This is a genomic window from Cupriavidus sp. SS-3 (assembly GCF_035818815.1).
Classification (GTDB): domain Bacteria; phylum Pseudomonadota; class Gammaproteobacteria; order Burkholderiales; family Burkholderiaceae; genus Cupriavidus; species Cupriavidus taiwanensis_C.
The window spans coordinates 1-53,950 of record NZ_JAYLVT010000010.1; the positions used below are offsets into that span (position 1 = coordinate 1).

The window sequence follows — 53,950 nt, forward strand, 5'->3', positions numbered from 1 at the left end:
ATGCCGGCGCCGGGCGCGGCATCGTCGTACATGTCGTACGCGGCCAGCTGCGACAGCTCCAGGAACGGCGTGCCGGGATCGAGCAGCTGCTGCACGCGCTCGCGCGGCAGCAGCTTGCCGCGCGCCAGGTGCTTGTCGCGCGCGGCCGCGCCGCCGCCTTCGGCCAGCTTGGCGATCTTCGCCTTGAGGTCGGCCACCAGCGCCCGCATGGACTCGGCATTGGCCTTGAAGGATTCGGAGCGGGCGTTCAGTTTGCTTGCGAGCGTGGGCATCTCGGAGTCTCTTGCCAGATAGGGTTGTGCGCCGCCTGCCGCCGTCCTGCCGCGGCCGGCCTCAGCCGGCTGCCTTGGGCAGCGGGTGCCCGGGCATCAGCTCATAGGGATGCTTCCAGCCCGGCAAGGCGCGGAAGCGCTCGGTCCACGCGTGGATATGCGGATATTCCTTGCGCCAGTGCACGCCGATCTCGTCATCGAAGAAGACGTAGCCCGCCAGCGAGAAGTCAGCGATGGTGGGGCGCTCGCCCAGCACGAAGTTGAGTCCGTCCAGGTGCGCGTTCAGTACGTTCCACGCGCCTTCGCAGCGCGCGCGGAAGAACTCCAGCACGGCCGGATCGGGCGACCTGGCGAAGGTGCGCATGAAGCGATAGGTGGCGGTGTACGAAGTGAACTTGTGGTTGTCGAACAGCAGCCAGCGCAGCACCTCGGCGCGCTCGGCTTCGTTGCGCGGGCCGAACGCATCCAGGCGCGCGGCCAGCGTCTCGAGGATGGCGCCCGACTGCGACAGGCGTTGGCCGCCGAACTCCAGCACCGGCACCTCGCCCATCACGTTGATGGCGCGGTACTCCGGGGTGCGGGTCTCGCCGTTGAAGAAATCGACGAAGCGCGCGCGCCACAACGACTGGCCGCGCTGCACGCCGATGGTTTCCAGCAGCTGTGCCACCTTGTAGGCGTTGCCGGACTGGGCAAAGCAGTACAGCAGGTACTCGGGCTCGTTCTGCTTGTCGATGCTCATGGTCTCTCCCCGATGATGTCGCCATCCACATAAAGCCAGCGCGGCGCCTCGCCCGGGGCGCGCGCCTCGCACACAAAGCGGCTGCGCTCATGCAGCCGCCAGGCGCGCCCGCCTACCTTGTAGCGCGCCACGAATTCCACTTCGGCATGCGTGTCGTCCTGCTGCGCATGCGCCTTCACCGTGAGCCCGAGCCAGCGTGTGGCGGTATCCGGCAACAGGTCGGCCGGGCAGGTCGATGCATGCCAGGTCTGCCGCAGCCATTCCATGTCGTTCAGCACATAGGCGCTGTAGCGCGAGCGCATCAGCGCCTCGGCATTGGGCGGCAGGGCCTCGCCACGATGGAAGCGGCCGCAGCAGGCGGCATAGTCCGCGCTGCCGCACGGGCACGGCACCGGTCCAGCCTTGGGCAGGCGGCCTGCCGCTTTCGCCGTCATCCCACCAGCTCCGGCAGCTCGCGCATATCGGTGAAGATGGTGCGCGCGCCGGCCTCGCGCAGCTGCGCGGCGTCGTTGCGCGCGGCATAGCCGAACACCGTCATGCCGGCCGCCACGCCCGCGGTCACGCCGGTCGGGCTGTCTTCCACCACGGCGCAGCGCGCGGGCTCGACGCCCATGGTGCGCGCGGCCAGCAGGTACACGTCCGGCGCGGGCTTGCTGCGCGCCACCTCGGTGGCCGAGAAGATATGCTCGCGCTGGTCCTGCTGGAACAGCTCGACCAGCCCGGTCTTGGTCAGCTGCAGCTTGACCTTGACGCGGTCCGCGCCCGACGCCACGCACACCGGCATGCCGGTGGCGGCGACCGCGCGGATCGCCTCGCGCACATGCGCCACCGCCGCGACCTCTTCCTCCAGCACCGCATTGCGGCGCGCCAGCCAGGTCGACAGCCAGTTCTCGGGCAGCGGCGCGCCGCGCATGCGTTCGATCATGTCGAGCTCTTCGCGCACCGCGCGGCCCAGGAACAGGCGCGTGGAGTCTTCCAGCGAGATCTCGATGCCGAGCTCGTTCAGCATCTGGTTGAGCACGCGGTTGACGATGGGCTCGCTGTCGACGAGCACGCCGTCGCAATCGAAGATCACACAATCGAAGCGGCCGGAATGGCCGGGGGTTGCTGCAGTCATGCGGGTTTCTTTTCCTTGGTATCGGGGTTGGGCACGGCCCGGAGCTCGGTCTGGCGGCGGCTCTTCAGGTGGGCCTCGATCTGGTCGAAGCGGTCGAAGCCCCAGAACGGCTCGCCGTCGACGATGACGAAGGGCGAGCCGAACACGCCCTTGGCCATCGCCACCTCGATCTCGGCCTTGAGCTGGTCCTTGATCTGGTAGCTGGTGGCGCCGGCATCGAGCGCCTGCACGTCCACGCCCAGCGGCTCGGCCAGCTTCATGATCTCGGCCGGCTCGGCGATGTTGATGTCGTCGACGAACAGCGCGCGGTACACCGACCTGGCGAAGGCCGCGGCCAGGTCGTCGCCGTGATGGTTCTGCAGCCACAGCATGGCGCGCGCGGCATGCGTGGTCGGCAGCGGGAAATGCGTGGGGCGCTTGTAGTCGATGCCGTGGAAGCGCGCGGTGCGCTCGAAGTCGCGCCAGCTGTAGTCGCCCTTGAGCGGCAGCTGCGGCAGCGGCGACGCGCCGGTGGTCTTGAACACCACGCCCAGCAGGATCGGATGCCAGGCGACGTTGCGCCCGTACTTCTGCGCCAGGTCGTCGATACGGGTGCTGGCGAAGTAGCCGTACGGCGAAGAGAAATCAAAGTAGAAGTCGATCGCTGCGGTCATGTCGGGGGCCCTATTCTTGTGGTGGCAGGTCCGGTTGCGGGAAGACGTGACGCCGGCGCGGCACGCCTGCCCATCGTACGCGCAAATGGCGGCGCTAGGCCAGCGCGCGCGCGATCAGGATCTTCTGGATGTCGCTGGTGCCCTCGTAGATCTGGCACACGCGCACGTCGCGGTAGATGCGCTCGACCGGAAAGTCGCTGACATAGCCGTAGCCGCCGAACACCTGGATCGCGTCGGAGCAGACCCGCTCGGCCATCTCGCTGGCGAAGAGCTTGGCCATCGCCGCTTCCTTCAGGCACGGGCGGCCGGCATCGCGCAGCGCGGCGGCGTGCCACACCATCTGGCGCGCGACGTCGATGCGCGTGGCCATCTCGGCCAGGCGGAACTGCACCGCCTGGTGCTGGAACAGCGGCTGGCCGAAACTCTCGCGTTCCTTGGCATACGCAAGGGCCGCTTCAAACGCGGCGCGCGCCATGCCGATGCTCTGCGAGGCGATACCGATGCGGCCGCCCTCCAGCCCCGACAGCGCCATCTTGTAGCCGCCGCCCTCGTCGCCGAGCAGGTTGGCGGCCGGCACGCGGCAATCCTCGAACAGGATCTGCGCGGTGTCCGAGGAATGCTGGCCGAGCTTGTCCTCGAGCCGCGCCACCACGTAGCCCGGAGTCGAAGTCGGCACGATGAAGGCGCTGATGCCGCGCTTGCCGGCAGCCTTGTCGGTCACCGCCAGCACGATCGCCACGTCGGCGTTCTGGCCGCTGGTGATGAACTGCTTGACGCCGTTGAGCACGTAGTGGTCGCCGTCGCGGACAGCAGTGGTGCGCAGCGCCGCGGCATCGGAGCCGACGTGCGGCTCGGTCAGGCAGAACGCGCCCAGCATCTGGCCGCGCGCCAGCGGCACCAGCCACTGCTGCTTCTGCGCCTCGCTGGCGAACGACATCAGCATGCTGCACACCGGGCAGTTATTGACGCTGATGACGGTGGAGGTGCCGCCGTCGCCGGCCGCGATCTCTTCCAGGATCAGCGCCAGCGACAGGTAATCGAGGCCGGCGCCGCCATACTGCTCCGGCACCGCCACGCCGTAGGCGCCCAGCGCCGCCAGCTCGCGGTGCACGTCCTTGGGAAAGGTCTTGTCGCGGTCCCATTGCGCGGCCTGCGGCGCGATCACTTCCTGCGCGAACTGCCGCACGGCGTCGCGGATCATTTCCTGTTCGGGGGTCAGCAGCATGTCGGTTCTGGGTTCAGGTGTGCGGGCGCCCTTACCAGGGGATGGGCGTGCCGTCGTAGTTGTGGAAGGTGCCGTTGTCGCGCCGCTTGACGCTGGCCAGCACCTGGCGCATGCCCTTGACGCTCTGCTGCACGGTCAGGTCGGCTTCCTGGCCGCCCATGTCGGTCTTGACCCAGCCCGGGTGCAGCGCGACGCAGGTGGCGTGACGCGCATCCAGCGCCACCGCGCGCAGCGCGGCGTTGGCGCCCGCCTTGCTGACGCGGTACAGCCAGCTGGTGCTGTGCTCCATCGCGCCGATGCTGCCCATGCGCGAGGACAGCACCGCCAGCACCCCGCCATGACCGGACTGCCCGGCCTCGACATAGGGCAGCAGCAAGGGCAGCGCCATCATCGGCCCGAGCACGTTGACATGCATGACGCGGTCGAACTCCGGCGGCGTGACCGGCTGCGCGCTTTCGGTGCGCGGCCCCATCACCCCGGCGTTGTAGACCGCCACGTCGAGCGCCTCGCCATCGAGCTTCCAGCCCAGGCCTGCCACCGCGCCGGCATCGGACAGGTCGGCCTGGTGCGCCTCGGCGCCCAGCGCCTGCAGGGCACCGACGCCTTCGGGCGTGCGCGCCGCCGCGATGACGCGCCAGCCGTCGGCACGGTACTGGCGCACGAATTCAAGGCCGATGCCGCGCGAGGCACCGAGGATCAGGGCGGTTGGCAAGGGTTGCTCCTTTCAAAAACTGGCCTGCGCCGCAGACGGCACGGCTGGCCCCGGATTGTGCAAACTGCCACGGTCTTGCTCCCTCTCCCGCTTGCGGGAGAGGGTTGGGGTGAGGGCGGGCGTGGCTACGAAGTGAAGCTCGTCGTGCCTGGCACGCGCCTGCCCTCACCCCCGCCCCTCTCCCGCGCGCGGGAGAGGGGAGAAAACAAGCGGGACTTGGGACAGGCTTACAGGATCTCGATCCCCACCGCCGTTGCCTCACCGCCACCGATGCACAGGCTCGCCACGCCGCGCTTGCCGCCGGTCTTGCGCAGCGCGCCGATCAGCGTGGTCATGATGCGCGCGCCCGAGGCGCCGATCGGGTGGCCCAGCGCGCAGGCGCCGCCGTGGATGTTGACCTTGTCGCGCGGGATCTTGAGGTCGTGCATGGCGGCCATCGGCACCACCGCAAAGGCCTCGTTGATCTCGAACAGGTCGACGCTGTCGGTGTTCCAGTCCAGCTTGCGGTACAGCTTGGCGATGGCCTCGACCGGCGCGGTGGTGAACCAGCCCGGCGCCTGCGCATGGGTGGTGTGGCCCAGCATGCGGGCGATCGGCTGCAGGCCCAGCGCTTTCGCGGTGGAGGCGCGCATCATCACCAGCGCCGAGGCGCCGTCGTTGATCGATGACGACGAGGCGGCGGTGATGGTGCCGTCCTTGGCAAACGCAGGCTTGAGCGACGGGATCTTGTCGAGCTTGATGCGGCGCGGGCCTTCGTCGGTATCGATCACCGTGTCGCCGCCCTTGCCCGATACCGTCACCGGCGCGATCTCCCAGCGGAAATCGCCGTTCTCGGTGGCCTGCTGCGCGCGGCGCACGCTTTCCATCGCGAATTCGTCCTGCTGCTGGCGCGTGAAGCCGTACTTGGCGGCGCAGTCCTCGCCGAAGGTGCCCATGGCTCGGCCCTTGTCGTAGGCGTCTTCCAGGCCGTCCAGCATCATGTGGTCGTAGATCATGCCGTGGCCGATGCGATAACCGCCGCGGCCCTTCGGGATCAGGTACGGCGCGTTGGTCATGCTCTCCATGCCGCCGGCAATGGCGACGTCGAACGAGCCCGCGACCAGGCCGTCATAGACGGTCATGGCCGCGCGCATGCCCGAGCCGCACATCTTGTTGACGGTGGTGCAGCCCACGCTCAGCGGCAAGCCCGCGCCCAGCGCGGCCTGGCGTGCCGGCGCCTGGCCCTGGCCGGCGGGCAGCACGCAGCCGAACACCACTTCTTCGACCTGCTCGGGCTTCAGGCCGGCACGCTCGACCGCCGCGCGGATGGCGGCGGCGCCAAGCTGCGGCGCGGTGACGCTGGCGAATTCGCCCTGGAACGCAGCCATCGGCGTGCGCGCGGCTGAAACGATGACGATCTCTTCCATGTCGGGTCTCCTGGATCGGTAGCTGGGTATCGGTGGTGTCGGATAAACGGATCAGCGGATCGACGCCTGCGGCGGCTCGCCGTACTGGCGGTAGGCCGCGGCCAGCTGCTCGTGCAGCTCGTCGTTGTTGCTGGCGGCCATGCCGAGGTCGCGCAGCAGGCCGTCGGACACGCCGTAGATCCAGCCGTGCACGGTGATGACCTGGCCGCGGGCCCAGGCGTCCTGGATCACGGTGGTCTGGCACACGTTGTTGACCTGCTCGATCACGTTGAGCTCGCACAGCCGGGTATGGGCGTCTTCCTCGCGCAGGATGGTGCCGAGGTAGGACTCGTGCTTGTCGGCCACGTCGCGCACATGGCGCAGCCAGTTGTCGGCGAGGCCGATGCGCTCGCGCTTGAGCGCGACCTTGACGCCGCCGCAGCCGTAGTGGCCCACCACCGTGATATGGCGCACCTTGAGCACTTCCACCGCGAACTGGATCACCGACAGCGCGTTCAGGTCGCTGTGCGCGATCACGTTGGCGATATTGCGGTGGACGAACACCTCGCCCGGCGCCAGCCCCAGGATCTGGTTGGCCGGCACGCGCGAATCGGAGCAGCCGATCCACAGGTATTCCGGCGCCTGCTGGTTGGCCAGCCGGGTGAAGAAGGCGGGGTCTTCCGCATTGACGCGGTCGACCCAGTCGCGGTTGTTGCGGAACAGCTGGGCGATGGCGTCATTCATGCGACTCTCCTTGCAGGGTCGGCGGCAGGAAGTTCAGGGACAGCGCCGTAGCGGTTGATGAATCGCTCGGCAGGGTGATAGGCAAAAAAGTCATGGACATGTCCGGCCAGCAGCCGGTCCTTGTGGCTCTGCCACATGGCAGGGTCAAAAAAATCCGCATGGTGCCGCAGGAACGCCGCGCCGACGCGCGCATCGCCCAGCAGGAAGGTGCGGAAGGTCTCGGGAAAGATGTCGTGCGGACGCACGGTGTACCAGACTTCGCCCGACATCTCCTCTTCCTCGTTGCGCGGCTGCGGCACGTGGCGGATATTGCAGTCGGTCAGGTACTCGATCTCGTCGTAGTCGTAGAACACCACGCGGCCGTGGCGCGTGACGCCGAAGTTCTTGTACAGCATGTCGCCCGGGAAGATGTTCGCGGCGATCAGCTCCTTGATCGCGTTGCCGTATTCGATCACGCCGTGCTCGACCTGCGCGTCGGAGCCTTCCTGCAGGTAGATGTTCAGCGGCGTCATGCGGCGCTCGATATAGACGTGGCGCACCACGATCTCTTCGCCGCCGTCCTTGGCGCGCTGGTATTCGATCATCGACGGCGCGTGCTGCTCGAACTCGCGCACCAGCGCATCGTCGAAGCGCGACAGCGGGAACGCCACGTCGGAGTATTCCAGCGTATCGGCCATGCGGCCGACGCGGTCGTGCTGCTTGACCAGCTGGTACTTCGACTTGACCAGTTCGCGCGTGGTTTCCTTGGGCGCCGGGAAAAAGTCCCGGATCACCTTGAACACGTACGGGTACGACGGCAGCGTGAACACCAGCATCACCAGCCCGCGGATGCCGGGCGCGACGATGAACTTGTCCGACGAATGCTGCAGGTGGTGCAGGAAATCGCGGTAGAACAGGTTCTTGCCCTGCTTCTGCAAGCCCAGCGAGGTATAGATTTCCGCGCGCGGCTTGCGCGGCATGATGTCGCGCAGGAAGGTCACGTAGGCCGACGGGATCTCCATGTCGACCATGAAGTAGGAGTGCGTGAACGAGAACAGGATCAGCAGCTGCTCTTTCTTCAGCAGCACGGTGTCGAGCACCAGCTTGCCCGAAGGGCCATGCACGATCGGGATCGCCAGCGGGAAGGTGCGGTCGCCGTTCAGGATGCGGCCGATGATGAAGGCCGACTTGTTGCGGAAGAACAGCGACGACAGCGTATGGATCTGGAAATTCGGCGCGATGCGGAAGTCGCCGAAATGCTCGCCGACGGCGCGCACCACGTAGCCGATGTCGCGCTGCAGGTCCTCGAACGGGCGCTCCAGCTGGAAGTTGTGGACGATGCGCTCGAAGCACGCGGCCATGCCGTCGCGGCTGCCCGGGTAGTAGGCGCGGAAGGTCGGGCGCGTCGGCGATTCCTCGTTCTCGATGTACTCGGTCGAGATCGCCGGGCGCACGAAGATGAAATCGTTGTTGAAGTACGAGCGGTGCAGGATGCGCGTGCAGACCGAGTTGAAGAAGGTCTCGGCCAGCTCGGGCTGGTGGTGGTTGGTCAGCAGCCCGATGTAGTGCAGCTTGATCTGCTGCCAGATCTCGTCCTCGATGTTCTCGGCGTCGTACTCGTCTTCCAGGATCACGCTGGATTCGCGCACGCGCTCGTTGTAGAACGCGATGCGGTCGCGCTGGATCTGCTGCAGCCCGTGCCAGTCGCCGGCCTCGAACTTCAGCTTGGCCTGGTGGCTGACCTCGCGGAACAGGCGGTAGTGCTTGTCGAACCCGTCGAGCATCGTTCTCGCCACATCGTAGGCAATCTGCGAGGAGAGCAGTTTGGGGAAGTGGGACATGGGTCGACGGGGGACGACTGCTTGACGGTCTTGCGACGGGTAGTGAGATTGTAAATGGGTTCCGGGCCAGGGCCCCGGATGTCCGGGGATGCCGGAGGTGATTCCGGCGTCCCCGCGCTCCGTTACATCGTTTCCGCGAACAGCTCGCGCCCGATCAGCATGCGGCGGATCTCCGAGGTGCCGGCGCCGATCTCGTACAGCTTGGCGTCGCGCCACAGGCGCCCGGCCGGGTACTCGTTGATATAGCCGTTGCCGCCCAGGATCTGCACGGTCTCGCCCGCCATCCAGGTCGCCTTTTCCGCGGTGTACAGGATCACCGCGGCGCAGTCCTTGCGCACCTGGCGCACGTGGTCGCTGCCGAGCGCGTCGAGGTTCTTGCCGACCGTGTACAGGTAGCTGCGCGCCGCCTGCAGCGTGGTGTACATGTCGGCCACCTTGCCCTGGATCAGCTGGAATTCGCCGATGCTCTGGCCGAACTGCTTGCGGTCATGGATATACGGCGTGACCACGTCCATGCACGCCTGCATGATGCCGACCGGGCCGCCCGACAGCACCGCGCGCTCGTAGTCCAGCCCGCTCATCAGCACCTTGGCGCCGCCATTCTCGGCACCCAGGATGTTCTCGACCGGCACTTCCACGTCCTCGAACACCAGCTCGCCGGTGTGCGAACCGCGCATGCCCAGCTTGTCCAGCTTCTGCGCCACCGAGAAGCCCTTCATGCCCTTCTCGACGATAAAGGCGGTCATGCCGCGCGCGCCCAGCTCGGGCTCGGTCTTGGCGTAGACCACCAGCACGTCGCAGTCCGGGCCGTTGGTGATCCACATCTTGGTGCCGTTCAGCACGTAGCGGTCGCCCTTCAGCTGCGCGCGCAGCTTCATGCTGACCACGTCAGAGCCGGCGTTGGGCTCGCTCATCGCCAGCGCGCCGATCCATTCGCCCGACACCAGCTTCGGCAAGTACTTCGCCTTCTGCGCGGCCGTGCCGTTGCGGTGGATCTGGTTCACGCACAGGTTGGAATGCGCGCCGTACGACAGCCCGACCGAGGCCGAGGCGCGGCTGATTTCCTCCATCGCGATCATGTGGGCCAGGTAGCCCATGTTGGCGCCGCCGTATTCCTCGGCCACGGTGATGCCGAGCACGCCGAGGTCGCCCATCTTTTTCCAGGCGTCCATCGGGAACTGGTCGGTGCGGTCGATCTCGCCGGCGCGCGGGGCCAGTTCGGCCTGGGCCCAGTCGCGCACGGCGCCGCGCAGCATTTCGATGTCTTCGCCCAGATCGAATTTCAGGCCTGGCAGTTCAGTCATGATGGTCTCCTGTTGGAATCGGTGTGTCGGGGGGTTCCGGTGTTGCCGGATCGATCGGTTCAGACGTGGCCCAGCGTTTTGACCACGCACAGCGTCATCAGCATGGTCGCCACCGGCTTGCGGCGGCCTTCCTGCTCGACGTAGACATCGCCCTGCGCCACGATCAGCGTGCGCCCGGGCTTGAGCACCCGCCCCACCGCCACCAGGCGTTCGCCCTGGGCGGGGGACAGCAGGTTGATCTTGTACTCGGCGGTCAGGCCCGCCTCCTCTTCGCCAACCAGCGTCAGCGCGGCATAGCCGCAAGCGCTGTCGGCCAGCGCGCCGACCACGCCGCCATGGAAAAAGCCGTGCTGCTGGGTCACCCCCTCGGACCACGGCATCGCCAGCTCGACCTCGCCGCGCTGCACGCGCGCCAGCTCGGCGCCGAAGGTGCGCATCAGCCCCTGGCGCGAGAAACTGGTCGCAATGGCGTCGGCCCGCGCGGGGGACAGCGGTTCCGGTTCAGCGGGCACGGCATGGGCGATGGAGGCGGTCATGGCGGATTCCGGTGTGGGGCCTGTCTGGACGGACAGCGCACGGCCAACGCGCTGTCCGGCTATTCTATTTACGTTTACGTAAACGTCAATGCCGGATCGCACCGACGCGTGCACAAGTGCCGCTCAGGCGGCATGGGTCTTGTCCTGCGCATCGTCGCCGCTCTGCGCCGCTAGCAAGGCCCTGCACTGGCGCTCGTGCTGGTCGATCTCGGCCAACTGCGCCTGCAGGTCTTCCATCTGGCGCTCGAGCGTACGGCGGTGGGCGGCGAGCGCGACCAGGAACCGGTCCAGTTGCGGCGCGGTATCGCGCGGCGATTCATACAGATCAAGGATCTCGCGGATCTCGTTGAGAGTAAGCCCCAACCTCTTGCCGCGCAGCGTCAGCTTGAGCCGGGTCCGCTCACGGCCGTTGTAGACCCGCTTGCGTCCGCCCGGCCCTTCGCGCTGGGGCGATAGCAGGCCCTGGTCCTCGTAGAAGCGGATGGCACGCGGCGTGACGTCGAACTCACGCGCGAGATCGGTAATGGTGTAGGTGGCGGAAGCCGCCGCTGGCGTCGCTGACATGGCCTGACCAAAGAAAGTGAACGGTCGTTCGTTGCGAAGTCAAGTTTTCGCTTAAGATGGAAACGAACCGTATGATTGACGTTTACGTTAGCGTCAACCAGATCGGCTGGCAACCGGTGCTTGCACGCCCCCTCGCGCACCATGGGGACGTGCCGGCAGAACGAGAAAGCCCGCGCCCCGCCGCCAGGCTTCGACCACGAGACTCCTCATGAACGCACTCGAACACCAGCTCCAATACCCGTTCGGCGATACCATGCCGGCGCCCGGCACCAAGCAGGAAGTCGCCCCCGGCGTCTACTGGCTGCGCATGCCGCTGCCGTTCGCGCTCGACCATATCAACCTGTGGCTGCTGCGCGACCGCCTGGACGGACGCGAGGGCTGGACCATCGTCGACTGCGGCATCACCAACGACACCATCAAGGCGCACTGGGAAACCATCTTCGCCAACGAGCTGGAAGGCCTGCCGGTGGTGCGCGTGCTGGTCACGCACAGCCATCCCGACCACGTCGGCCTGGCGCACTGGCTGTGCCGGCGTTTCGACGTGCGCCTGTGGATGAGCCTGGGCGATTACATGAGCGCGCGCGTGATGGGCAGCGGCACCGGGGCCGGCTCCAGCGCCGGCGGCGAAGCGGCCGCCGCGCATTTCGCGCTGCATGGCCTGACCGATGCCGACAGCCAGGAAAAGCTGCGCGCGCGCAAGACCTACTACCCGTCGCTGGTGCCCGACCTGCCGACCCAATATCGCCGCCTGATGGAAGGCGACACGGTGCGCATCGGCACCGACCCGGCCACCTCCGCCTGGCGCGTGATCACCGGCTTCGGCCATTCGCCCGAGCACGTGGCGCTGCATAACGCCGCCACCAATGTGCTCATTTCCGGCGACATGGTGCTGCCGCGCATCTCGACCAATGTCAGCGTGTTCGACATGGAGCCCGAGGCCAATTCGCTGCAGCTCTACCTGGACTCGCTAGGCAAGTACGAGCCGCTGCCGCAGGACGTGCTGATCCTGCCGTCGCACGGCCGGCCCTTCCGCAACCTGCATACCCGCATCATGCAGCTGCGCGAACACCATGCCGACCGCCTCGCCGAAACGCTGGAGGCGTGCCGCGAGAAACCCTGCAGCGCGCACGACATCGTCAGCGTGATCTTCAAGCGCCAGTTCGACATCCACCAGATGACCTTCGCCATGGGCGAGTCGCTGGCCCACCTGCACTGCCTGTGGCACCGCGGCGAGCTGGTGCGCGCAACCGGCGACGACGGCGTGATCCGCTTCCGCGCCGCCTGAGCGCGTCAGTTGGCGGCCGCCAGCGCCGCCAGGTAGCGCACCCCGTCGACGGCGCGGCTGCCGTACCACGACAGCATCTCGCCGTCGACCAGCAGCACCGGCTTCCCTAGCTGGCGCTCGAGCGCGTCGGCGTGGTCTTCGGTAAAGCGGTAGGGCTCGGTCGACAGCAACACCAGGTCGAGCTCGCGCACCAGCGCGTCGCTCCAGCGGAAAGTGGGATAGCGCTCGCCGGGCGCATTCGGACGGCTGCAGTCGCCGCCTTCGCAGGCCTGCACGGTGTCGGTGCCGCCGGGCCAGGTCTGCCAGTTGGCCAGCGCCAGCATGCGGCTGATATAGGTGTCGCGCGACACCGTCATCCACGGGTCCTGCCAGATCGCGTACAGCACGCGGCGCGCCGGCCAGGGCCGCACGCGGATCGCATCCAGCTGCGCCTGCAGCGCCGCGCACAGCGACTCGGCCTCGGCATGGCAGCCGAAGATGCCACCCAGCAGCCGGTACAGCCGGAGGTTGTCCTCGGGCGCGCACGGATGGGTGACGATCACGTTGGGCACGAAGCCGCGGATCTCATCCACGGTCTCGCGCCGGTTCTCGTCGATATTGACCACTACATGCGTGGGCGCCAGCTCGCGCAGCCGCGCCACGTTGACGTCCTTGGTGCCGCCCACCTTGGGCACGGCGCGCACCGCCGGTTCCGGGTGGATGCAGAAGCCGGTGCGCGCCACCATCTGCCGCGCCAGCCCGAGCGCGAACAAAAGCTCGGTCACCGACGGCACCAGCGAGGCGATCCGCACCACGCCGGTGGCGGCGGCATGCTGCTGGCCGATGGCGTCGCGCCACATCTCAGGGCTCCCGGGGTGCATCGGCACGGCGCGGCTTGCGCGGCGCGCCCGCGGCGAGCGCGTCGTACAGCCAGCGCGGCATCACGTGCAGCAGCGCCGCCACCACGCCCATCGGCCACGGGATCACGCGGAAGCGCCGGCCCGCCGCGATCACGCGCACGGCCTTGCGCGCAAACACGTCGGCATCGGTCAGGAACGGCATGCGGTAAGGGTTGTGCGCGGTCATCGGCGTGCGGATATAGCCCGGCGCGATGGTGACCACGCGGATGCCGTGCCGGCGCTGCTCCAGCCGCAGGCTTTCGAGCAGCTTGATCACCGCCGACTTGGAAGCGCTGTAGGCCCCGGCCCCCGGCAGCCCGCGCACGCCGGCCACGCTGGCAATGCCCACCAGCGTGCCGCGCCGTCCGAAGTGGCCGGGCTCGCGCGCCTGCATCGCATGCAGGAAGGGCTGGAAGGTGGTCAGCACGCCGAACCAGTTGGTCTCCATCACCTGGCGGAAGGCGTCCAGGTCCTCGCGCTCGCTGGCGACGGTGCCGACCGAGACCCCGGCATTGGCGATCACCACATCCGGGCAGCCGAACTGACCGACGAAGTCTTCCGCCGCCCGCGCCATCGCCTCGGCGTCGCGCACGTCGGCGCCATAGATTCGCACCGCGCCCGGGTTCGGCAAGGTGGCCACGAACTGGCGCAACGCGTCCTCGCGCCGCGCCACCAGGCCAAGGATGGCGCCCTGCGCGGCGTATTCGCGCGCGAGCGCCTGGCCCAGGCCGCTGGAGGCGCCGGTGAGGAAGACTTTGAGGGGACGCATGAGGGCGGAAACTCTGAATAAAAAAACGGCTGGTACAGGATACCAGCCGCTTGGCTTGCCACAGGTCCTTGCCCCCTGCCTGGGAGCAAACCTTCAGCCAATCAAAGCTTCTTCGCCTTGATCTGCTCCACCAGGTAATCCATGGTCTGCACCGCGCCCTGCTTGTTGCCGGCGATCGACGGCGAGGTCACGTACTTGCCCTGCACCACCACGGTCGGCACGCCGTCGATCTTGTAGGCGTCGGCGATCTTGTTGGCGCGCTGCGCGTTGGTGGTCACCGTGAACGAGTTGTACGCATCCACGAAGGCCTTGCGGTCGACGCCGTTCTTGGCCATGAAATCGGCGATCTCGTTGGTGTCGGTCAGGCGCTTGCGGTCCACGTGGATGGCGCTGAAGACCTTGTTGTGCATGGCGTCGAGCTTGCCGATGGCTTCCAGCGCGTAGAAGATCTTGGTGTGCGGCAGCAGGTCGTCGCGGAACGCGACCGGCACGCGCTTGAACACCACATTGCCGCCCTGCTTCTTGACCCAGGCTTCCAGGTCGGGCTCGAAGTCATAGCAGTGCGGGCAGCCATACCAGAAGAACTCGGTCACCTCGATCTTGCCCGCCGCGACCGGCTGGGGCGTCTTCAGGACCTGGTACTCCTTGCCTTCGGTGGGTGCCGCCTGCGACGGGGCGGACATCAGCAGGCCGCCCACGGCGGCGAACATGGCGAACAGTGCGGCGAGTTTTTTCATTTGAGAACGGCCTTGCGGTTTGGACGATGAGCGTATGACAGCGGCGGCGGCACCCGGTTCATCGGTGCGCCCGCCGCATCTGGCGGGAACCTGTTGCTGCGGTGTTGCGGCGGTTACCGGGTATTAAGCGGTGCCGCCTACTGCTTGGTAAAGCGGATCACCGAGGCCTCGAAACCGGACGACTGCAGCCGGTCGCGTGCCTTGTTCATGTCTTCGATGCGGTTGAACGGCCCCAGGCGCACCCGGTACATCTTGACCCCGTTGACGTCACGCTCGGTGATGCGGGCCTCGAAGCCCTGCATCGCCAGGTTGGCCTTCTGGCGGTCGGCATCGTCCGACGAGCGGAACGCGCCCACCTGCAGCAGGTAGCCCACCTTGTGCGCGTCGGCCTGGGCGATCTCGGCGATCGGGTCGGACACCGGCTTCTCGGCGGGCTTGGTGGCGAGCGGCTTGTCCGCCGGCCTGTCAGCCGGCTTCTCGACCGGCTTGTCCAGCGGCTTGTCGAGCGGCTTCTCCGCCGGGCGGGTCGCCACCGGCGGCTGCCCGTTCTGCTTGGGCTCGGGCTCCGGCGCCTGGCCCACCGGCTTGGCCGGGGTCTTGCTCCACAGCGGCTTGTTCGGGTCGCTCGGGCCTTCGTCGGCGCGCTGGGCGGGGGCCGGCAGCTGGCTGGTGACGTTGCCGGGCTCGCTCGGCCGGGGGGCGTGTTTCTGCTGGAACGGCGTCGGCGACTTGGTGATGTACAGGGCGACCACCACGGCGATGGCCAGCCCGACGATCAGCCCGAGCACCAGGCCCAGGAACGTACCGCCGCGCTGCTGGCTGCGGCGGACATTGCGCGACTCGCGCTTGCGTTGCTGTTGCATGAAGTCCTCTTCGGTGATGCCGGGATTATAGAGCCAGTGCCGCCGCCGGCCGCACCGGGCCGGGCGCCGGCTGCGCGCTTACATGCGGCGCGGGGCGGACACCCCGATCACCGCCAGGCCGTTGCGCAGCACCTGGCGCGTGGCGGCCAGCAGCGCCAGGCGGGCACGCTTGACGGCTTCGTCGTCGACCAGCACGCGGTCGGCGTTGTAGAAGGCGTGGAAGTCGCCGGCCAGGTCGCGCAGGTAGAACGCCACCGCGTGCGGCGCCAGTTCCGACGCGGCGGCCGACAGCATGTCCGGGAACTCGGCCAGGCGCTGTCCCAGCGCCAGCGCCTGGGCGCTCGCGTCGGCGCCGGTCACGGCGGCCAGGTCGGCGCCGGCCAGCTCGGCCAGGCGCGCTTCCCAGTCCGCGCCGCCCCACGACTCGAAGATCGAGCAGATGCGGGCATGGGCGTACTGGACGTAGTACACCGGGTTCTCGTCGCTCTGCTTGAGCGCCAGGTCGACATCGAACACGAACTCGGTATCGGCCTTGCGCGACAGCAGGAAGAAGCGCACCGCGTCGCGGCCGCGGGTAAAGTGCGCAGGCCAGTCGGCCACGCCCTGCTCCAGGCAGCCGCGGATGGTCTCGCAGGTGTCATCCTGGCCGTTGGACCATTCGATCAGGTCGCGCACGGTGACGTAGGAGCCGGCGCGCTTGGAGATCTTGACCTCCTCGCCGTTCTTCATCACGGTCACCATCTTGTGCAGCACGTAATCGGGATAGCCCTGCGGGATGCCGATGTCCAGGCCCTGCAGGCCGGCGCGCACGCGTGCGATGGTGCCGTGGTGGTCGCTGCCCTGCACGTTGATGACCTTGGTGAAGCCGCGCTCCCACTTGGTGGTGTGGTAGGCCACGTCCGGCACGAAGTAGGTATAGGTGCCGTCGCTCTTCTTCATCACGCGGTCCTTGTCGTCGCCGTCGTCGGTGGTGCGCAGCCACAGCGCGCCCTCGCTCTCGTAGGTCTTGCCTTTGCCGATCAGCGACTGCACCGCGGCGTCGACGCGCCCGTCGCTGTACAGCGACGACTCCAGGTAATAGCGGTCGAACTTGACGCCGAAGGCCTGCAGGTCGATGTCCTGCTCGTTGCGCAGATAGGTCACGGCAAACTTGCGGATCGAGTCGATGTCGTCGACGTTGCCCGACGCGGTCACCGGCTCGCCGTCGGAGGCGCTGACGGTCTTGCCGGCGAGGAAGTCGGCGGCGATATCGGCGATGTAGTCGCCGTTGTAGGCGGCTTCCGGCCAGCTGGCATCGCCCGGCTTGAGGCCGCGCGCGCGCGCCTGCACCGACAGCGCCAGGGTCTGGATCTGCACGCCGGCGTCGTTGTAGTAGAACTCGCGGTGCACGTGCCAGCCCTGCCACGACAGCAGGTTGGCGAGCGCATCGCCCAGCGCCGCCTGGCGGCCGTGACCGACGTGCAGCGGACCGGTCGGGTTGGCCGAGACGAACTCCACCAGCACCTGGCCATGCACGCCGCGCTCGCGCGCGCCGTAGTGGTCGCCCTGGTTCAGCACCGCGCGCAACACCTCGGCCTTGGCCGCCGGCGTCAGGCGCAGGTTGATGAAGCCGGGGCCGGCGATCTCCATGGTCGCGACCAGGTCCTGCGCGCGCGCGTCGGCCTGCACCGCGGCGACGATGCGCTGCGCCAGCTCGCGCGGATTGCTCTTGAGCGCGCGCGCGACCTGCATCGCGACATTGCAGGCGAGGTCGCCATGGGCGGCCACCTTGGGCCGCTCGAAGGTGACCGCGGGCAAGGTGGCATCGGCCGGGGCGAGCGCGCGCACGGCATCGGTGAACGCGGCGGCAAGATTGGAGGTCTGAACAGGCAGCATGGATGTCGGAAGCCCTGTGGGCTGGTATTCAGGCGCAGGCCCCGCGGGCCGCGCCGGCGCCACGACCACGGCAAGTGACGGCGAATCAACGCCGCGCCGCGTGACAGGCATGGGAATCGGGAACGCGCAATTTTATCAGGTGCTATGCTGACATCATGCGCAAGGACGGCCACGGACCACAATCCGCTCCGGCTGCCCCACCAGACCGTGCCCGAACCGGCGCGGCATCCCGCCCCGGGGACGCCGCCCACCGTTCTCCGTAAAAGGAAAAACCATCATGCTGATCACCTTCAAATCCCACGCCGCGCAGGACCTGATCATGATGAAGGATCTGGCCGTGACGCTCCTGGGCATCATCGGCAAGCATCTCGGGGAACGGGGGGTGATCACCGTCGAAGAACTGCCGCACGCGATCCACAAGCTCGAGGCAGCCGTGGCCGATGCGCGCGCCCATCCTGCCGACACGGCGGTCGAGACCCAACCCGATGCCGGCGAAGACGAAGAAGAACCACTGCACCTGGGGCAGCGCGCCTACCCGTTCCTCGACATGCTGCGTGCCTCGCAGCGCGAAGGGGCCAATGTCCTCTGGGGGGTCTGAGCGATACCTGCCGGCCGGCGGACGCCGAGCGGCGCCGCGCCGGTGCTGCGCTTTCCGCGGATAAAAAAACACCCGGCACCACAACTGGCGACCGGGCTTCCGGACGAGGGTTCCGGAAAGGGGGGAATTCCGGCGGAGCCCGGCTGGCGCGCCAGGCGGGTCTCTCGCGTCAGGTCTTGTCTGCTGAATCCGCGCGGCTATTCCTCATCGGCATGGTGCCGGCCGTTGGCCAGCAACAGACCGATCACCGCGCCGACCGCGGCGGCAATCGCCACCGCCTTCAGCGGGGATTCGGCCACGCGGTGCTGGGCCTGCACCACCGCGCCATCCATGCGTTCGCGGGCGCGCATCATGCCGTCAGCAGTCTGCGCGCGCAGGCGATGCGCCATGTCGCTGGCGCGCTCGCGCAGGCGGTGGCCCGCCTGCAGGCTCTCGGCGGAGCCCTCGCGCGCCAGCACCTGGATGGTGTGCTCGAGCTGCGAGATCAACGACTTGACTTCGCTGGACACCGGCGCCGCCGCCTCGCGCGTATCGCGCGCGGCATGCTTGATATGGCGGATCGCACTGTCGGCACTGTCGGACAGGTGGTTCAGTTCCTTCCGGACTTTAGGGTTCTGCGTCAGCATACGGTCTCCTCAGGTTCGGGTCGACGAGGGCGTGATGCCGGCTTGCGCCGGCGTTATCGTCCCCTGCGAACGAGTCCCATCACCGCGGCGACCAGCGCCACGACCAGGAAGATGAAGAACAGGATCTTGGCGATTTCCACGGCGCCGGCGGCAATCCCGCCGAAGCCGAAAATCGCGGCGATCAGGGCGATGACGAAAAATACGAGTGCATATTGCAGCATGGCTAGGCTCCCGAAGATTTCGGACCAGGCCAGGCGCACTGGCTGGGCCCATGTGAGGCTTGCGCCAACGGGTGCAAGCTCATAGCCTCATCGTAGAAAGCCACGCTTCGTGCCAATACCGACAGGCAGCCGATTCCACTGTCAGCCAAGTCCTACAACGCCTGCCGCGCGCCACGCGGGCTTCGCGCAGCGCTTGCCGTGCACGCAATGAGGCTGCGGCGCTGGCGCAAAGTGCGACTCTAAAACCGGCGCCGGGTTGACCCATGGCGGTCGATGTGATTCCATGGGCCCTCCCTTGGCGCCGCGGCGGGCGAGCGCGCCTTCTCGATAGGAATTGCCCCATGTTCAAGCAGTCATTTCTCCCTCACACGCTGTTGCTCGCGGGCGGCATCCTGCTGACCCTGGCGGTGCTGGTGGCGTCGGAAACCGGCAATATCCGCCTGCGTGAAAGCTATACCGACGTGATCCGCTCGCAGCGCCTGCAGACCGAGCTGGCCGCGCTCAACGGCGAGCTGGTCAATGCCGAGGCCGGCCAGCGCGGCTTCCTGCTGACCGGCAAGGAAAGCTACCTGGAGCCGTACTACAAGGCACTGCCGCGCATCGCCGAGCTGATGGCGCAGATCCGCGCGGGCTACGCCAACGACCCGGAAGGCCTGAAGCAGTTCGGCGACACCTCCAAGCTGGTCAACAGCAAGCTCAACGAGATGGCGCTGACGCTGGTGTACGGCAAGCGCGACCTGGAAGTGGCGCTGGACCTGATCCGCACCGACTACGGCAAGCAGACCATGGATAACGCGCGCCGCGGGCTCGACCAGCTGCAGGCGCGCGAGGCCGGCGCGGTCTCGCACCGGCTCGAGGGCGCCGAGAACGACGTGCAGCTGTCGCGCTACGGCATCGGCCTGCTCACCGCGATCAACATCATCCTGCTGATGGCCGTCGGCATCGGCCACGCCAAGCGGCTGGCCATGGCCGAGGCGGTGCGCACCCAGCTGGAAGAGGAAAGCGTGCGGCTGGACCGCAAGGTGCGCGCGCGTACGCGCCAGCTGTCGGCGCTGGCGGGCCACCTGCAGCGCGTGACCGAAGACGAGAAGACCCGGCTCGCGCGCGAACTGCATGACGAGCTGGGCGCGATCCTGACGGCGATCAAGCTGGACCTGCACTGGGTGCGCCGCAAGGTACAGGCGGACCAGCCGGTGGCGGCCGAGCGCCTGACGCGCGTGATGCTGCACGTGGACCAGGGCATCCAGATCAAGCGCCGCCTGATCGAGGACCTGCGCCCCACTGTGTTGCTCAACCTGGGCCTGCGCGCGGCAGTCACTCAACTGGTCGAGGAAGTGGGCGCGCGCAACAACTGGGAGACCGAGGTCAGCGTGCCCGAAGACCTGCCGGCGCTGCGCGACGAAGCCGCGATCGCGCTGTACCGCATCGTGCAGGAATCGCTGACCAATGCCAGCAAGTACTCCGAGGCCCGGCACGTCGAGGTGTCGCTGGCGTGCCAGGGCGAACTGCTGACGCTGACCGTGCGCGACGACGGCAAGGGCCTGCCGCCGGACTTCGACGCCGGCAGCCAGGCCGGGCACCACGGCTTGCTGGGGATGGAGCAACGCGTCACGGCGCTGGGCGGCAGCATGGAGATCGATTCGTCGCCGGATGCCGGGGTGCGCATCCGCATCGAAGTGCCGTTGACAACCTCCGTGCTGGCGCCCGCAGAAGAACCCGAGAGTCCCGAGCCGGCACGCGCCTGACGGGTCAGCCCTGCGGCGCGGCGTGTTCCTCGATCACGCGGAACACCTGCTCCAGCTCCAGGGACTTGTCGAAGAAGTAGTCGGCGCCCGCCTCGGCGCACTGGCGCCGGTACATTTCGAGCTGGGCATGGTTGGTGTAGACGATGCGCACGGTTTCGGTGCCGGCGCGCTGCATGGCGCGCAGCACGTTGATGCCGTTGCCCTGGCGCAGTTGCAGGTCGACAATGGCGACGTCGTACTTGCCGGCGCCGAGCAGGCGCAGCGCCAGGGCTTCGGTATCGGCCCAGTCGACGTTCTCGATAAACGGGAAATCCTTCAGGTATTCGAGCAGCATGCCACGCAGGACCGCCGAATCTTCAATCAGCAGCACGTTCAGCGCCCGGTAGGAAGTGTTCGAATCCTGCTCCGACATATTTTGTATTGCGGGTCCCTTCCGGGGCGGCCCGCACGGGGCCGCGATTGAACTGCTATTCCACCAGGCCGTTCTTGATCGCGTAGTAGGTCAGGTCGGCGTTGGTCTTCATGCCCATTTTCTCCAGGATGCGCGAGCGGTAGGTGCTGACGGTCTTGACGCTGAGGAACAGCTCGTCGGCGATCACCGATACCGACTGCCCGCGTGAAAGCTTGCAAAAGATCTGGAATTCGCGCTCGGACAGCATCTGGTGCACCGGCTGCTCGGTCGGCTTGTCGAGCCCGCCGATCAGCAGGTCGGCCACGGTGGCGCTGACGTAGCGGCGCCCCTGCGCCACCGTGCGGATTGCCTTGACCAGGTCGTCGGGTGCGCTTTCCTTGGTCAGATAGCCGGAGGCGCCCGCACGGATCAGGTTGATCGCGTACTGGTCTTCCGGGTATGTCGACAGGATCAGCACAGGCAGGTCGGGCTTGCGCTGGCGGATCAGCTTGAGCACGTCGATGCCGTTGCGGTCCGGCATCGAGATGTCCAGCACCAGCACGTCGAACTCGGCATCGCGCAGCTGCGCCATGACTTCGTCGCCACTGCCGGCCTCGCCGGTCACCTGGATATCGGGTTCTTCGGAAATGAACTGACGCAGCCCGGCACGCACAATCTCGTGGTCGTCGGCGATCAGGACGCGGATCATGTGGGGCTCCACGGGTTTAACGGACCGGCACTTTGGCCCGGTGCACGTCGGGTGCAGGCGGAACCGCTTGCGATGTTGTCATTGTAGTGCCGCGCGCGCGCTCAGGCTGTCGGTGTCAGGCTGACAATGCGGCGCGGTGGCACGGCCGGCCGCGGGCGCGCTGCGGCCGCAACAAAAGCAAAGCGGGACGGATAAGATCCGTCCCGCTTTGCTGCGGCGCGTCAGGCCCGTGAACTTCCCTGGAGGAGGCCCGGCGCGGCCTGCACCGGTAGAGGCTGGGGCTAGTACTGCAAGCGACTACCTGGGTGCTTACTGCGCTTTCGCGCCGGCTTCCGCGCCAGCGCTGACGCCCACGTTCGCGTCGGCCTTCGACTTCTTGGTCGACTTGGCGGCGTGCTTGCCATGCTTGGCCTTGCTGCCGGCCTCTGCCTTGGCCGAGCCGGTGGCGTCGGCGGCGGTGCCGGCGCTCTTGTCGACGGCGGCGCCCGCGGTCGACAGGCCCTTGTCAGCAGCCGTGCCCGCTGCCGACAGGCCCTTGTCGGTCGCCGCGCCGGCGGTCGACAGGCCCTTTTCGGCAGCGCCCGCGGCACCCGTGGCGGCGCCGCCAACGGCGTTCAGGCCACCCTGTGCCGCCGCGGCGGGGGCGGGCGTGGTCACCGAGGCACCGACATCGGCCTTGGCGCCGACGGCAGCGCCGGTGCCCTGGGCCATGGCCAGCGAGGAAGCCGCGGCGATCGACAGTGCGGACAGGGAGAGCAGCAGTTTCTTCATGGACAGACTCCTTTCAGGATGCCCCACGGCGAAACATTCGCCGCGGTGATCACGCTGGTGATTGCGTGTATCGAGCCCTCAGTCTAGGGAGCCGGATTGCGGCGGTCTGTGAGCAGTTGAAAGGCACTGTAAGGAGTTGTGAGGCGGCCCGCACGCCACCCTGGCGGCGCCGTGCGGGCCATTCGCTGCGCTTTTCCTGCTGCATCAAAGGGCTGGCGGCGGCCCATCGCCGCCGCCGCTGCCGCCCGGGCGTCGCACCCGGTTACAGGTTGGGCGCGAGCGCGCGCGCCAGCGCGGCGCGGTCCTCATGGCGGCGCGCGACCATGTCGTCGAGCTGGTCCTGGCCGATCTTGCCGATGGTGAAGTAGGTCGACTCGGGATGCGCCAGGTAGAAGCCGCTGACCGAGGCCGCCGGCGTCATCGCCAGCGACTCGGTAATGCCCATGCCGATCTCGGCCGCGTCGAGGAATTCGAACATCGGACCCTTGACGGTATGCTCCGGGCACGCCGGATAGCCCGGCGCGGGACGGATGCCGCGGTACTTCTCGGCGATCAGCTCGTCGTTGCTCAGCGCCTCGGCGGCGTCATAGCCCCACAGGTCCTTGCGCACGCGCTCGTGCAGGCATTCGGCGAAGCCCTCGGCCAGGCGGTCCGCCAGCGCCTTGAGCATGATCGCGCTGTAGTCGTCGTGGTCGGCCTCGAACTGGGCTTCCTTCTTGTCGACGCCCAGGCCCGCGGTCACCGCGAACACGCCGACATAGTCGGCGATGCCGCTGTCCTTCGGTGCAACGAAGTCGGCCAGGCAGCGGTTGGGCCGGCGCACGCCGTCGACCACCGGGCGCTCGCTCTGCTGGCGCAGGTTGTGCCAGGTCAGCGCGACCTTGCTGCGGGTCTCATCGGTGTAGATCTCGATATCGTCGTCGTTGACGGTGTTGGCCGGCAGCAGCGCGATCACGCCGTTGGCGCTCAACCAGCGGCCCTGGATCAGCCGCGACAGCATGGCCTTGCCGTCCGAGAACACCTTGCGCGCCGATTCCCCCACGATCTCGTCGTTGAGGATGTCGGGGAATTTGCCGGCGAGGTCCCAGGTCTGGAAGAACGGGCCCCAGTCGATGTAGTTGGCCAGCTCGGCCAGATCGTAGTTGCGGAACACGCGGCGGCCGATGAACTTTGGCTTCGGCGGCACGTAGCCGCTCCAGTCGATCGGCGTCTTGTTGGCGCGCGCCTGCGCCAGCGTCACCATCGGCGTGGCCTTCTTGTTGGCGTGCTGGGTGCGGATACGCTCGTAGTCGCTCTTCAGCTCGTCCAGGTACCGGGCCGCGCCTTCGTCGGACAGCAGGCTCGACGCCACGCTGACCGAGCGCGAGGCGTCCGGCACGTACACCACCGGGCCTTCGTAGTTGGGTGCGATCTTGACCGCGGTATGCACGCGCGAGGTGGTGGCGCCGCCGATCAGCAGCGGGATCTTCTTCACGCGGAAGTAGTCGTCGCGCTGCATCTCGGACGCGACGTAGGCCATTTCTTCCAGCGACGGCGTGATCAGCCCGGACAGGCCGACGATGTCCGCGCCCTCGACCTTGGCCTTGGCCAGGATCTCGTTGCACGGGACCATCACGCCCATGTTGACCACTTCGAAGTTATTGCACTGGAGCACCACCGAGACGATGTTCTTGCCAATGTCGTGCACGTCGCCCTTGACGGTGGCGATCACGATCTTGCCGCGCGCCCTGACGTCGCCGCCGGCCTCGGCCAGCAGGCGCTTTTCTTCCTCGATGAAGGGCAGCAGGTGCGCCACCGCCTGCTTCATCACGCGCGCGCTCTTGACCACCTGCGGCAGGAACATCTTGCCCGCGCCGAACAGGTCGCCGACGATGTTCATGCCGTCCATCAGCGGGCCTTCGATCACCTCGATCGGCCGGCCGCCGCGCGCGGCTACCTGCTGGCGGACTTCCTCGGTGTCTTCGACGATAAAGGTGGTAATGCCATGCACCAGCGCGTGCGCCAGGCGTTCGCCCACCGGCACCGGCTGCTCGGGCGTGCCGCGCCAGGCCAGGTTTTCTTCCTTCTTGGCGCCGCCGCCCTTGTAGCGGTCGGCGATTTCCAGCAGGCGATCGGTGGAATCCTCGCGGCGGTTCAGCACCACGTCTTCCACGCGCTCGCGCAACTCGGGATCGAGCTGGTCATACACGCCGAGCTGGCCGGCGTTGACGATGCCCATGTCCATGCCCGCACCGATCGCGTGGTACAGGAACACGGTGTGGATCGCCTCGCGCACCACGTCGTTGCCGCGGAACGAGAACGACACGTTGGAGACGCCGCCGCTGACCTTGGCGTACGGCAGGTTCTGCTTGATCCAGCGCGTGGCTTCGATGAAGTCCACCGCGTAGTTGTTGTGCTCCTCGATGCCGGTCGCGACCGCGAAGATGTTCGGGTCGAAGATGATGTCTTCCGGCGGGAAGCCGACTTCATTGACCAGGATGTCGTAGCTGCGCTTGCAGATCTCAGTCTTGCGCTCGAACGTGTCGGCCTGGCCCTTCTCGTCGAAGGCCATCACCACGCTGGCCGCACCGTAGCGGCGAATCAGCTCGGCGTGGTGGCGGAACTGTTCCTCGCCCTCCTTCAGCGAGATCGAGTTGACCACCGGCTTGCCCTGCACGCATTGCAGGCCGGCCTCGATCACCTCCCACTTGGACGAATCCAGCATGATCGGCACGCGCGCGATGTCGGGCTCGGACGCGATCAGGTTCAGGAAGCGAACCATCGCGGCCTTCGAGTCCAGCATGGCCTCGTCCATGTTGATGTCGATGATCTGCGCACCGTTCTCGACCTGCTGGCGCGCCACCGCCAGCGCCTCGTCGAACTGGCCGTTCAGGATCATGCGCGCGAAGGCCTTGGAGCCGGTCACGTTGGTGCGCTCGCCGACGTTGACGAACAGCGTGTCGTCGTCGATGGTGAAGGGCTCCAGGCCGGACAGGCGCATCGGGCGCGGGGGCAGTTTGTTCTCGCTCATGTTGTCGGGCTCTCGGGCTCAGGCGGCGTCGCGATACTGGCCGGGCCAGCTGCGGGGTTTCTTGTCGGCCACGCGCTGGGCGATGGCGGCGATATGCTCGGGCGTGGTGCCGCAGCAGCCGCCCACCAGGTTCACCAGCCCGGAGGCAGCGAACTCTTCCACCAGCGACGACGTGACCTCGGGGGTTTCATCGAAGCCCGTGTCGCTCATCGGGTTCGGCAAACCCGCGTTGGGGTAGCACGACACCGCGGCGTCGCAGATCTTGGCCAGCTCGGCGATGTAGGGGCGCATCAGCGTCGCGCCCAGCGCGCAGTTCAGGCCGAAGGTCACCGGCCGCGCATGGCGCAGGCTGTTCCAGAACGCCTCGACGGTCTGCCCAGACAGGATCCGGCCCGAGGCATCGGTCACGGTGCCGGAGATCATCACCGGCACGCGCTCGCCGGTGTCCTCGAACAGCTGGTCGATGGCGAACAGCGCGGCCTTGGCGTTGAGCGTGTCGAAGATGGTCTCGACCAGGAACACGTCGGCGCCCCCTTCGAGCAGTGCCTTGCCTTGTTCGTAGTACGACTCGCGCAATTCCTCGAAGGTGACGTTGCGCGCGCCGGGGTCGTTCACGTCCGGCGAGATGCTGGCGGTCTTGGGCGTGGGGCCGAAGGCGCCGGCGACGAAGCGCGGCTTGTCGGGCGTGCTGTACTTGTCGCAGGCAGCGCGCGCCAGGCGCGCGGCCTCGACATTCATCTCGTAGGCCAGCTCGGCCATCTTGTAGTCTTCCTGCGCCACCCGCGTGGCGCCGAAGGTATTGGTCTCGATCAGGTCGGCGCCGGCGGCCAGGTACTGCTCGTGGATCTCGCTGATGACCTGCGGGCGCGTCAGCAGCAGCAGTTCGTTGTTGCCCTTGACGTCGACCTTGTGTTCGGCGAAGCGCTCGCCGCGGTAGTCGGCCTCGCTCAGCTTGTAGCGCTGGATCATGGTGCCCATGGCGCCATCCAGGATCAGGATGCGTTCTTGCAGCAGCCGGGGCAGCTCGGCAGCCCGGGTGTAGGGGCGCGGTGCGGCCGCGCGGGATTCAGGGGCACTCATGGCGGGGAACTCTGGAAAGGCGGGGCCGGCGGAGCTTCGACGGTAGGCCGCGGTGGCCGATGGCGGCCAAGGAGGTGCGATTTTATCAGGTGTATCAAGGCCTTGCGGGTGCCGTCGGTTGCCTGCCGGACGCTCCGGCGCCTACACTGAGAGGCGTAAACATCACCGTCCGGCGGCCTGCGCCGCGCCGCTTCACTGCCTCTCCCGACCATGCAACACCTGTCCCCGACCGACGCCCACGCCTTGCTGGCGCAATCGCCCGAGACGCTCTTCATCGACTGCCGCAGCGAGATGGAATACCTGTTCGTCGGCCATCCCAAGGGCGCGCACAACGTGCCCTGGAACGACGGCCCGGACTGGGAGGTCAACCCGCATTTCGTGCAAATGGTGAAGAAGCTCGCCGGGCAGGCCTCGGCGCGGCCGGTGCTGCTGATCTGCCGCAGCGGCAATCGCTCGTCCGCCGCGGCCCGCGCGCTCGAGGGCGCGGGTTTTTCCAACGTCCGCTTTGTGCTGCACGGCTTCGAGGGCGACCTCGACGCGGAGCGCCACCGCAATACGCTCAACGGCTGGCGCCACGACGGGCTGCCCTGGGAGCAGTACTGAGCCATCGCGGCCGCAAGAAAGCAAAAGCCCGCCGAAGCGGGCTTGGTCCTCGTCGCGAAACCGGGCGGGCGGCGGCTCGGGGCGCCGGCCCGGCGTGGCCGCTCAGTGCATCACCAGCGGGTGCGTCATCACGTTGTCGAACTTGCCGAGGAAGTCATCGACCTCCTCCACCGACGGCTCGCTTTCGATCAGCCGCTTGACGTCGGCGCGGAAGCTTTCGGCGAGCTGGCCGCCAAGGAAAATCTCGCGCTTCAGGTTCTTGTCGACGATTTCGTAGCCGCCGAATTCGAGCGGCGCTTGCTCGACATCCGCACCGAACTCGACGATGCAGTAGTTGTCGCTGTTGTAGATCATTTGCATGGCACACCTCCTGGGCGTCATGGATGGGCGGCTCGCCCTTGTGGTTCTTGCCTCAGTTGTTGCCATGAGGGGGGCGCCGCGGCTTTACCTCCAAACTTGGGGTGACCGGCGGGAAATCAAGTTATTGAGTGCCTGTCACCACGTTGCCACGATTTTCTGCCTTACATGAATTGGGCATCGGCCAATGCAACAAGTTTCTTGAGCCTGGAACATCAGTGTGTTGCTTGTCACGGAACGTCGCACTGGCCCCCGCATGCGGCGCTCCCCAGGAAGGCGTCCAGCGCGGCGTGGAAGCGTTCCGGCTGCTCCACGTGCACCAGGTGCGCCGCTTGCGGCACCACTTCGAGCCGTGACCCGGGGATCGCCGCGGCAATGCTTTGTGCCATCGCCACGGTGGCGCCCTGGTCCTGCTCGCCCGCTACTACCAGCGTAGGACAATGAATGCGGGAAAGCGCGCCCGCCAGGTCGAAAGCCATGATGGCCTCGGCCACACCCACGTATCCACGTATCGGGGTCGCCACCAGCGCGTTGCGAATACGCAACACTTCATCCGGATGGGACGCATGGAACGCCGGCGTCAGCCAGCGGCTGAGGGTGGCGTCGGCCAGGCTCGCCATGCCGTGGGCCTCGGCCTGGCCGATGCGGTTGTGCCACATCGGGTGGGCTTCCATGGGCGTCTGGCTGTTGGTTGCCACCAGGATCAGCGACAGCAGCCGCTCCGGATGGCGCAGCCCCATGCTCTGCCCGATCATCCCGCCGACCGAGATGCCGCAGAAGTGCGCCTGCGGAATCTGCAGCGCGTCCATCACCGCGACCACGTCGTCGGCCAGGCGCGTCATGGTGTAGGGGCCGAGCGGGGCATCGCTGGCGCCATGGCCGCGCAGGTCCGGGCGCACCACGCGGTAGCGGCCGGCCAGGTGCCTGGCGGTGAGGTCCCACAGGGTATGGTCGGCCGCCAGGGCATGGGTCAGGATCACCCAGGGCCCGTCGGCGCCGTCGAGGCGCACGTGCAGGTCGGCGCCGTCGGCATGGATGCGGCGGGTTTCGGTGGGCGGCGTGGCAACGGTCATGGCTGGGTCTCCTTTCGGTCAAGCCTGCGTGGATCTGCGCGAACCGGCGGCGCTACGGTCCTTCCTTGCCGCGGTACACCAGGTCGATCTGGGTGCCGTCGGGCTCGGTCTGGCGCAACCGCACCGGCATCCAGCCCAGCGACTGCGCCAGCCAGACCTCGACGCGGCGCCGGTCGTTGGCGCGGCGCGGCAGCCGCACAAAGTGCTTGGCGCGCACCACGCCCTGGCCGGTGTCGACCTCGACCTCTCCAACATACTGCACTTGCATCGGTTCCACATCCCGGGTGTCGGCCACCTGGAACGCTTCGGTCACACCGGGCGTGGCGTAGCGCTGGGGATTGCCGCGCACCAGCCCCACCAGTTGCAGGAAGACGCTGAAGCGGTCCTGGGCGCCGGGCGGAAACGGCGCCTGCGCGCCCGAGGCAAAGGCCACGGTGCCGGCCGCGGTGTCGATGCGCGAGGCCTCGACCTTGTTGCGGCGGCGCTCTTCGTAGCGTTCCGGCAACAGCCCCTGCTCGGCCAGCGCGCCGCTGCTCTGGAAGGCAAAGCGGAACCACAGCACCCGGGTCTCGACCGCCAGGCGGTAGCGGCCGCCGTCCTGCTCCCAGCGGATCAGGCCGTCCGGGTTCTGCACGCCGTTGACGAAGCTGGCGTAATGCATGGTCGCCGACGGGGGCGCGCTGTAGCGCACGCCGTTGACGCCGCCCTGCGGGCCGCCGGACGGGGCCGGCGCGGCGAGGGCTGCGGGCGCGGCCGCGCTGCCTTCGCCGCCGCTGCCGGTGGCCATCTCGGTAGCGCCCTGCGGGCTGGTGGCAAGCGGTGGCGCCGGCTCGGGGGCGGGTGCGGGAACTTCCGGCTCAGGCTGCGGTGCCGCGGGCTTGGGCTGCGGGCGCGGCGCGCGCGCGATCGGCCTTGGCTTGGGGGGGGCCGGCGGCGCCGGCGGCGGCAGCAGCACGGCTTCCAGCGTGGGGGTATCGCTGACATCGACCGGGATCAGCGGCCCGGGCATGCGCACCAGGCCCACCACCGCCAGCAGGTGGACCAGCAGCACCAGCGCAATCACAAAAATCCAGCGGCGCCGGCGCCAGACGCGGGAATCCGCGCCGCGCCGGGCGTCAGGTTCAGGCGGAGCCGGTTTGTCCGGCCGGCGTGGCGGCACCAAGGTAGCCGAGTTCCGATGAGAGCTGTTGGGCGATGGCGCGTACACGGCGATCCATCGTACCGCCCCATTCTGCATCGAATATGCTCTGCGCGCCCAGCACGATCAGCCCCATGGCGAGATGGCCGTTGGCGTCGAACACCGGCATCGAGAACGCATTGATGCCCGGCAGCACGCCGCCGAGCGTGCGCGCGGCGCCGTGCGCGCGCACCTCGGCGCAGATCGCGTCGTAGTCGGCCAGCGTGCGCGGCATGTCGGGCACGCCGTCATGGCCGCGCGCGCCCAGTTCGCGCTCGATCAGCGGCAGGGTCTGCTTGCGCGGCAGGTAGGCGCCGTAGAGCCGGCCGGTGGCGGAGTTGAGCATCGGCATCACGTCGCCCAGGCGCAGGCTGACCGTGACCGGGTGGCTGGATTCCTCCCAGTGCACCACCGTGGGACCGTGGTTGCCCCACACCGCGATGCCGGCGGTCAGGTCCAGCTCGTCGCGCAGCTGCGACAGGATCGGCCGCGCCTTCTTGACCGGGTCGAGACGGTTCAGCCCGGCCAGCCCCAGCTGCAGCGCGAACGGCCCCAGGTCATAGCGCCCGCTGACGGGGTCCTGCGCCACCGCGCCCAGCCGCATGAAGCTGACCAGATAGCGATGGGCCTTGGCCGGGTTCATGTCGGCGGCGGCGGCCAGGTCGCGCAGCATCATCGCGCGCGGCGATGCCGCAAGCGCCTGCAGCAGCCTGAAGCCCACCTCGATGGACTGGATGCCGGAACGCAGCTTGGCGTCTTCTTCTTCGATCTCTGACATGCGGGTGGCAGGGCGTGTGCTTGCTGGCTGGGGGAGGGAAAAATCCTAGGTAAATTTACTATAGCGAAATCGATTTACCAATTTTTAAGCGCTCGGTAGACTTTCTTCGCCACAGACCTGTCCGGCGCGGCGCACGTGCCGCCCGCCGAGCCGGGCCCCGTTTTACCATGGAGACCACCGATGCGCCCCCCTGGCTACTTCCGCCCCGTCCTTGCCGCCCTCGGCGCCGTTCCCCTGCTGGCCCTGCTGTGCACCGCCAGCGCACCCGCGCACGCCGACAGCTGGCCGTCGCAGCCGATCCGCTGGGTGGTGCCCTACCCCGCCGGCGGCGGCACCGATGTGGTCGCGCGCACCGTGGCCCAGGCGATCTCGCCGGCGCTGGGCAAGCAGGTGGTGATCGACAACCGGCCCGGCGCCGCCACCATCGTCGGCGCCGATGCGGTGGCGCATGCCAGGCCCGACGGCTACACGGTGCTGACCGCCGATACCGCCACGCTGGCCGCCAATCCGTCGCTGTACAAGAAGCTGCCGTACAACGCCGACAAGGACTTCGTCCATATCGGCCAACTGGCGCGCTTCCCGCTGGTGCTGGTAGCCAACCCGAACTTCCCGGCGCGCACGCTCAAGGAAGCGATCGACTATGCGCAGAAGCACCCGGGCAAGGTCAACTTTGCCTCGCCGGGCGCCGGCAGCCCGCACCATCTGGCGATGGAGCTGTTCATGGACCAGACCCGGGTCAAGATGACGCACGTGCCCTACAAGGGCGCCGCGCCCGCGGTGCAGGACCTGCTCGCGGGCCAGGTCGACCTGATGTTCCTGGACCTGGCCTCGGGCCAGCAGAACGTTCAGGCCGGCAAGCTGCGCGCGCTGGGCGTGGCCACGCCCAAGCGCCTCACCGTGCTGCCGAGTGTGCCGACCGTCGCCGAAGGCGGCGTGGCCGGCTTCGAGGCCTACGCCTGGCAAGGCATGGTGGCGCCGGCCGGCACGCCCAAGGCCGTGGTCGCGCGGCTGAACGCCGAGCTGGTCAAGGCGCTGAAGACGCCCGAGGTGCAGAAGAAGCTGGAAGGCGTTGGCGTCGAAGCGGTCTCGAGCACGCCCGAGGAATTCGCCAGCTACGCACGCGCCGAGGCCGAGCGCTGGGGCAAGCTGATCAAGGCCAAGGGCATCACGGTCGACTGAGCGGCGCGCGCGCCGCGTTAGACTAGCGCCCATCGCGCCTGCCCGGCAGGTGCCCCCGATCCCTACCGCATCCCATGAAACTCGCAACCCTGAAGGACGGTTCGCGCGACGGCCAGCTGGTGGTCGTGTCGCGCGACCTGAAGACCGCGCACTACGCCACCGACATCGCCGGCAAGCTGCAGACCGTGCTCGACGACTGGCAGTTCTACGCACCGCAGCTGCAGGACCTGTACGACGCGCTCAACGGCGGCCGCGCACGGCATCCGTTCCCGTTCGCGCCGAAGGACTGCATGGCGCCGCTGCCGCGCGCCTACCAGTGGGCCGACGGCTCGGCCTACGTCAACCACGTCGAGCTGGTGCGCAAGGCGCGCGGCGCCGAGATGCCGCCCGAGTTCTGGACCGACCCGCTGATGTACCAGGGCGGCTCCGACGATTTCCTGGGCCCGCATGACGACATCGTCTGCGCCAGCGAGGCCTTCGGCATCGACTTCGAGGCCGAGGTGGCGGTGATCACCAGCGACGTGAAGATGGGCGCCACCCCGGAGCAGGCCGGCGAGGCCATCCGGCTGGTGATGCTGGCCAACGACGTCTCGCTGCGCAACCTGATCCCGGCCGAACTGGGCAAGGGCTTCGGCTTCTTCCAGAGCAAGCCGGCGACGGCGTTCTCGCCGGTGGCGGTGACCCCCGACGAACTGGGCGAGGCCTGGCGCGAGCGCAAGGTGCACCTGCCGATGACGGTGCACTGGAACAGCAAGAAGGTGGGCCAGCCCGACTGCGGCACCGACATGGTGTTCGACTTCGGCCAGCTGATCGCGCATATCTGCAAGACCCGCAACGTGCGCGCCGGCAGCATCGTCGGCTCGGGCACGATCTCCAATGTCGACCGCAAGAAGGGGTACTGCTGCATCGCCGAGAAGCGCATGCTCGAGACCATCGACGAAGGCAAGCCGGTGACCGAATTCATGAAGTTCGGCGACGCGGTCAAGATCGAGATGTTCGACGCGCAGGGTCATTCGGTGTTCGGCGCGATCGACCAGCTGGTGGCCGCGGCCTGAGGACCGGCCGAGGGCGCAACCGCGCGCCGGATTTGCATATAATTAACCGACCGATCAGTTGGTAAATTAACCTGCTTCCGGCGCCCGCACTGGCGTCCACTGAAAAGGCCCCCATGACCACTTCCTCCGCTGACACCGCCGCCCTGTCCCCGCACTACGAGCGCTATCGCGCGCTGACCCTGCGCCGCCACGGCCCGATCCTGGAAATCGTCATGGGCGCGGCCCAGTCGGCCAACCAGAAGCTGGCCACGGCCGACGCCAACATGCACCGCGAGTTGGCCGAGATCTGGCGCGACGTCTCCGCCGACCCTGAGGTGCGCGTGGCGCTGATCCGCGGCGAAGGCAAGGGCTTCTCCGCCGGCGGCGACCTGGCGCTGGTCGAGGACATGGCCAACGACTTCGACACCCGCACCCGCGTCTGGCACGAGGCGCGCGACCTGGTCTACAACGTCATCAACTGCGACAAGCCGGTGGTCTCGGCGATGCACGGCCCGGCCGTCGGCGCCGGGCTGGTGGCGGGCCTGCTGGCCGATATCTCGATCGCGGCGAAGACCGCGCGCATCGTCGACGGCCATACCCGGCTGGGCGTGGCCGCGGGCGACCATGCCGCGATCGTGTGGCCGCTGCTGTGCGGAATGGCCAAGGCCAAGTACTATCTGATGCTGTGCGAGTCGGTCAGCGGCGAAGAAGCCGAGCGGATCGGCCTGGTCTCGCTGGCGGTGGATGAGGACGAACTGGTGGCGCGCGCGTTCGAGGTGGCCAACCGGCTGGCGGCAGGGTCGCAGAGCGCGATCCGCTGGACCAAGTACGCCCTCAACAACTGGCTGCGCATGGCCGGCCCCGCTTTCGATACCTCGCTGGCGCTCGAATTCATGGGTTTTGCCGGCCCCGACGTGCACGAAGGCATGGCGAGCCTGCGCGACAAGCGGCCGCCTCAGTTCAGGTAACGACGACGCAGCCGCGCTCCCGGAGGTCCGGGCACCGGGCTGCGCCGCACACGGAGCGCGCGACCATGTTCGGACAGATTCCCGATTTCACCAACGGCTTCGACTTCATGCGCCGGCTCTGGGGTGGCGGCGCCGGCATGCCCGCCGGCCTGATGCCCGGCCTGCAGGCGATGACGCCGCCGATGGACCTGGACGACCTCGACAAGCGCATTGCCGACCTGAAGGCGGTGGAAAGCTGGTTGCAGCTCAATACCAACCTGCTGCGCACCACCATCCAGGGACTGGAAGTGCAGCGCGCCACGCTGGTGGCGCTGCAGACCTTCGGCAACGCGCTGTCGCCCGAGGCGATGCAATCGGCGATGGAAAACGTCGCACGCGCAGCCAACGCGCCCAGCGCCGAGGCGCCCCAGCGCACCGGCGCGGACACTGGCGCCAATACCGGCCCAGACACCGGCAGCGGCGCGCAGGCCGAGCCGCCGGCCGCCGAGCAGGCGCAGGCCGCCGCCGGCGACGCCGATGCCGGCCCGGCGCCCAATGCCGCGCTGTGGTGGGACATGCTGCAACAGCAATTCAACCAGATTGCCAGCAGCGCCGCGGCGGCCAGCATGGTGCCGTTCGGCATGGGCGGCTTTGGCGCCGCCGGCGCCGCCACGCCGGCGGGCACCACCCAGTCCGACGCCGACAAAGCGAAGACCGCGGCAGCCGGCAAGTCGCCTTCAACGGGTACCGCCAGCCCCGCCGCGAAGAAGGCGCCGGCAAAGAAGGCGCCGGCGAAGAAAGCCGCAGCCAAGAAGGCGGCCAAGGCAACGCCGGCGCGGCAGGCCGAGGGCGGCAATGGCAAGAACGGCAACGGCAACGGCGGCAGCATCACCAACTGAGCCTGCCGCCGCCCTGGCGCCCCCATCCACCCATGCATCGCGATTCGCTGCCACTGCCCCCCGCGGCGCCCGCTTCCACGCCGAACCCCGCCGCCACCGCCCTGATCCTGATGGGCGGCGGCGCGCGCGCCGCCTACCAGGCCGGCGTGCTCAACGGCGTGGCCCGAGTCGCCGCACGCCATGGCAAGGCGCAGGCCGCGCTGCCGTTCGGCATCCTCGCCGGCACCTCGGCCGGGGCCATCAACGGCGCGGGGCTGGCCATCCATGCCGGCGACTTCGAGGCGGCCACGCAGAGCCTGGGCGCGCTCTGGCACAGCATCCATGCCGACGAGGTCTACCGCACCGATGTGCTGCGCGTGGGCGTGTCGGGGGCGCGCTGGCTGTCGACGCTGGCGCTGGGCTGGGCCACGCAGCGGCGCGCGCCGCGCGCACTGTTCGACAACACCCCGCTGGGCAGCATGCTGGGCGAGCTGTTCGAGCCCGCCCGGGTGCAGGCCAGCCTGGACAGCGGTGCGCTGCAGGCGTTCGCGGTCACGGCGCTGTCGTACAGCACCGGACGCCACGTGACCTTCTACCAGTCGCACCACCGCATCCATCCGTGGCACCGCAGCCAGCGCATTGCGGTGCCGGCGCAGATCACGGTGGACCACCTGCTGGCCTCGTCATCGATCCCGTTCCTGTTCCCGGCCATGCCGCTGGAACTCGATGGGCACCACGAGTGGTTCGGCGACGGCACCATGCGCCAGATGTCGCCGCTGTCGCCGGCGATCCACCTGGGCGCGTCGCGCATCCTGGCGATCGGCGCGGCCTCGCGCCAGCGCTCGGGCTGGTTCGACACCATGCCGGGCGGCGGCTATCCGTCGCTGGCGCAGGTGGGCGGCCAGGCGCTGGCCAGCATCTTCCTCGACGGCCTGAACACCGACCTGGAGCGGCTGCTGCATATCAACCGCCTGCTGGCGCGCATGCCCGAGGTGGCCGGCGACCGCGAGGGCTGGCGCCCGGTGCAGGTGATGACGGTGGCGCCCAGCGAGCCAATCGAGGCCATCGCCGCCGAGCACCAGAAGCAGTTGCCGCGCACCGTGCGCGCGCTGCTGGCGCCGCTGGGCGGCACCGAGGCGCGCGGCGCCGCATTCGCCAGCTACCTGCTATTCGAGCCGGCCTTCACGCAGGCGCTGATCGCGCTGGGCGAGCGCGACGCCGAAGCCCAGGCCGACGAGCTGGCAGCCTTCCTTTACGGCATCGTGCCGGGCACAGCGCCGGCCGCGTCCGGCACGGACGACCACGCGGCCGAGCAGGCAGTCTCTCCCTGAGTTGCCGCCGTCACATGACGGTCGCAGAGGCGCCCGCGCTGGCACTTTGACGCGCCGCCGCGGCGCTGATCGCCCGGAAAAATGCAGAAGGCGCCGGCCAACCCCGCCGGGCGTTGCATATTTGCCCCGCTCCGGCCTAAAAAAGGAGAGAAGAGAATAATTCGCATCTGGTAGAATCTGCCCGTAATTTCAAAGGCTTACCATGCTCTACCCCGAACTGTTCAAATCGTTGGAAGCCGTCCGCTGGCACATGGACAAGGACATCCCCTGGGAGTCCTTCGACGCCAGCATGCTGACGGACGACCAGGCCAAGACCATTCGCATGAATGCGATCACGGAATGGTCCGCCCTGCCCGCCACCGAAATGTTCCTGCGCGACAACCGCCACGACTCTGACTTTTCGGCGTTCATGAGCATCTGGTTCTTCGAGGAACAGAAGCATTCGCTGGTGCTGATGGAGTACCTGCGCCGCTTCCGCCCGGACCTGGTGCCGACCGAGGAAGAACTGCACGCGGTGCGCTTCGAGTTCGACCCGGCGCCGCCGCTGGAAACGCTGATGCTGCATTTCTGCGGCGAGATCCGCCTGAACCACTGGTACCGCCGTGCCGCCGAATGGCACACCGAGCCGGTGATCAAGCATATCTACCGCACCCTGTCGCAGGACGAAGCCCGCCACGGCGGCGCCTACCTGCGCTACATGAAGAAGTACCTGGCGCAGTTCGGCGACAGCGCGCGCGCGGCCTTCGCCAAGATCGGCGTGCTGATGGCCTCGGCGCGCCGCACCGAGAAGCCGCTGCACCCGACCAACCTGCACGTCAACAAGGCGCTGTTCCCCAACGATACGGTGCAGTCGCGCCTGCCGGACCCCGACTGGCTCGAGAAATGGCTCGACGAGCAGATCCGCTTCGACGAAGGCTGGGAGAAGAAGGTCATCGAACGGATCCTGCACAACATGTCGCTGCTGTTCGAACGTACCTTTGAAAGCGTGCAGGACCTGAACCGCTACCGCAAGGAGCTGAACGCCAGCCTGCAAGGCGCCGGCGCGGCCCGCCCCGCGCAAGCCTGAGCGGCCCGGTCCGGACAAGAAAATGCCCCGCCGAAGCGGGGCACTTTTTTTTCTTGCTGTTTTACCTTCACGCATTCCCGACAAATGCGGCCCGCGGCGCGCCGGATCGTCCGGCCCAGCGGGTAGGGTGCAACGCCGTTTTCCTGTTCCCGGAAATACGGTGCGCGGATGATAAGCGCGCCTGCCGCCGCGCAGGTAGTAGCCGGTTACTACATCACCGCGGTGCCGTGGACCAGTGCCCGTCACGCGACGGCGCCAGCCAGAGCGGCGCGCAAGAACGGGTACCATTCGGGCAAGCGCGCCGGCTCCGCCACGGTGCCGGCCTCCACCTATCCCATGTCCCGATCCATGTCCGTACCCGCCTTCGAATCCAAGCTGACTCCCGCCGACGACACCGCCGCGCTGGCCGCGCGCATCGCCGCGCTGCCGCGCCCGCTGGTGTTTACCAACGGCGTCTTCGACATCCTGCATCGCGGTCATGCCACCTACCTGGCGCAGGCGCGCGCGCTGGGCGCGAGCCTGGTGGTCGGCGTCAACAGCGATGCCTCGGTGAAGATGCTGGGCAAGGGCGACGACCGCCCGCTCAACCATGAGTCGGACCGCATGGCGCTGCTGGCCGCGCTGGCGTCGGTCGACCTGGTGGCGATGTTCCGCGAACAGACCCCGGTGGAGCTGATCCGCCTGGTGCGCCCCGACATCTACGTCAAGGGCGGCGACTACGATATCGATACGCTCGAAGAAACCCGGCTGGTGCGCAGCTGGGGCGGCCAGGCCTATGCCATCCCCTTCCTGCACGACCGCTCGACCACCAAGCTGCTGACCAAGGTACGCCAGGCCGGCTGAGCCGCCCGCGCCTGCGCTACGCGCCCGGCGCCGAGGCCGGCGTGGCCGGCGGCGGTTGCAGGCGCATGCGCTCGCCCCGCACCTGCTGCTCCAGCCGGTGCGGCTCGCGCGGCGATTCGAACCAGCCCGACAGCGGCTGCGCACCGAACGCGCCCAGCACCGCGGCCAGCAGCACGGCGTTGGCGAACAGCAGCAACAGCAATGCGATGCGCAGGGAGCGGGTGATCATGGGGAATCGGATGGAGGTGGGGACTTAGCGTCGTCACGCATCGGCCATGGCCATCGCATGCAGGCCGAGCAGCACCAAATTATCGTGCATCTCGAACGGCACCGCGAGCGCCCCGGCCAGTGCGCCACGCGCCCCGCCGGACAGCAGGCAGCGCGGCGGACGCGACGCGTCGCCGCGCTCGCCCAGCGCGCGCCAGGTGCGCTCGATGGCGCCGGCCTGCGCCGCCAGGCAGCCGGCGGCAATGGCGTCGTGGGTGTTGTCGGCCCAGCGCCGCTGCGCGCCCGCCACGCTGCCGGCCTCGCCCACATCCAGCGCCGGCAGCTGCGCGGTATTGCGCGCCAGCGTGCCCAGCATCAGCGCCAGCCCGGGCAGGATCAGCCCGCCTTCGAAGCGCGCGTGGCCAGCCTCTGTGACGGTGACGATATCGAGCGTGGTGGCGGTACCGGCGGTGACCACCAGCAATGTTTCGCGCGGCAGCCAGCGGTGCGCGCCGATGGCGCCGACCCAGCGGTCGACGCCCAATTGGGTCGGTTCGCGATAGCCGTTGGCAAGGTCGCCATGCGCGGCGGCGCTGCGCACCCATTGCACCGGCGCGCAGCCGCCGAAGGCGTCGGCCAGCGCGGCATCGACGGCGGCGGCGATCACCGGCCCGGCCACGTTGCTGATCCACACCGACGGCATCGGCCCGCTGGCACGCAGCGCGCGCAGTTCGGTGGCCAGGGTTCGCAGCGCGCCGTCGTCGGCATGCGCGACCGCGCCGGCGTGCTGCCACGGCGTCGGCAGCGCAGCGATGCCTGCGGTCGCAGGCAGCGTCGCACCGGCGTCGCACCACGCCCATTTGAGCCGGGTATTGCCGATATCGACCAGCAGGCGCGGCGCGTTCATGCGCCACCTTCCTGGCCTGGGGCGGGCCGCAGCGACAGCTCGCCGCTGGCGATGCGCTCCAGCCCGGCGGGGGTTTCCAGCAGCAGGTGGCCGGCCTCGTCGACGCCGCGCGCCATGCCTTCGGCGATCACCTGGCCGTCGTGCAGCAGCCGCACCGGCTGGTCGCGGTAGGCATCGGCGGCGGACCAGCGCCGTGCCATCGGCCCGAAGCCATGTGCGAGGAAGTCCGTGCGCATCGCCGCCAGCCGCTCCAGCACCGCCGCCAGCAGGCGCGGCGCATCGCGCCCGGCGTCGAAGCCCGGCATGGCCTCGGCCACGCCCGCCAGTTCGCGCCCCAGCGCGGCCTCCATCTGCGCATCGCGCACCAGGTTCAGGCCGATGCCGATCACCGCCCAGACCCGCTGCGGCCCCGCCGGCACCGATTCGATCAGGATGCCGGCCAGCTTGCGGCCGTCGATCTGCAGGTCATTGGGCCATTTCAGGCCCACTCGCGCGCCCAGCGCCGGGGCCACGTCGCCCAGGGCCTCGGCCAGCGCCAGGCCCACCGCCAGGCTCAGCCCGCTCAGCTGCGCAGGCGCCAGCGCCAGCGGCAGCGCCACCGAGAAAGTCATGCCGGCCTGCCCCTGCCACGGCCGGCCCTGGCGCCCGCGCCCGGCGGTCTGGCGATAGGCCAGGCGCAGCGTGCCGGCATCGGACCACGGCGCCTGGCGGCACTGCGCGGTCAGGTCGGCATTGGTCGAGCCGGTTTCCTCGACCAGTTCCACGGTCCAGTCGCGCAGCGCGGGCGACAGCATGGCGCGCAGCGCGCCTTCATCGATGCGCCACGACGTGGCAGTGGAAGGATCGGGCGGATTCGGAGGAACGGCGGACATGCGCGGCATTGGATGGGGATGGGCGGGGTCGCGGTCGGCACAGCAGGATCCGGATCGAAACCCGGGCCTGCGGCAGATGCCGCATTGTAGCCGCGCCGCGCTGCCGGGCATGCCCCCGGGGCACGGCGCGGTCGCGCCAGCCGGGCGCGTGGCTTAGAATCGAGACTCGGCCATCACATCGCTTGCCCTTGGAACGCCAGACGACGCCAGACTTCCAGATCACGCGCGGGCACGGAACCGTCAGCGTACAGCTGCGTGGCGACTGGACCGCGCTCGCGCTGGCCGGCTGCCGCCAGGCGCGGCAGCTGCGCGCGCAGCTGCACGAGCTGGCGCAGGCCCCGGATAACGCGCAATGGTCGCTGGCCGGCGTCGAGCGCCTCGACCATATCGGCGGGCAGCTGCTGTGGCAGGCCTGGAACGGCGCGCTGCCGCAACGCCTTGAGGCCAGCGAGGGCCAGCGCCGCGTGTTCGAGCGCATTGCCGCGGTGCACGACGAGGGCTGGAAAAAGCACATGGTGGACCGCTTCAACCCGGTCACGCTGTTCGGCGCCAACGTGCTGTCGTTCGGCGTGCAGCTGGGCAACGGCATCACCATGCTGGGCCAGCTGGCGTTCGACCTGCTGCGCTTCGCGCGCATGCCGCAGCGCGGCCCGTGGCGCGAGATCTCGGCCAATATCTACAACGTGGGCTACAAGGCGCTGGGGATCACGGCGCTGGTCGGCTTCCTGATCGGCATCGTGCTGTCGTACCTGTCGGCCAACCAGTTGCGCACCTTCGGCGCCAGCACCTTCATCGTCAATATCCTGGGCATGGCGGTGATCCGCGAACTGGGGCCGGTGCTCGCCGCGATCCTGATCGCGGGGCGCTCGGGCTCTGCCATCACCGCGCAGATCGGCGTGATGCGCGTGACCGAAGAGCTGGACGCGATGCGCGTGATGGGCATCTCGCACGGCTTCCGGCTGATCATGCCGCGCGTGATCGCGCTGGCCATCGCCATGCCGCTGCTGGTGGCGTGGACCGACGTGATGGCGCTGGCCGGCGGCATGCTGGCCGCGCGCATGCAGCTGGGCATCAGCGCCACCTTCTTCCTGCGCGAGCTGCCCGATGCGGTGCCGGTGGCCAACCTGTGGCTGGGGCTGGGCAAGGGCGTGGTGTTCGGCATCCTGATCGCGCTGACCGCGTGCCATTTCGGGCTGCGCATCAAGCCCAACACCCAGAGCCTGGGCGAAGGCACCACCGCCTCGGTGGTGACCGCGATCACCATCGTGATCCTGGCCGACGCGGTCTTCGCCATCCTGTTCAAGGACGTGGGCCTGTGAACGCGGCACCAGCGAACGCGACCCAGCCAGGCCCGCCGCAGCCCGCGCCGGAGCGCACCCCGGTGATCGAGGTGCGCGGCCTGGTCAAGCGCTTCGGCAAGGCGGTGGTGCACGACCATGTGGACCTCGACGTCTACCGCGGCGAGGTGCTGTCGATCGTCGGTGGCTCGGGCAGCGGCAAGACCGTGCTGCTGCGCCAGATCGTCGGGCTGGAGCGCCCCACCGCGGGCACCATCAAGGTGTTCGGCGAGGATCCGGCGCGGCTGCGCCCGGCCCAGCTGCAGGCGCTGCGCAGCCGCTGGGGCCTGCAGTTCCAGCGCGGCGCGCTGTTCTCGGCGCTGTCGGTGATCGACAATATCGCGCTGCCGCTGCGCGAGCTGCGCGCGCTGCCCGACAACCTGATCTGCCAGGCGGCGCTGCTCAAGCTGCAGCTGGTGGGGCTGTCGGCGCGCGATGCCGACAAGATGCCGTCGGACCTGTCCGGCGGCATGATCAAGCGCGTGGCGCTGGCGCGCGCGCTGTCGCTGGAACCCGAGCTGCTGTTCCTGGACGAACCCACTGCCGGCCTGGACCCTATGGCGTCCGACGACTACGTCGCGCTGATCCGCGAGCTGCGCCGCGAACTGGGCCTGACCGTGGTGATGATCACGCACGACCTCGACACGCTGGTGGCGCTGTCCGACCGCGTCGCGGTGCTGGCCGACCACAAGGTGATCGCGGCCGCGCCGATCCCGCAAGTGGTGAAGGTGGAGCACCCCTTCATCCGCGAGTATTTCCTGGGCGAGCGCGCCCAGCGCGCCCTGCAGGCGCTGCCCCGGCCCGGGCAGCCCGCCGCGCCGCCCCCTGGAGAAGCATGATGGAAAACAAGTCCCACGCCTTCCTTGCCGGCGTGTTCACCATCGGCCTGGCCGTGCTGGTGCTGTTCGCGATCTTCTGGTTCAGCAGCGACCACGCGGTGCGCGTGCCCTACGACCTGATCACCCGCTCCACCGTCAACGGCCTGGGCCCGCAGGCCGACGTCAAGTACCGCGGGCTGGCGGTGGGCAAGGTCGAGTCGATCAAGTTCGACCCGCAGGTGCCGGGCCAGATCATCGTGCGCGTCAACGTCAACCGCGAAACGCCGATCACGCGCACCACCTACGCCACGCTGGGCTTCCAGGGCGTGACCGGGATCGCCTACGTGCAGCTCGATGACTCCGCCGCGCACGATGGCGCCGGCGCCTCGCCGCCGCTGCCGACCTCGCCGCGGGCGGTGGCGCGCATCGCCATGCGGCCCGGCTTCTTCGAGGAACTGGAAAAGCGCGGCGATTCGCTGCTGACCCAGGCCGAGACCCTGATGGGCTCGCTCAACGACATGTTCCGCGGCGCCAACCGCGACGAGCTGATGGCGGCGATCCGTTCGGTGCGCAAGACCGCCGAAGATTATTCGCGCCTGTCCGATTCGCTCGCGCCGGCGGCGCAGCGCCTGCCCAAAGTGGCCGAGAACCTGAACGCGACGCTGGAATCGACCCGGCGCCTGACGCAGGAACTGGCCAACCCCAACGGCACCGTGATGCGCACCGTCGACAGCGTCGGGCGCGACCTGCAGGGCGCGGCCGCGTCGGTGCAGTCGGCCGCGGGCACCTTCAGCGAAGAGACCCTGCCGCAGCTCAATGGCCTGGCCCGCGACGCGCGCCAGACCGCGCGCAGCTTCGAGCGCGCCGCCGGCCAGTTCAACGAGAGCCCTAGCAGCGTGCTGTTCGGCGCGCCCGCGCCCACGCCAGGGCCGGGCGAGCCGGGCTTCAGCGCGGCCCCGTAGCGTCGGCATCCGACAAAACCCCGCCCCTTCGATCACGCCAAACGCCAACCGCGAGAATCCGCCGTGAACCCTGCGACCGAGATGCCACGCTTGCTGCGCTCCGCAACCGCCCGCCTGCGCGCGGCCCTGCTGCTGTTCTGCGCCGGCCTGGCGCTGTCGGGCTGCGCGCTGACGCGCGGCGAGCCCACCATCACCTATGACCTGGGCCCGGCCGTCGCCGCCGGCGCGGCCTCCGGCACCGGGAACCCTGCGCCCGCAGCGCTGCCCAAACTGCGCGTGGCACAGACCGACGGGCCCAACTGGCTGGAAGGCAATGCGCTGTTCTACCGGCTGCAGTACGCCCAGGCGCAGCGGCTGCAGGCCTATGCCACGCAGCGCTGGGTGATGTCGCCCACGCGCCTGTTCGACGAGCGCCTGCGCGAGGCCGTGGCCGCGCGCGGCACGCTGGGCTGGTCCGGCGACGGCAGCGTGCCGGCGCTGAAGGTGGACCTGCTCGAGTTCGACCAGGTGTTCGACAGCGCCACCGCCAGCGAGGGCGTGGTGCGGCTGCGCGCCACGGTGTACCGGCACGGCATGCTCGGCCAGCAGACCTTCGAGGCGCGCCGGCCCGCGCCCAGCGCCGACGGCGCCGGCGGCGTCAAGGCGCTGGCCGAAGCCAGCGATGCCGTGATTGCCGCGCTGCTCGACTGGATCGGCACGCTGCAGCTAAAGTAAAGCAACAGGAGATTTGCCATGGAGCCGGCTCCCCCGCCGCTCTCCGCGCCGCCGCCGGCGGCTGTGCCAGCACCATCCGCCACCGCGCCGCAGCACTCGCCGCTGGCGCGCGTGGGGCTGCTCTGCTTCACGCTGCTGGTGATCTATGCCAGCCTGTACCCGTTCTCGGGCTGGATCGACAACGGCATCTCGCCCTTTGCCTTTGTCAGCGCGCCCAAGCCGCGCTACATCACCGACTTCGACCTGCTGACCAACGTGCTGGGGTATTTCCCGTTCGGCGCGCTGGTGGTGCTGTCGCTGCATCCGCGCGTGTCGGGCGGGCGCGCCACACTGGTGGCGCTGGTCGCCGGCGCCCTGCTGTCGGCGTGCATGGAGGCCTTCCAGACCTGGCTGCCGAGCCGGATCTCGTCCAACATCGACCTGATCACCAATGCGCTGGGGGCGCTGCTCGGCGGCGCCGTGGCGGCGCCGTTCACGCGCGCCCTGATCGACGACGGGCGCCTGACGCGGCTGCGCCATGCCTGGTTCGAGCCCCATGCCAGCTTTGCCATCATCCTGCTGCTTTTGTGGCCGTTCGCGCAGGTGTTTCCGCAGGAGCACCTGTTCGGCATGGGCGGCATCGTGCGCGAATGGCTGACCGATCCGGAATCCTGGCCGATGCAGGTGCTGCAGATGGTGTTCCCGCAGCTGGAGGCGTGGCAGGACCATATCGGCCTGCGGCCCGAGGACATGCAGAGCCAGCAGTTGCTGGAATCGCTGGTGACTGCCAGCAGCTGGGTCGGCACCGGCCTGTTCGCCTCGCTGGCGATGCGCCGCAGCGCGCCGATGCTGCGCATCCTGGCGGGGCTGCTGGCGGCGGCGCTGCTGCTCAAGGCGACCGCGGCCGAGCTGCAGTTCCCGACCGAAAGCGCCTTCGTCTGGCTGTCCGAAGGCGGGCGCTTCGCGCTGCTGACCAGCTCGCTGGTGCTGGCGCTGCTGCTGTACCTGCCGCGCTGGCTGCGCGCGGTGCTGGCGATGGCGGCGCTGATCGTGCTGGTCGCGCTGACCAACGTGCTGCCGTCAAACCCCTACGCGTGGATCTCCGAGCAGGGCTGGCGCATGGGCCGTTTCATCCACTTCAACAGCCTGGCGCAGTGGCTCGGCTGGCTGTGGCCCTTCCTGGCGTTCTGCTATGTGATCTGGCGCTTCGAGCAGGTCAGCCTGCGCCGCCATGCGATGAAGAAAGCCGCGGCGCGCCGTGAGGCGGCCGCGGCCAACCTGCAGGATTAAGCCGGCGCGGACGTGCGCGCCGGGGCTCAGTGCAGCTGCCCGCCCTGTTCGCGCACATCGGCGCGGGTCGACAGCGCCGTCGCCACCGCGGTGCGCAGGCCCTTCACCAGGGTCTCGTGCGCCAGGCTCGGCTGGCCCGGATGCCGCGCCGCCTGCTCGGGCAAATACGGAATGTGGATAAAGCCGCCGCGCACCGCGCCATCCGGCTGCCGCGCCAGCCGGTGCATCAGCCCGTAGAACACATGGTTGCAGACGAAGGTGCCGGCAGTCTGCGATACCGACGCCGGCACGCCGGCCGCGCGCATGTCGCGCACCATCGCCTTGATCGGCAGCGTGGCAAAGTAGGCGGCCGGGCCGTCGGCCGCGATGGCGGTGTCGATCGGCTGGGCGCCGGCGTTGTCGGCGATGCGCGCATCGTCGACATTGATCGCCACGCGCTCGACCGACATCTCGGCGCGCCCGCCGGCCTGGCCGACGGCGATCACCAGGGTCGGCCGCAGCGCGTCGAGCAGTTCGGCGATCGCATCGAGCGCCGCGCCGAACACGCACGGCAGCTGCCGCGCGACGATCACCGCGTCGCCGACGCGTTCGCCGTCGAGCGCACGCACGGCCTCCCACGACGGGTTGATGGGTTCGTCCTCGAACGGCTCGAAGCCGGTCAGCAGCACGGTAGGCATGGCGAGGCTCCTGCGCTTACATCAGCCAGTACAGCAGCACGATATTTGCCGCCAGGATCGCCAGCGCAGTCGGCACCTGCGCGCGGATCACGGCGTTCTTGTCGTCGAGTTCAAGCAGCGCCGCCGGCACGATATTGAAATTGGCCGCCATCGGCGTCATCAGCGTACCGCAATAGCCCGAGAACATGCCGATCGCCGCCATCACCGCGGGATTGCCGCCGAACATGCCGACCAGGATGGGCACGCCGACGCCGCCGGTCATCACCGGGAAGGCGGCGAAGCCGTTGCCCATGATCACCGTGAACAGCGCCATGCCCACGCAATAGACCGCCACCGCCACCAGCTTGTAGTCCAGGTTGATGTAGGCGGTGGTCAGGTGCGCCACGGCCTTGCCCACGCCCGCGTCGGCAAACACCAGCCCCAGCATCGCCAGCATCTGCGGCAGCACCAGCGCCCAGCCCAGCGACTCGGTCAGCCGGCGCGATTCGCGCAGGCCCTGCGTCACGGTGTCGCGCGTGAGCCAGCACACCACCGCCAGCGAGATCAGGCAGCCGATCCCGAGCGAGACGAAGGTCACGTTCTTGGGATCGAGCAGCGGCACGCCACCGATCCTGACATCCTTGAACAGCATGGTGCCGATCACGGTCACCAGCGGGATCAGCAGGGCCGGAATGAACAGCTTGTTGCCGAGCCGGCTCGCGCTGGCGCGGCGCTCGGCCTCGGGCAGGCTCTCGTGCCTGCCGTGGCCGACGCCGCCGAAGCCCGCGATCAGCGCCATCACCACCGCGCCGATGCCGACCGCCGCCGGTGGCAGCCGGTCGCCGGCCAGGAACACGATCGCGTACAGCAGCCAGAACAGGCCGGTGCTGAGGCGGCGCGGATGCGCGCGGTCGGTGAAGGTCATCAGCGCGGTGATGGCCAGCACCAGGCCGGCGAGCCAGTAGAGGTATTCGATCGAGACAATCATGGCGCGCTCCTTACTCGGCGCTCGGCGCAGGCATGGCGGTGGGGGCGGCGCTGCCACCCAGTTCGCGCTCGAGCCAGCCGTCCAGGCGCTTGAGCCGCACGGCGTGGATCAGGAAGGCGCAGATCGCGGTAGGGATGCCCCACACGGCGATATGCAGCGGCTCGACCTCGATGTTCGACGACAGCAGGAAGGTATGCATCAGCGCGATCGCGCCGAACGCCACGAAGATGTCCTCGCCGAAAAACAGGCCGACGTTGTCGGTTGCGGCGCAGAAGGCCAGCACGCGCTGGCGCACCGGCTCGGGCAGGTGGCCGAAGCGGTTCTCGGCCGCACCCTCGGCCATCGGCGCCAGCAGCGGGCGCACCATCTGCGGATGGCCGCCCAGGCTGGTCAGGCCGATCGCCGCGGTCAGCTCGCGCACGCCCAGGTAGACGATCAGCAGGCGCCCGACCGTGGCCGAGGCGATGCGCGCGATCCACGCCTGCGCATGCTCGCGCAGCCCGTGGCGCTCCAGCAGGCCGATCACGGCCAGCGGCAGCAGGATGATCAGCGGCAGGTTGCGCGCCTTGACGAAGGCGGTGCCGATCGCGGAGAAGATCTGCATCAGCGGCATCGGCGCGGCCAGCCCGGTGGCCAGCGCGGCGAGCACCACCACCAGCATGGGATTGAAGCGCAGCACGAAGCCGACGACGATGACGCCGACCCCGACAAGGGGCCAGAGATTGACTGCCTGTTCCATGGAAACACCAAACGAAGATAACGAAGGCGCGCGGACAGCAGCCGTCGTGACGCGTGACGGGGCAGGCCGCGTGGGGGGAAATGCCGGCGTGAGGCGCGGGAACGCGCTCAGTCGCCGGCGCGGATCGCGATGCCTTCAGCGCCCAGCCGTTCCCGGATGCGGCGCGCGAAGGCCAGCGCGTGGGCGCCGTCGCCGTGCAGACACACGGTTTCGGCCTGAATCGGTACCCAGCTGCCGTCGATGGCGCGCACGCGCTGCTCGCGCACCATGGTCAGGGTCTGGTCCAGGGCAACTTCCTCGTCCTCATGCAGCGCGCCGGGCGTACCGCGCTTGACCAGCGTGCCGTCGGGGTTGTAGCCGCGGTCGGCAAAAACTTCCTGCTTGACGCGCAGGCCGGCCTCCTTCGCCACGTCGATCATCTGGCTGCCGGCCAGGCCGAAGAAAACCAGGTCGGCGTCGAAGTCGCGCACCGCGCGCACGATCGCGCGCGCCAGCGCCGGGTCGCGCACGGCCTGGTTGTACAGCGCGCCATGCGGCTTGACGTGGTGCAGCACGCCGCCCTGCGCGCGCACGATCGCGGCGAGCGCGCCGATCTGGTACAGCACGTCGGCGTAGACGTGCTCCGGGTCGCGCTGCATCTCGGTGCGGCCGAAGTTCTCGCGGTCCGGGTAGCTCGGGTGCGCGCCGATCGCCACGCCGTGCGCCAGCGCCCACTGCACCGTCTGCACCATGGTGGCGGCGTCGCCCGCGTGCCAGCCGCAGGCGATATTGGCCGAGCTGATCAGCGCCAGCAGCGCCTCGTCATTGCCACAGCCTTCGCCAAGATCCGCGTTCAAATCGATCTGCATTGCCATTCTCCTGTGCGGCGCCCGGGCGCCCTCCTTATGCTGCCGCTCGCGTACGGGTACGCCGCCGCGCGGCAATCGGCATGCCATCGCCCTGCCACTGCAGCGCCTGCTCGATCTGCCGCAGGTAGCGTGCCAGCTCATCCTGCGCCGCCTGCGCCTGCGCCAGCGTGACCTGCACGAAGCGCACCGGCGCGCCCAGCGGCACCTGCGCCAGCCGCCATAAATCCGCTTCGATCACCACGCCAATCTTGGGATAGCCGCCGGTGGTCTGCGCATCGGCCATCAGCGCGATCGGCTGGCCCGCCGGCGGCACCTGCATCACGCCCGGCATCACCCCGTGCGAGAGCAGGTCGGCGCTGCGCTCGGCCCGGCGCGCCAGCGCCGGGCCGGCAAGGCGCATGCCCATGCGGTTGCTGTTGGGCGTGACGGTCCAGTCGGCTTGCCACAGTGCGGCCTGCGCGGCCGCGTCAAAATCGTCGTATTCCGGCCCCGGCAGCATGCGGATCGCCGTGGCCTTGCCTTCGACCGCGGCGGGCAGCGCCCACGCCGGCGCCTGCACGCCGATCCAGTCGGTCTCTGCGGCCAGGCCCGGGCGTCCCGCGGGCAGGCGGTCGCCTTCCTGCAGCGCGCGTCCGCCCAGTCCGCCGAAACCGGACTTCAGGTCGGTGCTGCGCGAGCCCATCACCGGCTCGACCGCAATCCCGCCCGCCACGCACAGGTACACGCGCGTGCCGCCGCGCGTCGACGGCAGCGTCAGGGTCTCGCCCTTGTGCGCGTCGAACGCGTGCCACGACCAAACCGGCATGCCGTCAAGATTGGCGCCGCATTCGGCGCCGGCCAGGGCCACGCGCATATCGGCATGGAAGCGCACCGCGGCGCGTCCCAGCGTGAATTCAATGGCGGCGCAGCCGGGCGCATTGCCAAGCAGGCGGTTGCCGACTTCGACCGCCAGCATGTCCATGGCGCCGCAGCGGCCCACGCCAAAACGGCGGAAGCCGGTACGGCCCAGGTCCTGCACCGAGGCCAGCGCGCCCGGACGAAGGATCTCGATCACGCGATGATTTCCTCGGCGACAAAGCGCACGGTATCGCCGGGCGCGAACAGGGACGGCGGATCGCGGTCCGCCACGAAGAGTTCGGCGTCGGTGCGCCCGATCAGCTGCCAGCCGCCCGGCAGCACCGCCGGATAGATGCCGGTCTGCTCGCCGCCGATGCCGACCGACCCGGCCGGCACCGCCACCCGCGGCTCGCGCCGCCGCGGCGTGGCCAACTCCGGCGCCAGCCCGCCCATGTAGGCGAAGCCGGGCTGGAAGCCGAGGAAGTACACCACGTACTCGCCCGCCGCATGGCGGCGCACCACTTCCTGCGGCGTGAGGCCGGTATGCGCGGCAACGTCGCCGAGGTCCGGGCCATGCTCGCCGCCGTAGCGCACCGGGATCTCGACCAGCTTGCCGGTGGCATTGCGCGCCTCGCCCGAGGCCCATGCCAGCTTCAGGTTGCGCTCCAGCGCATCCGCGTCGGCACTGTCGTCAAAGATCACGGTCAGGTTGTTCATGCCCGGCACCACGTCGACCACGCCGCGCCAGTCCGCGGCCCGCGCGGCCATGGCCCAGATGCGGCGCTGGACGGCCAGCGAGGCGGGCGGCGCGACGCTGTACAGCAGCGCCTGCTCGGCAAGTCGGTGGACGGTGCAGTTCATGAGAGTCCCGGTAGCGCACTTGCTACCCAGTGTAGGCAGACAAGCCGGAATGTGCGTCTGTGTATTTCATCGATAATTTATCGATGAATTCATCATATCGAAATGGACCGAACGGGGCAGTCGGGGTTGACCCTAGGGTAGCTACGGGATTGCCTATGGGCGGCGCTGGTTCAGCCGGTTAGGATCAAATCCCGTCGCTCGGAGATTCGTCATGCGAACCACTCAACAATTAAGCGTAACGCTACCGACCGAGATGGTTCAGGCGGTCAGGGCCAAGGTGAAGTCGGGCGAATACGCCAGCGAGAGCGAGGTCATTCGCGCTGGTCTGCGCGCGTTGCTGGCGCGTGACGGGACCTTTGAGGCCTGGCTGCTGCAAGCTGGCCTCGCCTATGAGGCGCTTCAATCTGATCCCTCCCAGGCCTTAACCGCAGAGGGCGTTCGCGCCCGCCTGGCTGCCAAACATGCGCGGAAAACCAAAGCCTGATGCTAGCCCGTTGTATTTGGACCGAATTTGCGGAGCCACAGAACCAAAGTAAAACGGCCGGGGAAATTCCCCGGCCGTTTTACATCCGATCCACTGACAACCCGCTCAGGCAAACCCCGCCTGATGCGCCTGCTGGTCAGCATGGTAGGAACTGCGCACCATCGCGCCCACGGCGGCGTGGGTGAAGCCCATCTTGTAGGCCTCTTGCTCGAACATCTTGAAGGTGTCGGGATGCACGTAGCGCAGCACCGGCAGGTGGTGGTTCGACGGCGCCAGGTACTGGCCGATGGTGAGCATGTCGATGTCGTGCGCGCGCATGTCGCGCATGACTTCCAGGATTTCCTCGTCGGTCTCGCCCAGGCCGACCATCAGGCCGGACTTGGTCGGGACGTTGGGATTGCGGCGCTTGAACTCCTGCAGCAGCTTGAGCGAGTGCGCGTAGTCGGCGCCCGGGCGGGCCTGCTTGTACAGGCGCGGCACGGTTTCCATGTTGTGGTTCATCACGTCGGGCGGGCACGCCTGCAGGATGTCCAGCGCCTTGTCCAGGCGGCCGCGGAAGTCGGGCACCAGCACTTCGATGCGGGTATCGGGCGACAGCTCGCGCGTCTGCGAGATGCAGTCGACATAGTGCTGGGCGCCGCCGTCGCGCAGGTCGTCGCGGTCGACGCTGGTGATCACCACGTAGTTCAGCTTGAGCTGGGCGATGGTGCGGGCCAGGTTGCCGGGCTCGTTCACGTCGAGCGGGTCCGGGCGGCCGTGGCCGACGTCGCAGAACGGGCAGCGGCGCGTGCATTTGTCGCCCATGATCATGAAGGTGGCCGTGCCCTTGCCGAAGCATTCGCCGATATTGGGGCAGCTGGCTTCCTCGCACACCGTGACCAGGTTGTTGGCGCGCAGGATGTCCTTGATCTCATAGAAACGCGAATTGCCGGTGGCGGCCTTCACGCGGATCCAGTCCGGCTTCTTGAGCTTCTCGGCCGGCACGATCTTGATGGGGATGCGCGCGGTCTTGTCGGCCGACTTCTGCTTGCGGGTCGGGTCGTACTGCTCCGCGGGGGACTGCGGGGCTTCGCTGGAAGTGGCGATCAGTGCGTCGCTCATACATTTCTCCGCACGCGCACGGCGTGCATTTCGCTTTTGACTAGGAGGCCAGGGCCGGGGCGGCAGGTTCTTCGGCCGCCAGCACGCGAGCCTCGTGCGCTGCCAGCACCTCGCACAATGCAGCCGCCAGGCGCTGTGCGATTTCGGGTTGTGTTGCCGCGGTCACGGGCACAGGGGCGCCATCGGCATCCGCCACCGGGCAGGTGGCGCCCGCGCTGGCCATGTCGACTGTTTCCAGCCCGGCATAGCCGCAGGGATTGATGCGCAGGAACGGCGACAGGTCCATCTGCACGTTGAGGCTGACGCCGTGGTAGCTGCAGCCGTTGCGGATCTTGAGGCCGAGCGCGGCAATCTTGGCGCCCTGGTGCGGCCCGCCGGACAGGTAGATGCCGGGGGCGCCGGGCTTGCGTTCGGCTGCGAGATTATACGCCGCGAGCGTGTCCAGCACGGCCTGCTCGATGCCGTGCACCAGCTCGCGCACCATCAGCCGGCGGCGCCGCAGGTCCAGCAGCAGGTAGGCCACCACCTGCCCCGGGCCGTGATAAGTGATCTGCCCGCCACGATCGATCTGCACCACCGGAATCCGCTCGTCCGGGGCCAGCAGGTGCGCGGGGTCGCCCGCCTGGCCCAGCGTGTAGACCGGCGGATGCTCGACCAGCCAGACCTGGTCGGGCGTCTCGGGGGTGCGTGCGGCGGTGAAGGCGCGCATCGCGTCGAAACACGGCTGATAGTCCTCGCGGCCGCGTTCGATGACTTGAATCGGATGCATGGCGAGAGTGTAACGAAAAGGGCCGGCTTGCGCCGGCCCCGACCTGGCCCCATTCAGCGTGCCCGGGGCGGGCAACCGTCCGATGCGTCACGCGACCAGACCAGGCGCAGATGGCCCCGGTCCCGGTGCGATGCGGACGTTGCCCCGCCCGGCTCCGCTTCAGGAGGCGGTGACCCGGTCCTGGTTAGGCGTCCACTCGGTGCCTCGAACCAGCCGGCGCAGGCTGCGGTACACCAGGTGCGGCAGGTCGGCCAGCGCCAGCGCCGGGCGGCGGGCCTCGGCGATGAGCGCCAGGCGCACCGGATGCAAGGCGCGCGGGTCGATGCTGAGCACCACCTCGTCGCCCGGGCGCAGCAGCAGGCTGCCGCCACAACGCAGCCAGTAGTCCTCCGAATCGTTCTCGCGGGTCAGCCATACGTCGGTACCGCGGGCCTCTGCAATGTGCAGGCGCTGCGCGGCGTGCACCGACAGCGTGGTGACTTCGCCAGGATTCAGGGTGAACTCGGTCGTTGTGAGCACGGTTTTCATGGTGGTTCTCCGTTCAGCCGGCCCTGGCGGGGATACGCCAGACGCAGCACGGATTCGCGGCGGGCCGCAGGAACTGGCCCGGCAAGGGGACCAGGCCAGTTAAATCCTGCGGATATCGCCGTGAAGCTCGCGGTGAAGCAGTGTGCAAAGCGGGGGCCGGTGATGAGATATTAGTGATTGCCCGACCACTATCAAAACGATATATTTTCTTTGTTCTTGTTAGCCAATCTCACATAACCACCGATCGCCTGGAGACGGCCATGGCCTGGAAGAGCGCCTGGGAGAAAGACCTGCCGCGCGGCTGGCACCGCGAGCTGCCGCGCCTGCCGGCGCTGACCGCGCTGCGCGCGTTCGAGGCCGCGGCGCGGCACGAGAGCTTCTCGCGCGCCGCCACGGAGCTGTTCGTCACCCACGGCGCGGTCAGCCACCAGATCCGCGCGCTCGAAGACGAACTGGGCATGCCGCTGTTCGAGCGCCACGGCAAGCGCGTGGCGCTGACGCCGGCGGGCCGGCTCTATGCCGAGCGCGTGCGCGACGCGCTGCTGCAGATCGCCGATGCCACGCGCGCGCTGCAGGCCGGCAACCGCGACAAGCGCCTGACCATCAGCACCATGCCGTCGTTTGCCGCACGCTGGCTGACGCCGCGCATCGGCAGCTTTATCGAGCGCCACCCGGAACTGGATGTCGAACTGCTGTCGTCCAACACGCTGGTCAACTTTGCCCACGAAGAAGTCGATATCGCGCTGCGCATGGGCAGCGGCGACTATCCCGGCCTGTATGTGGAGCGGCTGCTCGACGACGTCTTCTTCCCGGTCTGCAGCCCCGCCTTCAATGGCGGGCGGCTGCCCGAACGGCCGCAGGACATGGCGGGCATGCCGCTGCTGCGCGGCGAGGGCGATCCGTGGAAGCCGTGGTTCGAGGCCGCCGGGCTGGACTGGCCCGAGCCGCGCAAGGGCTTGCTGCTGGAAGATTCGTCGCTGCTGCTGCAGGCCGCCTCGGAAGGCCAGGGCATCGCCCTGATCCGCTCTTCGCTGGCCTGCAACGACCTGCTGTCCGGGCGCGTGGTGCGGCTGTTCGACGTCAGCATCCCGTGCCCGTGGCTGCTGTACTTCGTGTGCGCGCCGGGTTCGCTGAACCTGCCCAAGGTGCAGGCCTTCC

Annotated in this window: 58 protein-coding genes and 1 pseudogene (1 of these 59 cut by a window edge); 18 read left to right on the forward strand and 41 right to left on the reverse strand. The window is 68.5% G+C overall.

The window, feature by feature from the left end; genetic code table 11:
* The 13 genes and pseudogenes from U9J39_RS16465 to U9J39_RS16525 form a co-directional block, all read right to left on the reverse strand.
* Window positions 1-272, reverse strand: a pseudogene (locus tag U9J39_RS16465) (methylcrotonoyl-CoA carboxylase); the annotation flags it as partial.
* 61 nt (window positions 273-333) lie between these two features.
* Window positions 334-1,011, reverse strand: a complete 678-nt coding sequence (locus U9J39_RS16470) for a glutathione S-transferase family protein (protein WP_326347549.1) — start codon at window positions 1,009-1,011, stop codon at window positions 334-336.
* Window positions 1,008-1,445 (reverse strand): YchJ family protein, encoded by a 438-nt coding sequence (locus U9J39_RS16475; protein ID WP_115707774.1) that lies wholly within the window; start codon window positions 1,443-1,445, stop codon window positions 1,008-1,010. Before U9J39_RS16475 ends, U9J39_RS16470 begins: the two co-directional genes overlap by 4 nt.
* Window positions 1,442-2,128, reverse strand: coding sequence for an HAD family hydrolase (locus U9J39_RS16480; RefSeq protein ID WP_115663316.1), 687 nt, complete (start codon window positions 2,126-2,128; stop codon window positions 1,442-1,444). Before U9J39_RS16480 ends, U9J39_RS16475 begins: the two co-directional genes overlap by 4 nt.
* Window positions 2,125-2,781 carry a 2-hydroxychromene-2-carboxylate isomerase gene (locus U9J39_RS16485; RefSeq protein WP_115679130.1) on the reverse strand — a complete coding sequence of 219 codons (657 nt, stop codon included), beginning with the start codon at window positions 2,779-2,781 and terminating at the stop codon, window positions 2,125-2,127. Before U9J39_RS16485 ends, U9J39_RS16480 begins: the two co-directional genes overlap by 4 nt.
* Window positions 2,782-2,875: 94 nt before the next feature.
* Window positions 2,876-4,006, reverse strand: a complete 1,131-nt coding sequence (locus tag U9J39_RS16490) for an acyl-CoA dehydrogenase family protein (protein ID WP_115679129.1) — start codon at window positions 4,004-4,006, stop codon at window positions 2,876-2,878.
* A gap of 31 nt (window positions 4,007-4,037) precedes the next feature.
* The gene (locus U9J39_RS16495; protein WP_115679128.1) at window positions 4,038-4,718 is read right to left on the reverse strand and encodes an SDR family oxidoreductase; all 681 of its coding nucleotides are present in this window, start codon (window positions 4,716-4,718) and stop codon (window positions 4,038-4,040) included.
* A 227-nt stretch (window positions 4,719-4,945) separates the two neighbouring features.
* Window positions 4,946-6,124 (reverse strand): acetyl-CoA C-acetyltransferase, encoded by a 1,179-nt coding sequence (locus U9J39_RS16500; protein ID WP_115703041.1) that lies wholly within the window; start codon window positions 6,122-6,124, stop codon window positions 4,946-4,948.
* Window positions 6,125-6,175: 51 nt separating this feature from the next.
* Window positions 6,176-6,847 carry a carbonate dehydratase gene (gene can, locus U9J39_RS16505; protein ID WP_115679126.1) on the reverse strand — a complete coding sequence of 224 codons (672 nt, stop codon included), beginning with the start codon at window positions 6,845-6,847 and terminating at the stop codon, window positions 6,176-6,178.
* Complete coding sequence (aceK, locus tag U9J39_RS16510; RefSeq protein WP_115679125.1) at window positions 6,844-8,667, reverse strand: bifunctional isocitrate dehydrogenase kinase/phosphatase; 1,824 nt, start codon at window positions 8,665-8,667, stop codon at window positions 6,844-6,846. The genes can and aceK overlap by 4 nt, the downstream gene beginning before the upstream one ends.
* A gap of 122 nt (window positions 8,668-8,789) precedes the next feature.
* Window positions 8,790-9,971 (reverse strand): isovaleryl-CoA dehydrogenase, encoded by a 1,182-nt coding sequence (locus tag U9J39_RS16515; protein WP_025585460.1) that lies wholly within the window; start codon window positions 9,969-9,971, stop codon window positions 8,790-8,792.
* Window positions 9,972-10,030: 59 nt separating this feature from the next.
* Window positions 10,031-10,507 carry a PaaI family thioesterase gene (locus U9J39_RS16520; protein ID WP_115679124.1) on the reverse strand — a complete coding sequence of 159 codons (477 nt, stop codon included), beginning with the start codon at window positions 10,505-10,507 and terminating at the stop codon, window positions 10,031-10,033.
* Between the two features lie 123 nt (window positions 10,508-10,630).
* On the reverse strand, window positions 10,631-11,071 hold the full coding sequence (locus tag U9J39_RS16525; RefSeq protein WP_115707772.1) for a MerR family transcriptional regulator: 441 nt from the start codon (window positions 11,069-11,071) through the stop codon (window positions 10,631-10,633).
* A 208-nt stretch (window positions 11,072-11,279) separates the two neighbouring features.
* Here U9J39_RS16525 and U9J39_RS16530 point away from each other — a divergent pair, with 208 nt between their 5' ends.
* Window positions 11,280-12,356 carry an MBL fold metallo-hydrolase gene (locus tag U9J39_RS16530; RefSeq protein ID WP_115707770.1) on the forward strand — a complete coding sequence of 359 codons (1,077 nt, stop codon included), beginning with the start codon at window positions 11,280-11,282 and terminating at the stop codon, window positions 12,354-12,356.
* A 5-nt stretch (window positions 12,357-12,361) separates the two neighbouring features.
* On the opposite strand, the gene U9J39_RS16535 is transcribed toward U9J39_RS16530, so the two are convergent.
* The 5 genes from U9J39_RS16535 to argS all read right to left on the reverse strand — a co-directional run bounded on the left by U9J39_RS16535 (window position 12,362) and on the right by argS (window position 17,478).
* The gene (locus U9J39_RS16535; RefSeq protein ID WP_326347553.1) at window positions 12,362-13,195 is read right to left on the reverse strand and encodes a helical backbone metal receptor; all 834 of its coding nucleotides are present in this window, start codon (window positions 13,193-13,195) and stop codon (window positions 12,362-12,364) included.
* A gap of 1 nt (window position 13,196) precedes the next feature.
* Window positions 13,197-14,003 (reverse strand): SDR family oxidoreductase, encoded by an 807-nt coding sequence (locus U9J39_RS16540; RefSeq protein WP_116312030.1) that lies wholly within the window; start codon window positions 14,001-14,003, stop codon window positions 13,197-13,199.
* 101 nt (window positions 14,004-14,104) lie between these two features.
* Window positions 14,105-14,740, reverse strand: a complete 636-nt coding sequence (locus tag U9J39_RS16545) for a thiol:disulfide interchange protein DsbA/DsbL (RefSeq protein ID WP_115679119.1) — start codon at window positions 14,738-14,740, stop codon at window positions 14,105-14,107.
* 137 nt (window positions 14,741-14,877) lie between these two features.
* The gene (locus U9J39_RS16550) at window positions 14,878-15,603 is read right to left on the reverse strand and encodes an SPOR domain-containing protein (RefSeq protein ID WP_115679118.1); all 726 of its coding nucleotides are present in this window, start codon (window positions 15,601-15,603) and stop codon (window positions 14,878-14,880) included.
* A 78-nt stretch (window positions 15,604-15,681) separates the two neighbouring features.
* Entirely contained in the window at window positions 15,682-17,478 is a 1,797-nt protein-coding gene (argS, locus tag U9J39_RS16555) for an arginine--tRNA ligase (protein WP_115707764.1), read from the reverse strand.
* 277 nt (window positions 17,479-17,755) lie between these two features.
* On the opposite strand from argS, the gene U9J39_RS16560 reads away from it, so the two are divergent.
* Window positions 17,756-18,076 (forward strand): DUF1840 domain-containing protein, encoded by a 321-nt coding sequence (locus U9J39_RS16560; RefSeq protein ID WP_115679116.1) that lies wholly within the window; start codon window positions 17,756-17,758, stop codon window positions 18,074-18,076.
* A gap of 197 nt (window positions 18,077-18,273) precedes the next feature.
* On the opposite strand, the gene U9J39_RS16565 is transcribed toward U9J39_RS16560, so the two are convergent.
* Window positions 18,274-18,702, reverse strand: a complete 429-nt coding sequence (locus tag U9J39_RS16565) for a DUF883 family protein (RefSeq protein WP_092315167.1) — start codon at window positions 18,700-18,702, stop codon at window positions 18,274-18,276.
* 53 nt (window positions 18,703-18,755) lie between these two features.
* On the reverse strand, window positions 18,756-18,923 hold the full coding sequence (locus U9J39_RS16570; protein ID WP_010812883.1) for a DUF1328 domain-containing protein: 168 nt from the start codon (window positions 18,921-18,923) through the stop codon (window positions 18,756-18,758).
* Between the two features lie 341 nt (window positions 18,924-19,264).
* On the opposite strand from U9J39_RS16570, the gene U9J39_RS16575 reads away from it, so the two are divergent.
* The gene (locus tag U9J39_RS16575) at window positions 19,265-20,668 is read left to right on the forward strand and encodes a sensor histidine kinase (protein WP_115707762.1); all 1,404 of its coding nucleotides are present in this window, start codon (window positions 19,265-19,267) and stop codon (window positions 20,666-20,668) included.
* 4 nt (window positions 20,669-20,672) lie between these two features.
* Here the strand turns inward: U9J39_RS16575 and U9J39_RS16580 are convergent, their stop codons facing one another.
* The 5 genes from U9J39_RS16580 to U9J39_RS16600 form a co-directional block, all read right to left on the reverse strand.
* Window positions 20,673-21,080, reverse strand: coding sequence for a response regulator (locus tag U9J39_RS16580; RefSeq protein WP_115707760.1), 408 nt, complete (start codon window positions 21,078-21,080; stop codon window positions 20,673-20,675).
* A gap of 55 nt (window positions 21,081-21,135) precedes the next feature.
* The gene (locus U9J39_RS16585; RefSeq protein WP_018006648.1) at window positions 21,136-21,768 is read right to left on the reverse strand and encodes a response regulator; all 633 of its coding nucleotides are present in this window, start codon (window positions 21,766-21,768) and stop codon (window positions 21,136-21,138) included.
* 309 nt (window positions 21,769-22,077) lie between these two features.
* The gene (locus U9J39_RS16590; RefSeq protein ID WP_115679114.1) at window positions 22,078-22,539 is read right to left on the reverse strand and encodes a hypothetical protein; all 462 of its coding nucleotides are present in this window, start codon (window positions 22,537-22,539) and stop codon (window positions 22,078-22,080) included.
* Between the two features lie 262 nt (window positions 22,540-22,801).
* Window positions 22,802-25,549, reverse strand: coding sequence for a methionine synthase (gene metH, locus U9J39_RS16595; RefSeq protein ID WP_326347555.1), 2,748 nt, complete (start codon window positions 25,547-25,549; stop codon window positions 22,802-22,804).
* A gap of 18 nt (window positions 25,550-25,567) precedes the next feature.
* Complete coding sequence (locus U9J39_RS16600) at window positions 25,568-26,629, reverse strand: homocysteine S-methyltransferase family protein (protein ID WP_115679112.1); 1,062 nt, start codon at window positions 26,627-26,629, stop codon at window positions 25,568-25,570.
* 210 nt (window positions 26,630-26,839) lie between these two features.
* Between U9J39_RS16600 and U9J39_RS16605 the strand changes: the two genes are divergently transcribed.
* Entirely contained in the window at window positions 26,840-27,232 is a 393-nt protein-coding gene (locus U9J39_RS16605) for a rhodanese-like domain-containing protein (RefSeq protein WP_018006652.1), read from the forward strand.
* A gap of 102 nt (window positions 27,233-27,334) precedes the next feature.
* Here the strand turns inward: U9J39_RS16605 and U9J39_RS16610 are convergent, their stop codons facing one another.
* The 4 genes from U9J39_RS16610 to U9J39_RS16625 all read right to left on the reverse strand — a co-directional run bounded on the left by U9J39_RS16610 (window position 27,335) and on the right by U9J39_RS16625 (window position 30,617).
* Window positions 27,335-27,592: a BTH_I0359 family protein gene (locus U9J39_RS16610; RefSeq protein ID WP_012351433.1), complete on the reverse strand. Its 258-nt coding sequence runs from the start codon at window positions 27,590-27,592 to the stop codon at window positions 27,335-27,337.
* A gap of 227 nt (window positions 27,593-27,819) precedes the next feature.
* Window positions 27,820-28,662: a 3-oxoadipate enol-lactonase gene (gene pcaD / locus U9J39_RS16615; RefSeq protein ID WP_115707756.1), complete on the reverse strand. Its 843-nt coding sequence runs from the start codon at window positions 28,660-28,662 to the stop codon at window positions 27,820-27,822.
* A gap of 52 nt (window positions 28,663-28,714) precedes the next feature.
* The gene (locus U9J39_RS16620) at window positions 28,715-29,725 is read right to left on the reverse strand and encodes a DUF3108 domain-containing protein (RefSeq protein WP_240987641.1); all 1,011 of its coding nucleotides are present in this window, start codon (window positions 29,723-29,725) and stop codon (window positions 28,715-28,717) included.
* Window positions 29,726-29,783: 58 nt separating this feature from the next.
* A complete protein-coding gene (locus tag U9J39_RS16625; protein WP_326347556.1) occupies window positions 29,784-30,617 on the reverse strand; it encodes an IclR family transcriptional regulator in 834 nt (277 codons plus the stop codon).
* A gap of 180 nt (window positions 30,618-30,797) precedes the next feature.
* Here U9J39_RS16625 and U9J39_RS16630 point away from each other — a divergent pair, with 180 nt between their 5' ends.
* The 7 genes from U9J39_RS16630 to rfaE2 all read left to right on the forward strand — a co-directional run bounded on the left by U9J39_RS16630 (window position 30,798) and on the right by rfaE2 (window position 37,895).
* Window positions 30,798-31,796 (forward strand): Bug family tripartite tricarboxylate transporter substrate binding protein, encoded by a 999-nt coding sequence (locus tag U9J39_RS16630; protein ID WP_326347557.1) that lies wholly within the window; start codon window positions 30,798-30,800, stop codon window positions 31,794-31,796.
* A gap of 74 nt (window positions 31,797-31,870) precedes the next feature.
* On the forward strand, window positions 31,871-32,851 hold the full coding sequence (locus U9J39_RS16635) for a fumarylacetoacetate hydrolase family protein (protein WP_326347558.1): 981 nt from the start codon (window positions 31,871-31,873) through the stop codon (window positions 32,849-32,851).
* Window positions 32,852-32,964: 113 nt separating this feature from the next.
* On the forward strand, window positions 32,965-33,798 hold the full coding sequence (locus U9J39_RS16640; RefSeq protein WP_326347559.1) for an enoyl-CoA hydratase/isomerase family protein: 834 nt from the start codon (window positions 32,965-32,967) through the stop codon (window positions 33,796-33,798).
* A 65-nt stretch (window positions 33,799-33,863) separates the two neighbouring features.
* Window positions 33,864-34,676 (forward strand): PhaM family polyhydroxyalkanoate granule multifunctional regulatory protein, encoded by an 813-nt coding sequence (locus tag U9J39_RS16645; protein WP_326347560.1) that lies wholly within the window; start codon window positions 33,864-33,866, stop codon window positions 34,674-34,676.
* A gap of 32 nt (window positions 34,677-34,708) precedes the next feature.
* The gene (locus tag U9J39_RS16650) at window positions 34,709-35,986 is read left to right on the forward strand and encodes a patatin-like phospholipase family protein (protein ID WP_116312025.1); all 1,278 of its coding nucleotides are present in this window, start codon (window positions 34,709-34,711) and stop codon (window positions 35,984-35,986) included.
* A gap of 202 nt (window positions 35,987-36,188) precedes the next feature.
* Window positions 36,189-37,052, forward strand: a complete 864-nt coding sequence (locus U9J39_RS16655) for a hypothetical protein (protein WP_062796223.1) — start codon at window positions 36,189-36,191, stop codon at window positions 37,050-37,052.
* 348 nt (window positions 37,053-37,400) lie between these two features.
* Window positions 37,401-37,895: a D-glycero-beta-D-manno-heptose 1-phosphate adenylyltransferase gene (gene rfaE2, locus U9J39_RS16660; RefSeq protein ID WP_115702997.1), complete on the forward strand. Its 495-nt coding sequence runs from the start codon at window positions 37,401-37,403 to the stop codon at window positions 37,893-37,895.
* 16 nt (window positions 37,896-37,911) lie between these two features.
* Here rfaE2 and U9J39_RS16665 read toward each other — a convergent pair whose 3' ends face one another.
* From U9J39_RS16665 to U9J39_RS16675, 3 genes are read right to left on the reverse strand one after another with little or no spacing between them, the layout of a single operon-like run.
* A complete protein-coding gene (locus U9J39_RS16665) occupies window positions 37,912-38,124 on the reverse strand; it encodes a hypothetical protein (RefSeq protein WP_112776108.1) in 213 nt (70 codons plus the stop codon).
* A gap of 33 nt (window positions 38,125-38,157) precedes the next feature.
* Window positions 38,158-39,009: a type III pantothenate kinase gene (locus U9J39_RS16670; RefSeq protein WP_326347562.1), complete on the reverse strand. Its 852-nt coding sequence runs from the start codon at window positions 39,007-39,009 to the stop codon at window positions 38,158-38,160.
* Window positions 39,006-39,881 (reverse strand): biotin--[acetyl-CoA-carboxylase] ligase, encoded by an 876-nt coding sequence (locus U9J39_RS16675; protein WP_326347563.1) that lies wholly within the window; start codon window positions 39,879-39,881, stop codon window positions 39,006-39,008. The genes U9J39_RS16670 and U9J39_RS16675 overlap by 4 nt, the downstream gene beginning before the upstream one ends.
* A 188-nt stretch (window positions 39,882-40,069) precedes the next feature.
* Here U9J39_RS16675 and U9J39_RS16680 point away from each other — a divergent pair, with 188 nt between their 5' ends.
* From U9J39_RS16680 to U9J39_RS16700, 5 genes are all read left to right on the forward strand, one after another.
* Window positions 40,070-41,200: an MlaE family ABC transporter permease gene (locus U9J39_RS16680; RefSeq protein WP_414249092.1), complete on the forward strand. Its 1,131-nt coding sequence runs from the start codon at window positions 40,070-40,072 to the stop codon at window positions 41,198-41,200.
* On the forward strand, window positions 41,197-42,057 hold the full coding sequence (locus U9J39_RS16685; RefSeq protein WP_116312021.1) for an ABC transporter ATP-binding protein: 861 nt from the start codon (window positions 41,197-41,199) through the stop codon (window positions 42,055-42,057). Before U9J39_RS16680 ends, U9J39_RS16685 begins: the two co-directional genes overlap by 4 nt.
* The gene (locus tag U9J39_RS16690; protein ID WP_115707740.1) at window positions 42,054-42,998 is read left to right on the forward strand and encodes an MlaD family protein; all 945 of its coding nucleotides are present in this window, start codon (window positions 42,054-42,056) and stop codon (window positions 42,996-42,998) included. Before U9J39_RS16685 ends, U9J39_RS16690 begins: the two co-directional genes overlap by 4 nt.
* Window positions 42,999-43,079: 81 nt before the next feature.
* Window positions 43,080-43,712: an ABC-type transport auxiliary lipoprotein family protein gene (locus U9J39_RS16695; protein ID WP_115707738.1), complete on the forward strand. Its 633-nt coding sequence runs from the start codon at window positions 43,080-43,082 to the stop codon at window positions 43,710-43,712.
* An 18-nt stretch (window positions 43,713-43,730) separates the two neighbouring features.
* Entirely contained in the window at window positions 43,731-44,981 is a 1,251-nt protein-coding gene (locus tag U9J39_RS16700) for a VanZ family protein (protein WP_115707736.1), read from the forward strand.
* 26 nt (window positions 44,982-45,007) lie between these two features.
* On the opposite strand, the gene pcp is transcribed toward U9J39_RS16700, so the two are convergent.
* The 6 genes from pcp to pxpB form a co-directional block, all read right to left on the reverse strand.
* Window positions 45,008-45,658, reverse strand: coding sequence for a pyroglutamyl-peptidase I (pcp, locus tag U9J39_RS16705; RefSeq protein ID WP_116312020.1), 651 nt, complete (start codon window positions 45,656-45,658; stop codon window positions 45,008-45,010).
* A gap of 16 nt (window positions 45,659-45,674) precedes the next feature.
* On the reverse strand, window positions 45,675-46,625 hold the full coding sequence (locus U9J39_RS16710; RefSeq protein WP_116312019.1) for a DUF979 domain-containing protein: 951 nt from the start codon (window positions 46,623-46,625) through the stop codon (window positions 45,675-45,677).
* Between the two features lie 10 nt (window positions 46,626-46,635).
* Window positions 46,636-47,364 carry a DUF969 domain-containing protein gene (locus U9J39_RS16715; protein WP_115707732.1) on the reverse strand — a complete coding sequence of 243 codons (729 nt, stop codon included), beginning with the start codon at window positions 47,362-47,364 and terminating at the stop codon, window positions 46,636-46,638.
* A gap of 107 nt (window positions 47,365-47,471) precedes the next feature.
* Window positions 47,472-48,212 carry a 5-oxoprolinase subunit PxpA gene (gene pxpA, locus U9J39_RS16720; RefSeq protein ID WP_116312018.1) on the reverse strand — a complete coding sequence of 247 codons (741 nt, stop codon included), beginning with the start codon at window positions 48,210-48,212 and terminating at the stop codon, window positions 47,472-47,474.
* A gap of 34 nt (window positions 48,213-48,246) precedes the next feature.
* Complete coding sequence (locus tag U9J39_RS16725; RefSeq protein WP_116312017.1) at window positions 48,247-49,266, reverse strand: biotin-dependent carboxyltransferase family protein; 1,020 nt, start codon at window positions 49,264-49,266, stop codon at window positions 48,247-48,249.
* Window positions 49,263-49,910 carry a 5-oxoprolinase subunit PxpB gene (gene pxpB, locus U9J39_RS16730; RefSeq protein ID WP_115679092.1) on the reverse strand — a complete coding sequence of 216 codons (648 nt, stop codon included), beginning with the start codon at window positions 49,908-49,910 and terminating at the stop codon, window positions 49,263-49,265. Before pxpB ends, U9J39_RS16725 begins: the two co-directional genes overlap by 4 nt.
* Before the next feature lie 211 nt (window positions 49,911-50,121).
* Here pxpB and U9J39_RS16735 point away from each other — a divergent pair, with 211 nt between their 5' ends.
* Window positions 50,122-50,394 (forward strand): ribbon-helix-helix domain-containing protein, encoded by a 273-nt coding sequence (locus U9J39_RS16735; protein ID WP_326347564.1) that lies wholly within the window; start codon window positions 50,122-50,124, stop codon window positions 50,392-50,394.
* 105 nt (window positions 50,395-50,499) lie between these two features.
* On the opposite strand, the gene lipA is transcribed toward U9J39_RS16735, so the two are convergent.
* The 3 genes from lipA to U9J39_RS16750 form a co-directional block, all read right to left on the reverse strand.
* Entirely contained in the window at window positions 50,500-51,495 is a 996-nt protein-coding gene (gene lipA / locus U9J39_RS16740) for a lipoyl synthase (RefSeq protein ID WP_115707724.1), read from the reverse strand.
* 40 nt (window positions 51,496-51,535) lie between these two features.
* On the reverse strand, window positions 51,536-52,264 hold the full coding sequence (gene lipB, locus U9J39_RS16745; protein ID WP_115707722.1) for a lipoyl(octanoyl) transferase LipB: 729 nt from the start codon (window positions 52,262-52,264) through the stop codon (window positions 51,536-51,538).
* 159 nt (window positions 52,265-52,423) lie between these two features.
* Window positions 52,424-52,792: a DUF2917 domain-containing protein gene (locus tag U9J39_RS16750; protein WP_115663362.1), complete on the reverse strand. Its 369-nt coding sequence runs from the start codon at window positions 52,790-52,792 to the stop codon at window positions 52,424-52,426.
* 260 nt (window positions 52,793-53,052) lie between these two features.
* Here U9J39_RS16750 and U9J39_RS16755 point away from each other — a divergent pair, with 260 nt between their 5' ends.
* A protein-coding gene (locus U9J39_RS16755; protein WP_115679087.1) for a transcriptional regulator GcvA crosses the window boundary here: on the forward strand, window positions 53,053-53,950 show its 5' portion. Its footprint extends 59 nt past the window's final position; the window shows 898 of its 957 coding nt (coding positions 1-898); it begins with the start codon at window positions 53,053-53,055; its stop codon lies beyond the right edge, outside the window.

Excerpts from the sequence above, each read along its gene's own strand:
- U9J39_RS16470 (WP_326347549.1), bottom strand. The coding sequence starts at position 1,011 with ATGAGCATCGACAAGCAGAACGAGCCCGAGTACCTGCTGTACTGCTTT.
- U9J39_RS16475 (WP_115707774.1), bottom strand. The coding sequence starts at position 1,445 with ATGACGGCGAAAGCGGCAGGCCGCCTGCCCAAGGCTGGACCGGTGCCG.
- U9J39_RS16480 (WP_115663316.1), bottom strand. The coding sequence starts at position 2,128 with ATGACTGCAGCAACCCCCGGCCATTCCGGCCGCTTCGATTGTGTGATC.
- U9J39_RS16485 (WP_115679130.1), bottom strand. The coding sequence starts at position 2,781 with ATGACCGCAGCGATCGACTTCTACTTTGATTTCTCTTCGCCGTACGGC.
- U9J39_RS16490 (WP_115679129.1), bottom strand. The coding sequence starts at position 4,006 with ATGCTGCTGACCCCCGAACAGGAAATGATCCGCGACGCCGTGCGGCAG.
- U9J39_RS16500 (WP_115703041.1), bottom strand. The coding sequence starts at position 6,124 with ATGGAAGAGATCGTCATCGTTTCAGCCGCGCGCACGCCGATGGCTGCG.
- can (WP_115679126.1), bottom strand. The coding sequence starts at position 6,847 with ATGAATGACGCCATCGCCCAGCTGTTCCGCAACAACCGCGACTGGGTC.
- aceK (WP_115679125.1), bottom strand. The coding sequence starts at position 8,667 with ATGTCCCACTTCCCCAAACTGCTCTCCTCGCAGATTGCCTACGATGTG.
- U9J39_RS16515 (WP_025585460.1), bottom strand. The coding sequence starts at position 9,971 with ATGACTGAACTGCCAGGCCTGAAATTCGATCTGGGCGAAGACATCGAA.
- U9J39_RS16520 (WP_115679124.1), bottom strand. The coding sequence starts at position 10,507 with ATGACCGCCTCCATCGCCCATGCCGTGCCCGCTGAACCGGAACCGCTG.
- U9J39_RS16525 (WP_115707772.1), bottom strand. The coding sequence starts at position 11,071 with ATGTCAGCGACGCCAGCGGCGGCTTCCGCCACCTACACCATTACCGAT.
- U9J39_RS16530 (WP_115707770.1), top strand. The coding sequence starts at position 11,280 with ATGAACGCACTCGAACACCAGCTCCAATACCCGTTCGGCGATACCATG.
- U9J39_RS16535 (WP_326347553.1), bottom strand. The coding sequence starts at position 13,195 with ATGTGGCGCGACGCCATCGGCCAGCAGCATGCCGCCGCCACCGGCGTG.
- U9J39_RS16540 (WP_116312030.1), bottom strand. The coding sequence starts at position 14,003 with ATGCGTCCCCTCAAAGTCTTCCTCACCGGCGCCTCCAGCGGCCTGGGC.
- U9J39_RS16545 (WP_115679119.1), bottom strand. The coding sequence starts at position 14,740 with ATGAAAAAACTCGCCGCACTGTTCGCCATGTTCGCCGCCGTGGGCGGC.
- U9J39_RS16550 (WP_115679118.1), bottom strand. The coding sequence starts at position 15,603 with ATGCAACAGCAACGCAAGCGCGAGTCGCGCAATGTCCGCCGCAGCCAG.
- argS (WP_115707764.1), bottom strand. The coding sequence starts at position 17,478 with ATGCTGCCTGTTCAGACCTCCAATCTTGCCGCCGCGTTCACCGATGCC.
- U9J39_RS16560 (WP_115679116.1), top strand. The coding sequence starts at position 17,756 with ATGCTGATCACCTTCAAATCCCACGCCGCGCAGGACCTGATCATGATG.
- U9J39_RS16565 (WP_092315167.1), bottom strand. The coding sequence starts at position 18,702 with ATGCTGACGCAGAACCCTAAAGTCCGGAAGGAACTGAACCACCTGTCC.
- U9J39_RS16570 (WP_010812883.1), bottom strand. The coding sequence starts at position 18,923 with ATGCTGCAATATGCACTCGTATTTTTCGTCATCGCCCTGATCGCCGCG.
- U9J39_RS16575 (WP_115707762.1), top strand. The coding sequence starts at position 19,265 with ATGTTCAAGCAGTCATTTCTCCCTCACACGCTGTTGCTCGCGGGCGGC.
- U9J39_RS16580 (WP_115707760.1), bottom strand. The coding sequence starts at position 21,080 with ATGTCGGAGCAGGATTCGAACACTTCCTACCGGGCGCTGAACGTGCTG.
- U9J39_RS16585 (WP_018006648.1), bottom strand. The coding sequence starts at position 21,768 with ATGATCCGCGTCCTGATCGCCGACGACCACGAGATTGTGCGTGCCGGG.
- U9J39_RS16590 (WP_115679114.1), bottom strand. The coding sequence starts at position 22,539 with ATGAAGAAACTGCTGCTCTCCCTGTCCGCACTGTCGATCGCCGCGGCT.
- metH (WP_326347555.1), bottom strand. The coding sequence starts at position 25,549 with ATGAGCGAGAACAAACTGCCCCCGCGCCCGATGCGCCTGTCCGGCCTG.
- U9J39_RS16600 (WP_115679112.1), bottom strand. The coding sequence starts at position 26,629 with ATGAGTGCCCCTGAATCCCGCGCGGCCGCACCGCGCCCCTACACCCGG.
- U9J39_RS16605 (WP_018006652.1), top strand. The coding sequence starts at position 26,840 with ATGCAACACCTGTCCCCGACCGACGCCCACGCCTTGCTGGCGCAATCG.
- U9J39_RS16610 (WP_012351433.1), bottom strand. The coding sequence starts at position 27,592 with ATGCAAATGATCTACAACAGCGACAACTACTGCATCGTCGAGTTCGGT.
- pcaD (WP_115707756.1), bottom strand. The coding sequence starts at position 28,662 with ATGACCGTTGCCACGCCGCCCACCGAAACCCGCCGCATCCATGCCGAC.
- U9J39_RS16625 (WP_326347556.1), bottom strand. The coding sequence starts at position 30,617 with ATGTCAGAGATCGAAGAAGAAGACGCCAAGCTGCGTTCCGGCATCCAG.
- U9J39_RS16630 (WP_326347557.1), top strand. The coding sequence starts at position 30,798 with ATGCGCCCCCCTGGCTACTTCCGCCCCGTCCTTGCCGCCCTCGGCGCC.
- U9J39_RS16635 (WP_326347558.1), top strand. The coding sequence starts at position 31,871 with ATGAAACTCGCAACCCTGAAGGACGGTTCGCGCGACGGCCAGCTGGTG.
- U9J39_RS16640 (WP_326347559.1), top strand. The coding sequence starts at position 32,965 with ATGACCACTTCCTCCGCTGACACCGCCGCCCTGTCCCCGCACTACGAG.
- U9J39_RS16645 (WP_326347560.1), top strand. The coding sequence starts at position 33,864 with ATGTTCGGACAGATTCCCGATTTCACCAACGGCTTCGACTTCATGCGC.
- U9J39_RS16650 (WP_116312025.1), top strand. The coding sequence starts at position 34,709 with ATGCATCGCGATTCGCTGCCACTGCCCCCCGCGGCGCCCGCTTCCACG.
- U9J39_RS16655 (WP_062796223.1), top strand. The coding sequence starts at position 36,189 with ATGCTCTACCCCGAACTGTTCAAATCGTTGGAAGCCGTCCGCTGGCAC.
- rfaE2 (WP_115702997.1), top strand. The coding sequence starts at position 37,401 with ATGTCCGTACCCGCCTTCGAATCCAAGCTGACTCCCGCCGACGACACC.
- U9J39_RS16665 (WP_112776108.1), bottom strand. The coding sequence starts at position 38,124 with ATGATCACCCGCTCCCTGCGCATCGCATTGCTGTTGCTGCTGTTCGCC.
- U9J39_RS16670 (WP_326347562.1), bottom strand. The coding sequence starts at position 39,009 with ATGAACGCGCCGCGCCTGCTGGTCGATATCGGCAATACCCGGCTCAAA.
- U9J39_RS16675 (WP_326347563.1), bottom strand. The coding sequence starts at position 39,881 with ATGTCCGCCGTTCCTCCGAATCCGCCCGATCCTTCCACTGCCACGTCG.
- U9J39_RS16690 (WP_115707740.1), top strand. The coding sequence starts at position 42,054 with ATGATGGAAAACAAGTCCCACGCCTTCCTTGCCGGCGTGTTCACCATC.
- U9J39_RS16695 (WP_115707738.1), top strand. The coding sequence starts at position 43,080 with ATGCCACGCTTGCTGCGCTCCGCAACCGCCCGCCTGCGCGCGGCCCTG.
- U9J39_RS16700 (WP_115707736.1), top strand. The coding sequence starts at position 43,731 with ATGGAGCCGGCTCCCCCGCCGCTCTCCGCGCCGCCGCCGGCGGCTGTG.
- pcp (WP_116312020.1), bottom strand. The coding sequence starts at position 45,658 with ATGCCTACCGTGCTGCTGACCGGCTTCGAGCCGTTCGAGGACGAACCC.
- U9J39_RS16710 (WP_116312019.1), bottom strand. The coding sequence starts at position 46,625 with ATGATTGTCTCGATCGAATACCTCTACTGGCTCGCCGGCCTGGTGCTG.
- U9J39_RS16715 (WP_115707732.1), bottom strand. The coding sequence starts at position 47,364 with ATGGAACAGGCAGTCAATCTCTGGCCCCTTGTCGGGGTCGGCGTCATC.
- pxpA (WP_116312018.1), bottom strand. The coding sequence starts at position 48,212 with ATGCAGATCGATTTGAACGCGGATCTTGGCGAAGGCTGTGGCAATGAC.
- pxpB (WP_115679092.1), bottom strand. The coding sequence starts at position 49,910 with ATGAACTGCACCGTCCACCGACTTGCCGAGCAGGCGCTGCTGTACAGC.
- U9J39_RS16735 (WP_326347564.1), top strand. The coding sequence starts at position 50,122 with ATGCGAACCACTCAACAATTAAGCGTAACGCTACCGACCGAGATGGTT.
- lipA (WP_115707724.1), bottom strand. The coding sequence starts at position 51,495 with ATGAGCGACGCACTGATCGCCACTTCCAGCGAAGCCCCGCAGTCCCCC.
- lipB (WP_115707722.1), bottom strand. The coding sequence starts at position 52,264 with ATGCATCCGATTCAAGTCATCGAACGCGGCCGCGAGGACTATCAGCCG.
- U9J39_RS16750 (WP_115663362.1), bottom strand. The coding sequence starts at position 52,792 with ATGAAAACCGTGCTCACAACGACCGAGTTCACCCTGAATCCTGGCGAA.